This is a genomic window from Aquirufa sp. ROCK2-A2, from assembly GCF_054558485.1.
In genome coordinates this window covers 1-57,168 of the sequence record NZ_JBPXKA010000001.1, presented here as the reverse complement: position 1 = coordinate 57,168, position 57,168 = coordinate 1, and the positions used below count along the sequence as shown (strand labels likewise).

The following is a 57,168-nucleotide window of genomic DNA, read 5'->3' as shown; positions in this document are numbered from 1 at the left end:
CCTCATCCTTGATTTGCTTCAAAAGAACATCTCGGTAAAACGACTTCGTTTTATCATATAATTTTTCTTGCTCTTCGGACATCCCACAATAAGCAATGGACTCCATTTTTTCAGGCAAATCTGCTGCTACTTGTCGTTTTTCACGTCTTAGCAAATAAGGTTTGATTAAATGATAAAGTCGTTTTTTCTTTTCAACATCCGCTTTTTTTTCAATAGGTATTTGAAATTGATCCTTAAAATAGCGTTGTGTACCCAATAAACCCGTATTCACAAAGTTCATTTGAGACCACAAATCCATGGTGGAATTCTCCAAAGGAGTTCCTGTCATCACCAAGCGATATTTTGCACTTAATTTTTGGACAGCTTTAGTAATGTTTGCCAATGGATTTTTGATTGCTTGCGATTCATCCAAAATAACATATGCAAATGCTTGTTTCTCGAACCATTCAATATCGGATCGAACTAAGCCAAAAGAACAAATCACTAAATCGACTTTACCCAATTGGGCTTGTAATTTTTCTCTTTGCGGACCACTATAAACCAATACTCGCAACTGTGGAGTAAATTTCTTAGCCTCCATTTCCCAATTGTACAACAAAGAAGTTGGCATGACCAATAAACTAGGCGCTGTCTCTCCTTGCTCTTTTAAGGACTGCAAAAGGCATAAAGTTTGCACGGTTTTACCAAGACCCATGTCGTCTGCTAAACAAGCTCCTAAGCCTGCTGCCTGCCGTGTACGCATCCACCGGTAGCCTTCCAATTGGTAAGGTCGCAGGGTTCCTTTAAAATTCTTAGGTACGGGAAATTCTTTAGATACAAGCGAAAGATCGTTGATCGTTTTGGTTTTTAAGGATGTTTTAACCAATTCTTGATTTTCCCATTCTTGAACCAACTGATAATGTTGACGTCTTAGATAAACGCCATCATCACCCGGACGAGTCTCTGAGAAATAAAATAAATCTTGGTAATCGTGGAACCAAGCATCTGGTATCATCGCAATAGATCCGTCAGGCAAATGAAATTCATGCTTTTTCTGTAAAATTAGCTGCCTGATTTTAAGAAACGGAATTTGGAATTCACCAAAAGAAATGATTGCTTGAACATCAAACCAATCCAACTTTTCACCAATTCGTATTTTGATTTCAGGCTTTCCAAGAAAATAACGAGGAGCTTGTCCATCACCTTTAAATTGCACTTGAAAACCTAATTGATCTAAATTTTGCTTATTGACTGTTAACCATTGAACGGCTTGTGCTCTAGATAAACTTGCTTTCCCATCTGATTCAATGGTCAAACCTAAATTTTTCAATGCTTGATAGGCACGTTTTTCTTTGGTTAAAGAACGCATGATTTTTTGAAAAGCATAACTATCGCCTTTTTTCTCAAAGAGTACATTGGCCTCCGCAGATAATCCATCCCAAGGAAAACGATTATTTCCATATTGAAAAGCGAGAGAAAAATTCCAACGATCAGCAGCTTCTAAAGCGGCATTTTTCTTTACTGGACTAGCCGCATTATTCTTTTCATCTAAATCCAATTTGGGAGTTATTGGACCATAGGTTAATAAATATTGACAATTTTTTTCTGTATTGGTAATCTCAAATCCTTTAACATGTAAAGGATACCGCGCCACCATGGCTTTAACAAACTTTCGAAAATAATCCTCCTCCATATTTTTGGGGATGACAACAAACTTCTTATTCAAAAATGGACGCAATTTTTTCCCTTCCAATGCAGGTTTAAAATGGTACAATTTTTGATTTAGCAACATATAGGCAGGCTCATCAGACAGAACCAATGCATCTTTGTATTGAAATTCTAATTTATTGCCTTTGTATTTCAGTGTAGGAAAATAATGGGTATTTTCTTCGTTTCGCATAAAATGGAACAAAACTTCCACCGGATCCGCTTGGATTTCCACCGTCTGACGCATCGGATTCCCGTCATTACCCATGATGAATAAGGTCTTATCTGGGCAGATCAATTCAAAAACCTGAGATCGCTTCTTTTCAATGATCGCTAAAACCGCATCTGCAATTTCCTTATCACCTTTTTCAGAATCAAATGTTTTCAAGAAAAATTCTTCCATCGTTTTTCGCTTGATGGTATTGAATTTTTCGAAAATAACCACCGGCTTCATCCCCTCAATCAATTTTACTGCAGCAGCATCTCGTTCATCTAAACCCTCAGCAAACTCGTGAAAATTTCTAGACGTCAAAGTTTGGTATTCCCAGGTCAACTGATTTTTGTCATTTAACTGCACCACAAAAACTTCGAATAAATATCCTAGACATTCATGCGATAATAAAGAGTAGACAACCCTAAAAGGTTTGTTTGGAGATATTTTCATTAAGTAAATTTGAATTCAAAGTGAATTCAATGAGTAAAACCTTCAAAAATAAGATTTTTTCATGAAAGTTTTAACAATTTAAAGAAAATATAAAAGTCGGAGTCTTAATTTTTCTTCAACATTAAACAAGCCCAGTTGTTTTTATCAAATTGTCTAACTGGCGATAGACCATTTTTAGCCGCCGATTTATGTAGACTAGCAATATCTTGAGTATAAAATCCGCTAAGTAGAAGGAAACCGCCCGACTTGATTCTTGAAGCATATTCAGCCATTTCATCTAGTAAAATATTTCGATTTATATTGGCCAACAAAACATCATATTCAAACATTGGATGTTCTCTAACGGTTGCTTGAGTAAATTCTATTTCTTCACAATTGTTCAAAACGGCGTTTTCGATGGAATTTTCCACTGACCATTCATCAATATCAAAACCTCTAACCAAAGTAGCCCCTAATTTTTGAGCAATAAAGGCCAAAATTCCTGTTCCTGTTCCAGCATCCAAGACAGACTTATCTTTTAAATCTAACAAAAATAAAGCCTCAGACATTAGGCTAGTTGTTTCATGGTGGCCTGTCCCAAAAGACATTTTAGGATTGATCACGATCTCTAGTTGGTAACCTGGTTCTTTTTCGTGAAAACTAGCACGAATAAAAACTTTGTCTGAAATACGAATTGGGTCATAATTCTTTTCCCATACCTCATTCCAATTTTGTTTTTCAATATGATTTTGTTCAAAAGAAATAGGTCCAAGAAATTGATACCTCGCGATTATTTCTTCCAAAGCCTCATGAGCAAACAAATCTTCAGGACAATAAGCACATAATCCTCGATCGGATTCCTCAAATATATCAAATCCAATTTCTCCTAACTCGGCTACTAAAATATCTGTTACTTCAGTCGAAGCCGAAATAATTACTTGAATGGTTGACATAAATACGGTATTAATTACTTGGTGGAGTATCCTTTTTCCCAAAAACGGAAAAATTCAGGTAACGCTTAGGTTGCAAACGAAAATCCAATAACAATTTATCTAAATCCACTAAAGTCTTATTTAACTCAAGATAAAGGCTGTCATTTTTCAAAAGTTTCCCTGCAGAACCTTGACCATTTTCCAGGCCTGTTAAAATCTTTTGTACCGTTAAAATGGCTGAATTAGCCTCATTTAATGTCTTACCAATTTTCAAAGCATTCAATGAATCTGCCACTGTATTAAATTTGGTCAACAAGGGCTTTAACTGTTTTTCAGTTTCGACTAGACTAGCAGAAAGATTACGCATATTGCTTGAAATTTGAGCAATATTATCTCTATTTTCATTGAACATACCATTCACTGAACCATTGATTCCAACAACAGTTTGATTGGAATTTTTTATTAATTCATTTAAATGAGTCCCTGTATACTCAAATTTCTTACTAATCGCTCTAAATGAAATCAGTAATGAATCTGCATTAGAAATAACAGGTATAGCACGTTCTTTTAGTAAGGTAGTCAAACCAATTTCAGACATACCTTTGATGTAAGAACCGTCTGACAAATCTGATTTACCAGCTAATTGCAATCGAATTACTTTACCTCCCAATAAAGCCCCATCCGCCAAAATGGCAATGGTTTGATCAGGTATAATTACATCCTTGTTTACTCGCAAGGTCACTAAGATTTTATTCGATTTTTCCGGCTGAATACTTACTTTCTTAACTTTTCCCACTTCAATTCCATTCAATATCACTTGGTTAGAAGCTGTCAATCCATCTACATTATCAAATTCAACATAATATATTTTTGATGAAGAAAATAAATCATTTCCTTTCAAAAAGTTAAATCCAAAATAAAGGATTAAGAATGCGATTAACGCCAAAAAGCCAACTTTTAATTCGTTACTTTTAAACATATTGTCTATTTTTCTATTTCTTCTTTGTATTGCTTAAAGGCCGATAAAATGGAATCTGCTATTTCACCTTGACCTTTTTCAGAATTGAGATACTCCTCTTCTTCGGGATTGGTTAGAAATCCCGTCTCGATCAAAACGCTTGGCATGGCTGTTCTCCAAATCACTAAAAATCCGGCTTGTTTCACACCAAAACTCTTTCTGTTGTACACTTTTGAAAATTGATTTTCCACCTTGGAAGCAAACTTGACAGAGCTAGCCATAAAAGCACTTTGGTAGTTGGCCATCATTATATGCGCCAAAGGTGAATTTGGGTCAAATCCGTTATAGGCCGTTTGATAATCTTTTTCTTGTAAAATTACAGAGTTCTCTCTTTTGGCTACATTTAAATTACCATCTGTTTTATGTAAACCCATGGTGTAAGTCTCTGTGCCATAAGCAGCCTTATTGGGTGCTGCATTACAATGAACCGAAATAAATAAATCAGCTTTATTACGATTGGCAATATTGGCACGTTCGTTCAATTCGATGAACTCGTCTGTATCACGTGTATAAATTACCTTTAAATCAGGAAAATTTTCCTTCAAACGCTTACCTACTTCTAAAATGATTTTTAACGTCACTTTCCCTTCTTGAGACCCTTTGGGACCTAAGCATCCAGGATCTTTCCCCCCATGGCCAGCATCCAAACAAATGGTACGAACAAGGTTCTTTTTTATCGACTTACTTGGTTCAGGTGCAGTAGATATTGCACTAGAAATAAGCAAAAAAAGAGCAAAAGTGAAGAAAGCTTTACTAATTGTAAACATTATTTTAGAATTAATACACATTGGTACCGCTCAAAAATGTAATTTTGTAATCTATTATAAAAGACAAATATAATTTTTAAATTCCAACCAACGTTCATAGTTCAGTGAAATAATCAGATTATTGAGCAATTTCGCTATTTATTTATGAAGTTAGAAGCAAATTAACGTTTGAGAAAAGACCTTATATATCGTATTTTTCATGTGATTTTGATGGTTTTATTTACCTCAAACTTCCTCTATTCCCAGAGAATTGTTAAAGCAGACACCATTCGCGTCAGTAAATCGGATACAATTGCCAAAAAAATCATTTCCAAAGACACGACCAATAAAAATCAAGAACTTCAAACAACTGTTTTTTATTCAGCATTGGATTCAACTGTTTTAGATGCCGACAAACAAATTGTCAACTTGTATGGAGGAGCCAAAGTTAAATATGGCGAAATTAGTTTAGAGGCCGACTTTATTCGTTTGGATTGGGCGAAAAATGAAGTTTTTGCCAAAGGCAGCTACGATTCTACCAGTAAAAAGGAAATTGGATTACCTGTCTTTACGCAGGGAAATGACAAATATGATTCCAAAGAAGTTCGGTACAATTTCAAGACTAAGCGAGCTATTATTAAAGAAATTGTTACTCAACAAGGGGAAGGTTTTGTCCATGGTTCCAATGTTAAAAAAGACGAAGAAGAAAATTTATACATTCGAAACGCGATTTATACCACCTGTAATCTGAGTCATCCCCACTTTAATATACGGGCAAGAAAGATCAAAATGGTGGGCAAAAAAGAAATTATTTCTGGGCCTTTCAATATCGAACTAAACGATATACCCTTGCCTATTGGACTTCCATTTGGATTTTTTCCTTATTCGCAACCCAAAGAAATGGGAAAATCAGGAATTTTAATTCCTACTTATGGAGAAGAACCTTCAGGTAGAGGATTTTATCTAAGAGATGGTGGATATTATTGGGCAATGAATGAACACATTGGTATCCGATTTACGGGGCAAATTTATTCAAAAGGCGGTTGGGGTTTAGGTGCCAATTCTCAATACAATAAAAGATATCGATACACTGGATCCTTTAATTTAGCATTCAATAAAAATACCAATGGCGATGAATTTGCGCCAACTTCCAGAACAGATTTTGCCTTACAATGGTCACACAGTCCAAGAAGTTTTGGAAATTCCAGTTTTTCAGCTTCCGTGAATATTGCTTCCAATTCTTACAATCAATATAATACGTTTACCACGCAACAATATTTGTCTAATACGATCGGTTCATCCATTCAATATTCCAAAAACTTTGGTCAATCTATTCGTTCTGGAATTTCATTTCGGGTGAATCAAAATACATCTACAAGGGTTTTTGATGCAGGTACAGAATTTAATTTTGGCTTGAACCAAATTCAGCCATTTAAAAAGAAAAATTCTGTTGCCGACAGATTTATCGATCAATTTAGAATTGGTTTAGACTTTTCAGGTGGCATTAGCTTAACCAACCAAATTTCCGACCCTTACACTCGTTATGAGTTTGATGTCTATCCAAGATCATCCAATAGCGAAAGAGGTAACATCCCGAAACCCTTTGTCCCGACCAAGGAAGGTGATTTACCACCCGGCGTAATGGCCGTGAATGAAAATACATTACCCTTGTTATTGGAAAAGGCTCAAACCAAATTCAATTATAGCATACCCCTATCTTTGCCAAATATCAAATTAAATAAATACATCAATTTAACACCGGGAGTTTCATGGTCGGGAAATATGTATACTCGTTCATACAAATACACCTACATGCCGGAAGATTCAACTGTCAGAATTGATACCGTCAGGGGTTTGCCTAAATTCAGTTCTCAAATTTCTTTTTCTGCCAGTATGAATACGAGAATGTATGGAACCTTGAAATTTAAAAAAGGTAGATTAGAAGCATTAAGACACACCATGGTACCGAGTGTAAGTTTGAGTTACACCCCAGACTATTCAGATCCGACCTATGGTTTTTATCAAGATATCCGAATCAATAATCGGAAATTCATTAATTCCCAAGGAGTTGAACAAATAGGTGATATACGAAGAATTAGTACATTTGACCCTCGACAATTAAGTTACGGAGGAGCATCAGGAAGTATTGGATTTGGTATACAAAATACCTTACAAGCTAAATTGAAAACCAAGTCAGATACCGCAAGTAAACAATCAGAAAAAATCAATATTTTGGATAATTTCGGCATCAATGGTAGTTATAATTTACTCGCCAAAGAATATGCCTTATCCAATTTAAGTTTTAATGCCAATTCAAGAGTTCAACAATTCGATATCAATATTGGGGGTAATTTAGATCCTTATTTGTATGTTCAAGATAAACTGTTTTTCGATGTAGGTAGAAGAACACCTGATTTAATGATTGAAAAAGGAGAAGGTTTAGCTCGACTGCAAGCATTTAACTTTTCCATTAGTCGCCGTTTTGCCCCTAAGGCAGCCAACAAGCCTAAAGAAAGCAACAATGCTTCAGAAGCTCAATTGAAACAAATAAATAATAACCTAGAAGATTATGTGGACTGGAATCTTCCTTGGAGTTTTTCATTCAGTTATCAATTTAGCAGTAATCGGGCTGGATTAGCGAATGCCCAACAAATTAGTGGTATGTCTTTTCAAGGAGATTTAAGTATATCCGAAAAATGGAAACTTTCCATTAACTCTGGATATGACTTTAAATACAAAGGGTTAACGTATACCAATATTTCGGTACATAGAGATTTACATTGTTGGGAACTAAACTTTAACTGGACGCCCATCGCTAGTCCATTTTTTGGCCGAGCTAGTAACTATTCATTTGATTTAAGAGTAAAATCATCCCTTCTACAAGAGTTGAAAATTTCTAGAAGAAGAAGTTTTTATGATAAAGGCGGATTTTAGCGCAATTTATTTTTAAACGCTTTCAAGAATTTATCCATTTTAGGTTTAATCACAATTTGGCAATAAGGCTGATCACCATTTTGATTAAAATAATTTTGATGATAATCCTCCGCTGGATAAAAAACAGAGGCATTAACGATTTGCGTAACAATTGGATGAGGAAAAACCTTCTGAGCGTTCAACTTTTCTTTCCATGAATCCGCGTATTTTCTTTGCTCCATGTTATGACAAAATATGGCTGAACGATATTGAGTACCAACGTCCGCTCCTTGGCGGTTCAATGTAGTTGGATCATGTGTTTGCCAAAAAACTTCTAATATTGTTTCAAATGAAATGACTTTGGGGTCATAAATCAATTGGCAAACTTCCGCATGCCCTGTTAAGCCGGAACAAACCTCTCGATACGTAGGATTTTTGATTCCACCACCCATATAACCCGAAACAACTGATTTAACGCCTTTTAATTGCTGAAATACGGCCTCAACACACCAAAAACAACCAGCTCCTAAGGTAATGGTATCTACATCTGAACGTATTTCTTCTAATTTATCCATTTTAGTATTTATTTTATTTTCAGCACTCTTTCCACATGAAAAATGGAAGAACCCTATAACAATTCCAAGAATGACCGCGGCTTTTTTCATTAAACTTTCTAGATTAATTGATTTTAATGTAGTTTTGCAATCCCAAATTTATCAATAAACTCGAAAAGGACTTGAAAAGTTTTATTAATTCACTTAGAACCCATTGGTCGATTGCTTGGAAGGATTCATTTTTCCGTTGGAATTTCATAGGTGCATTGGCCTACTTTGCTATTTTCCCTTGGAAAGCTGATGATTATTTTCAATGGATTCAAAAAAGAGAAGGCATTCAATTATATGATTGGCTTTTGCAAATTTTACCTGCGGTGAATGTTTCTTATCCAATTTTTGGGATAATTTACCTTTCTGTCATTTACTTACTCTGTCAATTGCTACAGGACCCCAAAAAATTCTTGTGGTTTGCATGGGCATTTAACTTGGAAACTAGTCTTAGATTCATCACGATTTATTGCATACCATTAAATCCTCCATCAGATTTAATAGTTTTAAACGACCCTTTGGCTGAAATATTTATTTATGGGGAAAACTTCGCCATTACCAAAGACTTGTTTTTTTCAGGTCACACCGCAACAATGGTATTCGTTTGGGTATTTCTTCGAAATAGAATTGAAAAACAAATCGCTTTCGTATTGGGAATTTCACTTATTGGATTTTTACTTCTGCAACACATTCATTATTCAATCGATATCATTGGAGCCGTTGGATTCACCTTATTTTCAATTTGGGCGACCGGAAAATATATGAGACGATTTGATGTAAATAATTAATTTTTGATAGAAATATTTGTTTTGTCCAACGTTTCAAAAACAGAATTATTTGATTTGTATTCTGGAATGATTTCTTTAATCTTTGCCACAATATGATTATTTATACCAAGATCCAACAGGTTAGCTAAATCATTCAAATGATGCTCCATATAGTCGTAGGTTGGAGTATTAACCCTTGCAATTAAAATTTTTGCATGATGGGTTTGCAATGTATTCTCATTATCATTTAGCAATTCCTCATACAATTTTTCACCTGGACGAAGTCCTGAAAATTTTATAGAAATATCTTTATCAACCCGCAGGCCGCTGAGTGTAATCATTTTCTTAGCTAAATCAACAATTTTAACTGATTGACCCATATCAAAAACAAAAACTTCTCCCCCCTCTCCCATAGCAGCAGCCTCTAAAACCAATTCACAAGATTCAGGGATGGTCATAAAATACCGAGTTATTTCAGGATGAGTGACGGTGATTGGGCCTCCTCTTTCAATTTGTTTTTTAAATAAAGGAATCACGGAACCATTTGACCCTAAGACATTTCCAAATCGAGTAGCGATATACTTTGTACTTACACCTTCTAATTGATTAAGAGATTGTGTATACATTTCAGCTAAGCGCTTGGTAGCACCCATGACATTCGTGGGATTAACTGCTTTGTCAGTGGATACCATGACAAATTTGCAAACATCATTTTTGGCGGCTAAATCTGCCATTAACTTAGTCCCTAGAACATTTGTTTTAACTGCTTCATAAGGATTATTTTCCATCAATGGCACATGCTTATATGCAGCAGCATGAAATACAAAGGAAGGTTTATTGGCTTTGAAAATCCTAGACATTCGCAATTCATCGCATACATTAGAAACATAAACAACCAATTGCATGTTTGCTGGAATAGAATCCATCAATTCGTATTCTAAATCAAAAAGCCCAGTTTCAGATTGATCAACCAAAACAATTTTAGAAGGCAAATAAGCAATTAATTGACGGACAATTTCACTACCAATAGAACCTGCAGCACCCGTTACTAAAACGACACTTCCATTAATTTCTTGCGCAATTTTAGGATTGTCCATTTGGATAATATCTCTACCCAATAAATCCTCAATTTTTATATTATGAATTTGGCCAAATTCAAAACCACCATCTACCCATTTATCAACAGGAGGTAAAGTCTTAACAATCACACCTTTATCCAAAAACGCCTCTGATATTTTCCTTTTAGCCTTCACACCAATACGATTGATTGCCATGATCACCTCTAAACCTTCATATTCGCCCACAAATTTTTGCAATGCATCTTGCAAGTTGTAAACCATAATCCCCTCAATCGTTTTATTGACCAATGATTCATTATCATCAATAAAACCTATCACTTGATAATTAATTCCACGATTACTTTGAATAACACTTTTGGTTAATAAGCCTGAATAGCCCGCACCATAAATCAATACTCCAACCGCAGGCTTCAATTCACCAATAATTGATTCATACAATGACTTAGCTAAATAACGCAAAGAAATAAGTAGAAAACTACTGACAAAAAAATCAATAACGAAGACAGCTAAGCTGTCATATATAAATCGATTAACATCTAAGGAATACCGGTAAGAAATAGAAATTAAAACAGAAAAAAAGGTACCTAGAAAAATAGCTTTTAGAATCAATTGAGCATCTTCAATACTGGTATGCCGAATGATACCTTTATAAGTGTGAAACAAAAAGAATGTTAGAATCCGAATGGATATCAATAATTTAATGTTAAACTGAAGCAAATCAAGATTGACCTCAGTAAAACTAAAATTCCTCCTTAAAAGAGTTGAAAATACAAGTGAAAAAACAACAATCGTAAAATCGACTATTAAAACTAACCACCTGGAAAGAAATCTGTTCGAATACTTATTGAATAGAAGACGCTTCATGATTAAAATATTGAACTTACTTTTAATTTAAAACGATTGCGAGCACATAAACAAATTTAATCAATTTTCTTAAAAAAACAATTTGGACAAAATTCTATATCAAACCATAGCTGTCTATCAAGTTTCTACATTCGGACACATTGTTCCACATCAAAACATCGATCATGGATAAGCCTGCGACAAATTGACCCTCTTTTAAGTTACCTTGCTGATACACTGGTAGTGTGGGGTTTAAAAATTGTAATTGACAAGATTTATTTTCAAAATACGATTTATCATACAAAGATTGCCCATTCTTCGCGTTTATGTAGTGATCGCTTCCCAAAAATTTGGTGATTTCTATAAGCCGATCTGCCTTGTCCCAATTAGCATCCAAAACACCAAGTTCCGAGCTTTTGTAATAGCGTTTTTCAATTCCTAAATACGCCATTGTTTTCACTATACTAGAAATTGCTAAATCAGCAATTGATTCAGGTTTTCCCTGCAATATATCATCGATCAATGACCTAACTGCATCATAATGAGGAGCTTTTTTATACGCTGACTGTAATTGAACCAACCACTTATTAGGAAATTCATTACCCCATGAAATCGTGGATTCTCGAATGGTTTTGTTTTGACTTTGTTTGAATAAAGGTATAGTGAACAAGAATGCTTTATCCTGCATCAGAATTTGATTTCGATTAATCCAACCTTTTTTGATAAACATGACATCATCGTAAAATACAAAGTCATCAACCGATTGAACCAATTGAAAATACCCTAAATAGGGGAAAAAATAAGGTTGCATAATCGCTACCGACATACCACTAAACCCCGAAACCTGGAGCTGTTAAATTGACTGTTTGATCAGATTTCATGACCAAAATCTGCTCATCTTTCACATCTGTCATATAACCGATTGCAGTTACGTCTGAGATTTTACTAACTTGATCAAAATCAGCTTGAGAAATCGTAAAAATTAATTCATAATCTTCACCACCATTTAGTGCAGCAGTAAGTGGGCTTAAATTAAATTCCGTTGCTGACAAATATGTTTCATCATCAATAGGAATATTTTTTTCGAAAATTCTTGCCCCTGTCCCTGATGCCTTACACAAATGAATGATTTCTGAGGATAAACCATCAGAAGAATCAATCATAGAAGTTGGAACTACATTCAAAGCCCTTAATTCATGAATAATGTCAAATCTAGCCATAGGCTTTAGCTGACGCATCACCACATAACTTTTATCATCTAATTCGGGTTGCATATCTGGATTAGCTAAAAAAACTTGCTTTTCTCTTTCCAAAGATTGCAAACCTAACAAGGCTGCGCCAAAATCGCCAGAAACACAAATGACATCATTTGCCTTGGCATTATTTCTTGTTGTTAATTTAGATTCTTCCACCAATCCTAATGCTGACATCGAAACAATTAACCCTTGCGGAGATGCAGTGGTATCACCACCAACCAAATCTACCTGGTATTCTTCGCAAGCCAATTGAAATCCACTGTACAACAACTCAACAGCTTCAACAGAAAAACGATTACTTAATCCCAATCCAATGGTAATTTGAGAAGGCAAGGCATTCATCGCTGCAATATCAGACAAAACAGCTGATACTAATTTAAATCCCAAATGCTGAAGAGGCGTGTAAGACAAATCAAAATGTACCCCTTCAATGAATAATTCAGTACTTGAAACGACTAACTTTCCGTCTGCCTCTAAGACAGCTGCATCATCACCTATTCCCTTTTTTGTCCAAGAATGACATGCCTGAAAATTTTGGGAAATTTTGTCAATCAAACCAAACTCACCTATACTACCTATTTCTGTTCTTTTTTCCATATAATAAAAAAGCCGCCCCAAAAGGCGGCTAAAATTTCTGATTCAATTTAAGGATTAACCAAAGTTAATTTGACTACCTTGTTACCTGCTTTGATATATGCGGCAGTTGTTTCCAAAACCAATTTAGAACTGGTAGGCTTTGGATTAATGGTAAAAACAATGGTGCCATCCGTTCCTGATGGAGCCCCTTCAGCACTCGTTAAATTTTTTAGAGTAAGTTGACTATTGTCTGAAGACAACAAATAAGTCCCGGTAAAGACTCTTTTATCGAATTCTGTTAATGTTACTGTACTACCTGTACTCAAATCAAGTTTAAATTGTGCATATCCTTGAGTAACATTGGTTGAAGAAGATTTATCAAATTGTGTAACATTATCCCATTGAACAAGACTTGCTGACCAAGATTTTTTAATTAATTCTGAAACCGCTGGTTCCACGGGTGTTGGTGTTGTGCCGCCACCGCCATTGGATGAGGAACCACATGACCAAAAAAGAATGGAAATGAATCCGATAAAAACACGTAAATATTTTTTCATGGTTGAAATTTTTCAAAGTGTAAATTTAAAAATTCCTTACAATAAAATGGCTTTTAATTCTTTTTATTTAGTTTCGTAAAAATGAAATATTGTGTCCATCGAATTACCTAATTTTTCAAAATCCCAATTATCTCTTCGAAACGGTCAAGACAAACCCGAAATTTGGGTTGCCTTTCAGGGATTAATCTATGATATGACTAGTTCGAAATTGTGGAAAAATGGCAAACATTATGAACATTGGGCAGGACAAGATCTAACAGCGGAATTGTCTGATGCCCCTCATTCGGAAAAAGTTTTTGAAAAGTTTAAACCCATCGGAAAATTAGTCTAATGAAAATTCTCATCATAGAAAGTGGTTCAACAAAAACGGAATGGCGTTTAATCAGTGATACGATAGGTACACCAATATCCTATTTTTCTCAAGGTATAAATCCTTATTACCAATCTGAAATTGAAATATTTGAAGCACAAAAATCAATCTTAAGTAAATTTCCACCATCGGGAGTGAGTCATATCTACTATTATGGAACCGGTATTACAGGGGATGATAAGAAATCAATCATACAGAATTTTTTGCAAAGACATTTTAATGATGCCAAAGAACTCATTGTTGAAAATGATTTAATGGCTGCTTTGAAAGCCAATCTAGGTGATAAAAAAGGTATCGCCTGCATATTGGGCACCGGCTCTAATTCAGGCTATTTCGATGGAAAACAAGTGACCGAACAAATTCCACCTTTGGGGTTTTGGTTAGGAGATGAAGGAAGTGGAGGTCATTTAGGAAAATTATTAATTCTATCCTACCTGCACAAAGAATTACCTGAGGATCTAAGAAGTCTTTTTATCAAACGTTTTGGTGAATTAAGTCGTTTAGATATTTTAAAGAAAGCATATAAAGAAGAATTCCCTAATCGGTGGTTTGCTAGTTTTTCTAAATTCCTTTTTGATCATCGAAAGCATCCATTTTGCTACAACTTGATTGAACAATCGTTTGATACATTTGTCAAACTTTATTTATTGAAATATTCAGAAGTCCAACATATCCCGATACATTTTACAGGATCTGTGGCATTTTATTACTCAGACATATTAAAACGTGTTTTAAAGAAATATGGTCTTCAAACTGGTATTATTAGCGAAAGTCCAATGGCTGGTTTAAGCCTTTATCACAAAAATCAAATTTGGACAAATTCAAATTAGATTTTTTTGCATATTATCAAGAAAAATAACATTTGAGTTCTTAATTTATATAACTTTGCCATTAAAGCCTTCGTAATCAACCATAAAATTCATTTCGTCTATGTCTAACAAAATCAAATCCATCGGGACGAAACAAAAAGCACTACAAATTAATTTAGATCGTAGTATTTACGGTTCTTTCGCAGAAATTGGCGCCGGACAGGATGTAGCTGCCAACTTTTTCAAAGCAGGTGGAGCATCTGGAACCATAGCCAAAACTATTTCAGCCTATGATATGGCATTTTCGGATGCTATTTATGGAGAAGAAGCATCCGGAAAATATGTTTGCGAACCTCGATTGATGAAAATGTTAAATCGAGAGTACAAATTGCTTCAAGTTCGTTTGGTCGAACAAGCTGAAGAAAAGCGATTTTTCTCATTTGCCAATACCGTATCTGCCTTAAATTATCAAAAAACCAATGATGCACATGGATGGATTGGTTTAAGATTCCAACTGAAACCAGGTGGCGCATTCAATGACGTGGTTATCCATGTCAATATGTTGGACAATGACAATATACTGCAGCAACAAGCATTGGGCGTGATTGGTGTAAATCTCATTTATGCCTGTTACCATTACTTTGATGATCCTGAAAAATTATTAATTTCTCTTTTGGATGACCTATCAACAGATAAAATCGAAATCGATATGATTCGATTTGAGGGTGCCGATTTTAAAGAGGTTGATAACCGTTTGATGTCCTTGTATTTAGTTAAGCATGGATATACGCAAGCCGCTGTGTTTGGGCCAGATGGAAATGTTATGCAACCCTATGATGCCTTATCTAAAAAACATATTGTTGCAATCAGAGGTAGATTTAGACCGGTAACCAACATCTTTTCAGACATGTTGAAAAAGGGTTTAGCACAATTTGAAAATGAGGAAGATGTTGATGATGATAAAATTTGCGTTTTGTCTGAATTGACTTTACGGAATTTAGAAGACGGGACTCATAAAATTAATGAGAAAGATTTTTTAGATCGAGTGGATATTCTGTGTTCATTAGGGCAAACGGTATTGATTTCCAACTTCCATGAATACTTTAAATTGGTTGCCTATTTAGGTCAATTTACCAAACAAAGAATGGCATTGATCATGGGTATGCCTAATTTAGAATATATATTTGATGAAAAACATTATGCTAATATTCCAGGTGGGATTATGACCGCATTTGCCAATTTGTTTGGCTCTAAAATCAAGTTGTATTTATACCCTACATTGGATGCAGAAGGTCAGCTAATCAATTTAAATAGCTTTGAACCAGCAGCACATTTGAAAGGGCTTTATCAATTTTTAATAGACAATGAAAAATTAACTGACATTGATCGATACGATGAAAGTTTAATGAACATTCATACAGATAAGGTTTTGGATATGATTGTCCAAGGCTCAGGTGAATGGGAAAATTTAGTACCTAAAATCGTTGCTAAACAAATTAAACAAAATCATTTATTTGGATACCCTAAAATCTCTTAATTTTAAAATTTAGACCATTTTTTACCTAATTGAATAAATGGTTTTTCAAAAAAATGATAGGATATATAAGCCAATAAAATCGTAAGGATTACAGTAGAAATAAAAAGAAATGGGCTAGAAATAAGGCCCATTTTTTTTGCTATGATGCCAACATACGAATAAATAATGGGGTGTAATAAATAAATACCATAAGTTGATTCCCCCAATAAATTCAACAAACGTGTCAACAAACTTGGTAATTGGACGCTATTTTTATAAAATCCAAATACTAATAAAAACGTAAAAATGCTAAATCCAATTCGATTCCAACCTGTTACAATATTTATTTGATTTCCAGTACTTGGTAGCAAAACCAAAAGAATTACTGCCAACAAAACACACTTAATAGCGGTTAACTTGCTAATTAATCGATTTTCAAAAAAATAATACATCCCGATTCCTAGCACGTAAAAGAATACATTATTCCAGGGATTCACGTAGATTGCCCATTGTTTGGCCAATGATATTTCAGAAGATAGTAGATTTAAAGAAAAGAATAGAGCCAATAGAAAGGTAGATATTAAAACAAGATTACCCCAATTTCTACCATAACGGAATATCAAAAAAACCAATGGCGTAATTGAATAATACACCATTTCATTACCTATCGACCAAGCACCCGTGAGGAAATATTTGGAAGGATACAAAAATGCAAATGCTGTTGAGGCTGTCGAAATAAGGTTTTCCAAATCCTTCGAGTTTATCTCAATGTTTGGATTTATGATTGTCAATCCGATACAAAGCCACAGTAATGGCCAAATTCGAAAAATCCTGCGGAACCAAAAAATTAAAACTTGTTTCCAAGAATTAAAAAACGAATGATACACAATTACCATACTTAAGCCTGACAATACAAAAAAAATGGAAACAGCGTATATCCCCAAACGTCCCAGAATTGATCCTGAATCCAGAGGAAAACAAGTCCACAAGGTTAAATGATAACACATGACAGTCACCGCCATTAATCCTCTCAGCCAATCTAAAGATTGAACACGATTATTTGCCGACTGATAAATGGTGTTTTTCATAAAAAAGAAAGCCAAGTACGATCAAGTACTTGGCTTAGCAGGGAATTATTTAATTATTTCAATAAACCAACAAATTGGTCAAATAGATATCGAGAATCATGTGGTCCTGGACTAGCTTCAGGGTGATGTTGAACAGAGAATGCTCTTTTACCCTTTACTTGTAATCCTTCTACGGTGTTGTCATTTAAATTAATGTGAGTCAATTCTGCTTTGGAAGAATTTTTTAACTCATCCATTTTTACAGCAAAACCGTGATTTTGTGAAGTAATTTCAGAGAGACCTGTAACTAAATTTTTGACCGGATGATTTAAACCTCTATGTCCGTTATGCATTTTGTAAGTACTTAAACCACACACTTGTGCTAGAATTTGATGTCCTAAGCATATACCAAAAACAGGCTTATCGGAAGCAAGCATTTGAGTTACGGTATCTATTGCATAAGACATCACAGCAGGGTCACCTGGTCCATTGGAAACAAAGTAGCCTGTAGGATTCCAAGAAGCAATTTCTTCAAATGAAGTTTTAGCAGGAAATACTTTCAGGTAACAATTCCGATCAGTTAAATTGGTCAATATACTTTTTTTCACACCTAAATCCAGAACTGCTACTTTAAAATCGGCAGATTCATCTCCTAGAAAATAAGATTCTTGCGTACAAACTTTGGAAGAAAGTTCTAATCCTTCCATAGATGGTATCTCATTTAATTTATTTTTCAATTCGTCTTCATCAAAAATTTCGGACGAAATAAGACAATTCATTACACCCTTAGTACGAATATGACGAACTAATGCACGCGTATCAATACCTGAAATACCAACTATTCCTGCTTCTTCAAAAAATTGTTGAAGTGATTCATCAGCAGTAGCTCTAGAATGTACAGAGGCAAATTCATTACAAACCATACCAGCGATTTGCACTTGATTAGATTCACTTTCAGTCTTTGTACTTACACCATAATTCCCAATGTGAGAGGTTGTATTTATGATGACCTGTCCAGCATAAGAAGGATCTGTATAAATTTCTTGATAGCCTGTCATTCCGGTATTAAAACAGATTTCTCCGCCATGCGTACCAATTTTCCCTAATGCTTTACCATGAAAGAGCGTTCCATCTTGAAGGAGTAGAACGGCAGGACTTGATTCATTAATTTTCATAAAAATATGATAAAATAAAAAAGAAATTTTCTAAATTTTTATTCAAAAAAAGGGCTTCAACGAATAGTTGAAGCCCTTTAAAATCAGTAAAAGAGAGAAACTATGCCTCTTCTCCTTTATCTTCTTTAGGCTCCTCAGAAGCAGGCTCTTCAGCTGGTGTTTCTTCTACTACTTCAGCCGATGGAGTTTCCTCTACAACCTCTGCAGAAGGTGCTTCAGCTACAGGCGCAGCCTCAACAATTTCTTCTTTTTTAGTAGATGCACGACGACTTCTACGAGTTTTAGTTGCTTTTTCAGCAGCTGCAGCTAACATAGTTTCGTTAAAATCTACTAATTCGATGAAACAAACTTCAGCATTATCACCTAGACGATTTCCTAACTTGATAATACGAGTGTATCCACCTGGACGATCTGCTACTTTTTCAGATACGATTCCGAACAATTCCTTGATTGCTTCTTTATTTTGTAAATAAGAGAAAACAACACGACGATTGTTAGTGTTATCAGTTTTTGATCTAGTAATCATTGGCTCAATGTATTTACGCAACTCTTTCGCTTTCGCTACCGTTGTTTCAATACGTTTGTGCAAGATTAAAGAAGAAGCCATATTGGATAATAAAGCGGCTCTGTGTGAAGAAGTTCTTCCTAAATGATTGAATTTTTTTCCGTGTCTCATTGTGTTAATTCGTAAGTTAAAAGCCCTTAGGCTGCGGTTAATGTGGCCCGTAGGCCACATCACCTATTACTTTTTTAAAAATAAATATTAATCTTCGTCTAAACGATATTTCGCAACATCCATTCCGAAAGTAAGACCTTTTTCCTCAATTAGTTGTTCTAACTCAGTTAAAGATTTCTTACCAAAATTACGGAATTTCATCATATCTGAAATTTCTAATTTAGCTAATTCACCTAAAGTACGTACATCTGCTGATTTCAAACAGTTATAAGCACGAACAGATAAATCTAAGTCAGCTAAAGAAGTTTTCAATAATTTACGCATGTGTAATAATTCCTCATCAACGATATTATCTTCCTCAGCTTTTGGAGTTTCGAAAGTCATCGTTTGATCAGAGAACAACATGAAGTGTTGAATTAAGATATAAGCCGCACCTTTCAAAGCATCTTCTGGATGAATTGATCCGTCAGTTTCGATATCTAAAACCAATTTTTCATAATCTGTCTTTTGTTCCACACGTGTATTTTCGATGCTAAATTTCACATTCTTGATTGGAGTGTAAATAGCATCAATAGCGATATGACCAATTGATAATTCGTTTGCACGAGGCTCATCAGCAGGTACATAACCACGTCCTTTTTCAATAATCAATTCAACGTCTAATTCTTTCGAAGAATCTAAGTTGCAGATTACTAAATCTGGATTTAAAACAGTAAAATAAGGAGTAAACTTAGCGATATCACCAGCAGTGAACGCAGTTTGACCTTTAATCTTGATATTTACACGATTGTCTAAAATTTCTTGATTTTTCTTAAAACGAATTTTTTTAAGATTTAAGATAATTTCAGATACATCTTCGTGAACACCTTCAATAGCAGAAAACTCGTGTAGAACACCAGAGATCTTAACGCTTGTTATCGCATACCCTTCTAAAGAAGAAAGTAAAATTCTACGAAGTGCATTACCTATGGTAACACCGTAGCCTTTTTCGAGTGGCTTGAACTCAAATAACCCGTGGAAGTCATCTGCTTTTTCCATTACAACTTTTTCGGGCATTTGGAATGCTAATATTGACATATTTCGTAGCTTAAAATGAACTTGAAAAAACGTTATAGGTACTCTTAATTAAAAAATAAAATAATAAATAACAGATTATTATTACTTCGAATATAATTCGACAATAGCCTGCTCATTAAAATTCTCAGGTATTTGATCTCTTTCTGGATATGCAGAGAATTTACCTACTAATTCAACTCCGTCCCATTCTAACCAATTGAAACGCTTTGGAGAACGTCCCGCTAATGAGTTAGAAACAACTTCTAATGATTTAGATTTTTCACGAACACCAATTAATTGACCTGGGCGTAAAGAGTAAGATGGCACATTTACTATTTCTCCATCCACATTAACGTGCTTGTGAATTACTAATTGACGAGCTGCGCGACGAGTAGGAGCAATTCCTAAACGATAAACCACATTGTCTAAACGAGATTCACACAATTTCAACAAGTTCTCACCTGTAATACCTTCTTTAACAGAAGCTTTGTGGAATAAGTTTTCGAACTGACGCTCTAATATACCATACGTATATTTAACTTTTTGTTTTTCCTTTAATTGCAAAGCGTATTCAGAAACTTTTGTACGTTTTCCTTTACCATGCATTCCTGGAGCATAATTTTTACGAGCTAATGCTTTGCTCGGTCCTAGAATTGCTTCACCGAAACGACGTGCAATCTTGGATTTGGGACCTGTATATCTAGCCATTTTGTTAAAAGTCATTGAGCCTCTTATGCTCAATGAAGTAATTATTAAGTGAAAAAATAATGCTGAGAAAATAATTACTAATTACTCAGCACAAAAATTTATTAAACGCGACGACGTTTTGGTGGGCGACATCCATTATGAGGCATAGGAGTGATATCTTTAATTAAAGATACTTCAATACCTGAATTTTGGATCGTACGAATAGCAGACTCACGTCCAGCTCCCGGTCCTTTAACGAAAACGTCAGCTTTCTTCATTCCAGCTTCTACCGCTACAGCAGCACAGTTTGATGCCGCCATTTGAGCTGCATAAGGAGTGTTTTTCTTAGAACCACGGAAACCCATCTTTCCTGCTGATGCCCAAGAGATCACTTGACCTGCTGAGTTAGTAATTGAAATGATAATGTTGTTAAATGAAGCCTTGATGTGTACTTGACCTACTGGTTCAATTACTACAACTCTTTTTTTGGCTTTATCTTTTCTTTTTGCTTGTGCCATTACTTTAGATAAATAAAACTTGTATGTGGGATTTAACCCTTGTTATTATTTAGTTACTTTTTTCTTGTTAGCAACTGTTTTTCTACGACCTTTTCTCGTACGAGAATTGTTCTTAGTGCGTTGACCACGTACAGGTAAACCTTTACGATGGCGTAAACCACGATAGCAACCGATGTCCATCAAACGCTTGATGTTTAATTGAACTTCAGACTTAAGCTGACCTTCTGTTTTGAATTCAGCAGCGATGATCGCACGGATAGCGCTAGCTTCCGTATCATTCCATTCACCTGCTTTCTTATCAAAAGAAATCGATGCTTTGGTTAAAATCTTTTGAGCAGTGCTACGACCAATACCAAAAATATAAGTCAATGCAATTTCTCCTCTTTTTTTGTCGGGAATATCAACCCCTGCAATACGAGCCATATAGGTAATTAATTGTTGTTATTAATTATTTATTAAATCAGAATTATCCTTGTCTTTGTTTGAACTTTGGATTCTTCTTGTTGATAACATAAAGCTTTCCGTGACGACGAATAACTTTGCATTCTGCACTTCGCTTTTTGATTGATGCTTTAACTTTCATATTTACTTTATTTATAAATCAAACCTTATTTATATCGATAAACAATTCTCGCTTTACTTAAATCGTAAGGAGACATTTCTAACTTCACTTTATCACCAGGTAGAATTTTAATGTAATTCATACGCATTTTACCTGAAATATGCGCAATCACTTGATGCGTATTCTCTAATTCAACACGAAACATAGCGTTCGAAAGAGCTTCCAAAATTATTCCGTCTACTTCTATCGAGGACTGTTTTGCCATAGTATTATTTAAATATTCAACAATATTGTTGAGGTTTTAATCACTTCTTCTATGTATGAAAAGGTTGTTAAAATTTCAGCTTCTTCTTTTCCTACTGCTACCGTATGTTCAAAATGCGCTGAATTCTTTCTGTCTTTGGTGCGGATAGTCCATCCATCTTTATCAACAGTAATTTGACGAACTCCTAAATTAATCATGGGTTCAATGGCAATTACCATACCCTCTTTTAATTTAATACCGTCACCTTTTCTACCATAATTAGGTACTTCTGGACTCTCATGTAAATTCTTACCAACTCCATGCCCTACTAACTCACGAACAACGCCATATCCAAAGGACTCAGCATAGGTCTGAACAGCAGAACCTACATCTCCAATACGTTTACCATTATGAGCTTGTTTAATACCTAAATACAAAGACTCTTTCGTCCGTTGTAATAAATCTTTACTATTTTGATCAACATCGCCAATCGCATAAGTATATGCACTATCAGCATGAAATCCCTTTTTATAAACGCCTGCGTCTATGGCAATTGTATCACCTTCTTTGAGAACCAAACTACCAGGTAAACCATGAACAACTACATCGTTCACCGAAATACAAAGAGAATACGCATACTTTTTATTCCCTACTTGGTAATTTAAAAAAGAAGGATGAGCATGGTTATCACAAATAAATTCATAAGCTATCTTATCCAGTTCTAGCGTTGTAACTCCAGGTCTAATCGCCTTAGCTACTTCTGCATGACATCTTCCTAAAATATCACCATTCTCTTTAATAATGGCTAAATCCTCAGAACTTTTAAGATAAATCATAAATTATCGAGCAATAACTTCTGACCGTCCTTTCACACGACCAGATTGCATTAAACCCTCATATTTACGCATCAACAAATAACTTTCAATTTGTTGTAAAGTATCCAAAACAACACCTACTAAAATCAACAAGGAAGTTCCTCCAAAGAAAGAAGCAAATCCACGAGTGATTCCAAATAAATTAGCAATAGCAGGTAAAATTGCAATTACCGAAAGCATGAAAGCTCCAGGTAGCGTAATACGGTCTAAAATGCTAGCGATAAAACCTGAAGTTTCTTCACCAGGTTTTACTCCCGGTACAAAACCTCCACCTCTTTTCATATCATCAGAAATTTGGGTTGGATTAATTGAAATAGCAGTATAAAAGAACGTAAAAACAATGATTAAAAAAGCAAACAATAAATTGTATTGCCAAGTAGTAAAATCACCAAAAGACTGAGCAATCGACTGAGCAAATTCACTTTTCTCAGCAAACGATTGTGCTACTAAACCTGGAATAAACATCAAGGCTTGAGCAAAAATGATCGGCATAACTCCAGAAGCATTTAACTTCAAAGGAATGTATTGACGCTCACCACCTACTGACAATTTACTTCCCACAACTTGTTTAGCGTATTGAACAGGAATTCTACGAACGGCTTGAGTCACCATAACAGCACCCATAACAACGAAGAATAAAGCAATTACTTCAATAATAAATAATAAAGCACCTGACATTCCACGTGAACTAGCTTCTTGAATTAAAGAGGAAGGGAATCTAGAAACGATACCAATCATAATTAACATAGAAATACCATTACCAATGCCTTTATCTGTAATTTTTTCACCTAACCACATACACAACATAGTACCTCCTACAAGAATAGCTACGCCATATAGACGGAAAAACCATGGGTCAACTAAAATAGCCTCTGCTGGAATGGTTACCTGTAAGTAAGTAAAACCTTGAGCAGCTGTAACAAAAATGGTTAAAATACGAGTGATTTGATTAAGCTTTTTACGGCCTGATTCACCATCTTTTTGCATTTTTTGAAAATATGGCAAAGCGATAGTCAATAATTGGATAGCAATGGATGCTGAAATGTAAGGCATGATACCCAATGCAAAAACCGAAGCATTGCTCAAAGCACCACCAGAAAACATATTCAACAAACCTAACAATCCACCATCTCCTACTTGACTAAGTTTAGTAGCATCTACACCAGGTAAAACTACATAAGAACCCAAACGAAAGAATGTAATAAAAAGGAGCGTATTTAGAATACGTCCTCTTAATTCTTCAATCGAAAAGATGTGTTTAAAAGTTGTGATTAACTTATTCATTTCTAAGGTTTCGGTTATTAATCAACAATAGCTTGACCACCTGCAGCTTCAATCGCAGCTTTAGCAGCTGAAGAGAAACCTTTGGCATGTACTTCGATAGCAGAACTAACTGTTCCACGACTTAAGATTTTAACTAAATCAGATTTAGAAACTAAACCATTAGTGTACAACACATCGAAGTTAATAACATTAGAACCTGTTGTTTCAGCTAATAATTGTAATGTATCCAAATTGATAGCTTTGTATTCTACACGATTAATGTTTTTGAAACCAAATTTAGGAACACGACGTTGCAAAGGCATTTGACCACCTTCAAAACCACGCTTGCGTGAATAACCTGAACGAGATTGAGCACCTTTGTGACCACGAGCGGAAGTACCACCTAGTCCAGATCCTTGACCACGACCAACTCTTTTTCTAGTTTTTACCGAGCCTTCTGCAGGCTTTAAAGAAGATAATTTCATATTCTTGGGGCTTAGCGCTGTCTAATAAATAGACAACTCGCAAATTAATTAAATATTTTCAACTACAATTAAGTGATTGACAGCACGAATCATACCAGCGATAGCCGGATTTAATTCAACTTCTACACTTTTACGGATTTTACCTAATCCTAGCGCTTGAATAGTACGCTTTTGTACTTCCGGACGCTTAATTGCACTTTTAACTTGTGTAATTTTAACTTTAGACATTGTATGTTCTATTTTTGAGGCACAAGGCGCTCGGATTATCCATTAAATACTTTAGCCACTGAAATTCCACGTTGGAATGCAACAGTATGTGGAGCTCTCATCTTAACTAATGCGTCGATAGTAGCTTTAACCACGTTGTGCGGATTAGAAGATCCCTTAGATTTTGCTAAGACATCATGTACACCTGCTGATTCTAATACAGCACGCATAGCACCACCGGCGATCAACCCAGTACCTGGAGCAGCTGGCTTAACTAATACAAAGCCACCAGAGAATTTACCTAATTGCTCATGAGGAACAGTGTTCTTCAACAAAGGAATTTGGAATAAATTTTTCTTAGCGTCTTCGATACCTTTTGTGATAGCATCAGTTACCTCATTAGCTTTTCCTAAACCGTATCCAACGATACCTTTTCCGTCTCCTACCACTACGATAGCAGAGAAACTAAAACGGCGACCACCTTTTACCACTTTGGCAACACGATTGATAGCTACCACTTTCTCCTTCAATTCTCCCTCGTTAACCTTAATTGGTTTTGCTTGTAAATGCGACATATCTTATTAAAATTGTAAGCCACCCTCGCGAGCGCCTTCAGCTAATGATTTAATTCTTCCGTGATATAAATAACCGTTACGATCGAAAACAACTTTCGTAATACCTGCTGACTTTGCTTTCTCAGCAATTTCAACACCTACTTTTTTAGATGCTTCAATGTTATTGTTAACTTTTCCGTTAACAAATGAAGTAGCTGAAAATAATGTCTTTCCAGATAAATCATCCACAACCTGTGCATACATTGCACTATTTGAACGATAAACAGTTAAACGAGGACGTTCAGCTGTTCCTGCTATTTTCGCACGAATCGCACGTTTAATGCGGGTTCTACGTAAATCTTTTCTTGTTGCCATTGTTATTAACTTGTTTTTGTGGATTTCCGGCCCACATTTAAAATTTATTTCTTACCACCAGCTTTACCAGCCTTACGACGTACTTGCTCACCCACAAAACGAACACCTTTACCTTTGTAAGGTTCAACTGGACGTAATGATTTGATTTTAGCAGCTACTTGGCCAATCAACTGTTTGTCGATTCCTTCTAAAATAACCATTGGATTCTTACCCTTTTCCATCGCAGTTACAACTTTTATTTCAGCAGGAACAGACATAAAAATAGAGTGAGAAAACCCAAGACTTAATTCTAAAATATTACCTTGATTAGCCGCTTTATAACCAACCCCGATAATTTCTAAATCTTTTTTGAAACCTTCGCTAACACCAACAACCATGTTGTTAATCAATGAACGGTATAAACCGTGCATAGCTTTGTGACGCTTTTGTTCCGTAGGACGCTTAACGGTCAATACATTATCTTCCATTGTAACTTGGATATCAACATCGATTTGTTGAGATAATGTACCTTTAGGCCCTTTTACAGTTACTAAATTACCCGTACTTACTTCTACTGAAACTCCAGCAGGTAAAGTGATAATTTTATTTCCTATTCTAGACATTTACTTTAATTTATAGCTTAAATTACGAGTACAAACTCCTTTCAGCGTGAAACATTTATTAATATACGTAACATAATACCTCACCACCTACGTGTAAAGTACGAGCTTCTTTATCTGTAATTACTCCTTTAGAAGTAGATAAAATTGCAATTCCTAAACCATTTAAAACGCGAGGTAATTCCTCTGCACCATTGTATTTACGTAAACCAGGTTTAGAAATACGAGTTAAGTTTACAATTGCAGGCTGCTTAGTAACTGAATTATATTTCAAAGCGATTTTGATTGTTCCTTGAACAGAAGAATCATCGAATTTATAATTTGAAATATAACCTTTATCAAAAAGAACCTTTGTAATTTCCTTTTTAATATTAGAAGCAGGGATTTCAACTACCCTATGGCGCGCTTTAAGCGCATTTCTCAATCGGGTTAAATAATCTGCTATAGGATCTGTCATTGTCTTTAAATTTGCCGCAAGCTTTTAATTGGGCCTGCAAAATTACAAAAATGAATTTAATTAATCAAATTTTTATTACCAGCTTGATTTTGTCACACCTGGAATCAATCCGTTAGATGCCATTTCGCGGAAAGTAACACGGCTAATGCCGAATTTACGCATATATCCACGAGGACGTCCGGTTAACTTACAACGGTTATGTAAACGAACTGGAGAAGCATTCTTAGGAAGCTTATCTAAACCAGCGTAATCGCCGGCTGCTTTTAAAATCGCTCTTTTTGCTGCATATTTAGCAACAGCAGCTTCGCGTTTTCTTTCTCTTGCTTTTACTGACTCTTTAGCCATAGTGTAAAAATTTAAATGTTGTAAACAGCCTGTTGGCTAATTATTTTTTAATATTTGAAAAAGGCATTCCAACTGCTGCCAACAAAGCGTAAGCTTCTTCATCCGTGGATGCTGTTGTTACAAAAGTAATGTCCATACCTGAAATCTTTGAAACTTTATCAATTGAAATCTCAGGGAAGATGATTTGTTCTTTTACACCCAATGTGTAATTTCCTCGACCATCAAAACCTTTTTCAGAGATACCTTTAAAGTCACGCACACGAGCCAAAGAAACCGTTGTTAAACGATCTAAAAACTCATACATACGATCACCTCTCAAAGTTACTTTCACGCCGATAGGCATATTTTCACGTAACTTAAAGTTTGAGATAGCTTTCTTAGAAACTGTTGCAACCGCCTTTTGACCAGCAATTTGAGTAATTTCTTCAACAGCAACATCTACTAATTTTTTATCAGATACTGCTGCTCCTACACCTTTATTGATTACGATTTTAGTAATCTTAGGCACTTGCATAACGGATTTGTACTGAAACTTTTCTTTCAAGCTTGGTACAACTTCCTTCACAAAACGTTCTTTTAATCTAGGTACTGCCATTTTTTATATTTTGTGGATTTCCGACCCACGCGTTAAGTTCAATTTAAGAAATAAATTTTCCGGTAACTTTTGAATAACGTTGTAATTTACCTTTTTCGTTTAACTTACGTCCTGTACGAACAGGTTTACCATTTTCTACTACCATTAAATTGGAAATATGAATGGATCCTTCACGCTTTTCAATTCCACCTTGAGGGTTGCTTGCAGAAGGCTTAACGTGCTTAGTTTGCAAATTAGCTCCTTCTACGATTGCACGAGATTTATCAACAATAACTTCTTTGATAACACCAGTTTTGCCTTTCGCATTACCAGCGATAACCATCACGTTATCTCCTTTTTTAATGTGCAATTTAGTTTGCTTACTTGTATTCTTTTCCATTGTTTGATTCTTTCTATTGGATTTCCAATATGTTTGATTCTCAGCTTATTATAATACTTCAGGGGCTAAAGAAACAATTTTCATAAAGCCTGCATCACGCAATTCACGTGCTACTGGTCCAAAAATACGAGTTCCTCTTGGCTCATCATTTGCGTTTAACAACACTGCCGCATTGTCTTCGAAACGAATATAAGTTCCATCTTTACGACGAATTTCTTTTTTAGTACGAACAACTACTGCTCTTGAAACTGTACCCTTCTTCATACTAGAAGATGAAAGCGCCGATTTAACAGAAACTACAATTTTGTCTCCTACAGAAGCATATCTTTTTCCAGTACCGCCTAAAACACGAATGACTAAAACTTCTTTTGCTCCAGAATTATCCGCTACACCCAATCTTGATTCTTGCTGTAACATTATCTTTGATCTTTAAAATTTAAATATTTGAATAACAAGAGGTAGATTATTTCGCTTTTGCGATGATTTCTACTAATCTCCAACGCTTATTTTTAGAAAGAGGACGGGTTTCCATCACTTTCACTGTATCACCTATTCCGCACTCATTTTTTTCATCATGAGCCATCAATTTGGTAGTCTTCTGTACGAACTTTCCGTACAAGGGGTGTTTCACTTTACGATCCACAGTTAATGTGATAGACTTATCCATCTTATCACTAACCACCTTCCCAATCCTTACTTTTCTTAGATTTCTTTCCATGGTTGGACTTGTTAAACAATTGACCATTAGCAATTCGAAATGGTCTATTAAAAATTAATAATTAATTAAGCTTTTGCTTGTGCCGTTAAAGCAGTCTCTAAACGGGCAATCAATCTACGAGTTTGACGAATTCTCATCGGATTTTCGATCGGAGAAATAGCATGTGCTAAATTTAAACGATCAAGGGTTTCCTTTTCAGAAGCAATTTGCTTCACTAATTCTTCCACTCCTAATTTATTTATTTCTGCGTTTTTCATAACAATGTTATTTGTTAAGTAGTAAACCGAAGTTTAATACTATTCTGAATAATCTCTACGTACAACAAATTTAGTACGCATTGGCAATTTTTGTGCCGCCAAACGTAATGCTTCTTGAGCGATAGCTAAAGGAACACCCGATGATTCGAACAAAATAGTACCTGGGCGAACATTGGCTACCCAATATTCCGGCGCTCCCTTACCCTTACCCATACGAACCTCTGCAGGTTTTTTGGTAATTGGTTTATCAGGGAAAACACGAATCCAAACTTGACCTTCACGTTTCATCGCACGAGTCACAGAAATACGAGCTGCCTCAATTTGACGAGCAGTTATACGACCTGGCTCCAAAGATTTAATAGCGAATGATCCAAAATCGATTTCATGACCACGGGTTGCAAGACCCCTAACGCGACCTTTCTGTTGCTTACGAAACTTGGTTCTTTTAGGTTGTAACATCTTATTATAAGTCTAATGTCTTTTACAATTAATTAATAGCGAATTAACGCTTTCCTCCTCTACCTCCACGAGCACCGCCTGCTGCACCTGCTTTGTTACGATCACCACCTTGATCACCGCCACGAGAACGGCCACCACGACGATCATCATCACGTCCACCACGTCCACCACGATCTCCTGAACGAGATTCAGCTGAAGTTGATTGTAAACCCATGTTTGCATTAGGAGATAAATCACGCTTACCAAATACTTCACCACGGAAAACCCATACCTTGATACCAATTTTACCGTAAACCGTTAAAGCTTCAGAGATCGCGTAATCCACATCTGCACGCAATGTATGCAAAGGTATACGTCCTTCTTTGTATCCTTCAGAACGTGCCATTTCAGCACCTCCCAAACGACCTGATAATTTTAATTTAATCCCTTGAGCACCAACACGCATTGCAGAAGCAATAGCTTGTTTCATGGCACGACGGAAAGAAATACGAGCTTGTAATTGTTGAGCAATTGCTTCTCCGATTAATTTAGCATCAATCTCAGGACGCTTAATCTCAAAAATGTTGATTTGAACATCTTTGCCAGTGATAGCTTTTAATTCCTCTTTCAACTTATCTACTTCAGCACCTTGCTTACCGATAACTACTCCAGCACGAGCTGTGTTGATGGTTAAAGTTATGCGCTTAAGTGTACGCTCAATAATAACTTTAGAGATAGATCCTTTAGGAATACGAGCAGCTACATACTTTCTGATCTTTTCGTCTTCTACCAACTTATCCGCGAAAGTCTTACCACCGTACCAGTTAGAATCCCAACCTCTTACGATACCTAATCTTAATCCAACGGGGTTAATTTTTTGTCCCATTTCTTATTTTATCTAATAGTTAATTATTCTGCTGAACTTGTTTCTTCTAAAGAAGGAGCCTCCGAAGATGCTACTACTAAAGTGATGTGATTTGAACGCTTCAAAATGCGATGTCCTCTACCTTGAGGTGCAGGACGTAGACGCTTGATTGAAGATCCACCATCAACGAAAATCGTTTTGATGAACAAATCAGCCTCCTCGATACTTGCACCCTCGTGCTTGTTTTGCCAGTTTGAAACCGCTGAGAGTAATAATTTCTCAATTGATTTCGCACCAATCTTTGGCTCAAACTTTAAAATACCCAATGCTTTGGATACTTTTTGTCCACGTACCATATCCGCTACTATTCGCATCTTTTGAGGCGAGGTAGGAACATTTCTTAATTTAGCTACTGCTTCCATTTGAATATCTGATTACGCTGACCCGTAGGCCATTATCTTTACTTTTTACCTTTGTCTTTTTTCGCAATGTGACCACGGAAATTACGTGTCGGCGAAAACTCTCCTAATTTGTGACCTACCATGTTTTCAGTAACATAAACAGGAATAAATTTATTTCCATTATGAACTGCGAACGTGTGACCAACGAAATCTGGAGAAATCATTGAACGTCTAGACCAAGTTTTGATAACCGACTTCTTGCCAGCATCATTCATTGTTTGAACCTTGTTATCAAGGCGGTAATCAATGTAAGGACCTTTTTTTAGTGAACGTGCCATCTACTATTTTTTTCTTCTACTGATGATAAGACGATTAGTGTGTTTCTTTGGATTACGAGTTTTCTTACCCTTAGCCAATAAACCGGTACGAGAACGTGGGTGACCTCCTGATGAACGACCCTCACCACCACCCATAGGGTGATCAACTGGGTTCATAACAACACCACGAACACGAGGACGACGACCTAACCAACGGTGACGACCCGCTTTACCCAAATTCACATTCATGTGATCTGCATTTGAAACCGTTCCAACAGTTGCTAAACAACGTGCTAAAACCATACGCATCTCACCTGAAGGCAACTTCAACGTTGCATATTTTCCATCACGAGCTAATAATTGAGCATATGTACCAGCAGAACGAGCCATTTCAGCTCCTTTACCTGGTTGTAACTCAATTGCGTGAACAATTGTACCTAAAGGAATATTAGACAATGGAATCGTATTACCAATTTCTGGTGCTACTGAAGTCCCTGAAATAACAGTTTGTCCAACTTGAATACCTTGAGGTGCAAGGATATAAGATTTCTCGCCATCAGCATACTCAATAAGAGCAATACGTGATGTACGATTCGGATCATATTCTACAGTTAATACTGTTGCTGGTACATCAAACTTCGAACGAGTGAAATCAATCACACGGTAACGACGCTTGTGCCCTCCACCGATGTATCGCATCGAGCGACGACCATCAGCATTTCTACCACCTGTACGCTTGATAGGCTCCAATAAGGGCTTATACGGTTTGTCCGTAGTAATCTCCTCAAACGTTGGCGCAATGCGCTGACGTTGGCCTGGGGTAGTCGGTTTTAATTTTTTAATTGCTGCCATTTATAAAGTTCAATTTATCGGGATGAACCCCCTTAATTAATTTAATTAAATTCCTTGGTAGAAGTCAATTACCTCTCCAGCTGCTACCGTAACAATCGCCTTCTTATAAGTAGATGTACGACCTGAAGTTATTTTAGTACGAGTACTTTTGGATTTTTTCTTTCCAATTTGACGCATAGTCGTAACAGCCGTCACTTCTACTCCGTACATTTTTTTCACTTCTTTGGCAATTTCAATCTTGTTAGCAGTCAACTCAACTACGAACACATACTTGCCTTTTTCTTGCATGGCTTGCGACTTTTCAGTCAAGGCCGGACGTTTAATAATGCCCATTGATATTTCGTTTATAACAGAACTTAGTCCTGAAAATTATTTACTAAAAGATGACTCAATTTTTTGAATAGCCTCCGCTGTAATTAACAACTTTGAAGCATTTACCAAATCATATGTATTCACATCAGCTGCCGTAGAAACTTTTGCTTTTGGAATATTACGACCAGATAAAACCACATTTTTGTCTACTTCTTGAGTAATCAATAATGTTTTGGTGTTATCCAAAGAGAATGCCTTCAACATAGTTAAATATGCCTTTGTTTTCGGTGAATCAAATGCCACTGAATCTAAAATAGCAATATCTCCACTTTGAGCTTTCGCAGCTAAAGCAGATTGGCGAGCCAATGCCTTAACTTTTTTATTCAATTTGAAATGGTAATCACGTGGACGAGGTCCGAAAATACGACCACCACCTTTAAACAAAGGTGATTTCATTGAACCCGCACGAGCACCTCCCGTACCTTTTTGTTTCTTCAACTTACGCGTTGAACGAGCTACCTCAGCACGCTCCTTCGCTTTGTGAGTTCCTTGACGTTGATTAGCTAAATATTGCTTAACATCTAAGTAAACCACATGCTCATTAGGAACGATTCCAAAGATCTCATCAGAAAGAGTTACTTTCTTTCCGGTATCTTTTCCTGCTATGTTATATACTGATAATTCCATACTTCAGAATGTCTATAGAGAAAGGCTCAGCCTTTCATGAATGTTAATTTTCAATAATTATGTAAGAGTTCTTTGCTCCTGGAACTGATCCCGAAACAACCAATAAGTTCTTCTCTGGATATACCTTCAAAACTTCTAAATTTTGAACCTTAACACGATTACCCCCTGTACGACCTGCCATTCGCAAACCTTTAAATACACGAGATGGGAATGAACAAGCTCCAATAGAACCTGGGTGACGACCTCTGTTATGCTGACCGTGAGTTTGACCACCCACACCCGCAAATCCGTGACGCTTCACTACCCCTTGAAAACCTTTACCTTTAGAAGTACCAACAGCGTCAATAAACGATCCTACTTCTAACATCTCAACAGTTAATACATCACCCAAATTTAAAGGTTGCGCAAATGTGCGAAACTCAACCAATTTCTTCTTTGGAGTAGTATTTGCTTTCTTGAAATGTCCCAACAAAGATTTTGTTGTATGTTTCTCTTTTTTCTCTCCGTATCCAATTTGAACAGCTGTATAGCCGTCAGTTTCAACGGTTTTCACTTGCGTTACTACACAAGGGCCGGCTTCAATCAGCGTACATGCAACGGATCTACCGTCTTCCATGTATAGGCTGGTCATCCCGATTTTTTTACCAATAATTCCAGACATATAATATTTTTGTTTAAAAAATTATGCTTACAAGGCTACCGAGGCTTGTTGTAAGACTTTTATTCAAAATCATTTAACAATGATATAGGAATCAATAAAAAGGCAGATTGGTGTAAAGCTGACAAGATGAGAGCGCCGTGGATAACAGCGGAAGACACCTTGTGTAGCTTAATACTAAATTAATGGGCTGGGCATTCAACTCTCATTAACCAATACCAGTTCTGACACAAAAATTAAGCTTACCTTAATTTAAAACCTTTAAACACGCATTGTTTTGTTCTTTAATCTTATTCGAGAAGTTCTGCCAACCTCTTTCTGAATGAAAAACTGCGTCTGTCTAACGGGAGTGCAAAGGTAAGAATATATTTTAAAAATACAACAAGGTAATTAAAAATATTTTTAAAATCATTTATCAATCAGGCGATTACTACAATGCATCCTTGAAATCTAATACCCTTAATTGCAAGGTACGGCTCCCCCTAAATTCATTAATATCTACATGAAACAGTATCTGAATAGGCTTATATTGCTCGTAAGCAAGCATTAGTCCTTCATAAAAATCTTTCCTCATACCAAAGCATACCGCTTCCTGGGTAGCCCCGTTAGGAGTATCACTTACTTGAATTTTCAAATGCTCATCTTTCATTATTTGTGGTCGATCTCTCACAAATACTTGGGAACTAACAAAATATGGTAGCATATTGCCAGGGCCATATGGCGATAAGCGAACCAATAAATTATCATGAAATGATAAAGTCAAGGCAGAAAGTGGCAATTCTAAATCTACCCGTAATTCAGCTTTATTGACAGCATTTCCTAAACCCTCTACAACCAATGATTCAAACTTATTGATAAAAGCTGCTAAATTTTCATGTTTCAAATGCAAACCTGCCGCATGTGTATGGCCACCAAATTGCTCCAATAGTTCCACACATTGCTCCAAAGCATGATGTATATCAAATCCCTTCACAGAACGAGCTGAACCTACCACTTGCCCATTCGATTCCGTTAAGATAATTGTCGGCCGATAATATTGCTCTTGAATTTTACTTGCAACAATCCCAACAACTCCTTTATGCCATTCTGGATAAAATAAAACAGAACTCTTGGCCCTTTTCAAAAAATCATTTGTTTCAAACATGGCTAATGCTTGACCCACAATTTCCTTTTCAACTGCCTTGCGTTCTAAATTTTGTTGAATTACTGCCTCCGCCATAATTCTTGCTTCTTCATAATCTGAACTAAGCAATAATTTAACCGCCCCATGCGCATGCTCCATCCTACCCGCTGCGTTAATAATGGGAGAAATAGAAAATACGACATCCGTAATTTGAATGGGCGATTTTTTTCCTGCCTTTTGCAATAGATACCCCAAACCAGGTGTTGGATTTTTGCCCAATTTTTTCAACCCATGAAAAGCTAAAATTCGGTTTTCTCCGACAATCGGAACCATATCAGCTGCAATACTACACGCTAATAAATCCAATTTCTCCCAAATGGGCTCCATATCCAAATCATGCGTTTGCGCTAAAGCACAAATCAACTTAAATCCAACACCACATCCCGTTAATTCCTTAAAAGGATAAGGGCAATCGATGCGTTTGGGATCTAACACCGCATAAGCCTCTGGTAAATTTGCTTCTGGTAAATGGTGATCACAAACAATAAAATCAATTCCATGATCGTTGCACCAAGCAATTTTCTCGTGCGCCTTTACACCACAATCTAGAGAAATAATTAAGCTATATTCATTATCCAAAGCATATTGAACTCCGGCTTGTGACACTCCGTATCCTTCTGAATATCTATCAGGAATGTAATAATCGCAATCGGCTCCCAGCATCTCTGTTAAATAGCTGTACATCACGGCCACGGAGGTCGTTCCATCTACATCGTAATCCCCATACACAAGAATTTTTTCCCCATCTTCCAAGGCCCGACTCAAACGCTCAACTGCCTTATCCATGTCTTTCATTAAAAATGGATCATGCAATTGACTTAAATCAGGTAACATAAATGCCTTCGCATCTTCAAAATTTTTAATCCCTCTCGAAACCAACAATTGCAAAAAATACGGATTTTTTGTAGTCTTCAATTGCTCAGCGAGCATTTCAACTTCTTTCGGATCAGGATTTGGAACGAAGGTCCAATTCTTTTTAGGGTGTAGCATTCTTTAGATTTTGAACAAAAGTACAATTTCCATTTTAAAACAAATAAAACCTATTCATATTATCAAGACTCTGATATTCTATTTGTCACCGTATTTAAAATCATTTAAGCTTCTAATAGTTCGATAGAAATTCTTTATTTTTGCCTGCTATGATTTTAAGGACAGAGAATTTAGTTAAAAAATATGGTCAAAGACTTGTCAATGACCACATTAGCTACCAAGTAGCTCAAGGGGAAATTGTGGGCTTACTAGGCCCCAATGGAGCAGGAAAAACTACTTCCTTTTACATTGCGACAGGATTAGTTAAACCCAATGAAGGCAAAGTGTATTTAGACGACTTAGACGTAACAAGTCTTCCTATGTACAAACGTGCCCGTTTGGGAGTTGGCTATCTTGCCCAGGAAGCTTCTGTGTTTAGAACTTTAACCGTAGAAGAAAATATCCTTGCTGTGCTTGAATTGACAGAAATGAGTCGCACAGAGCAAAAAGAAAAAACCGAAAGTTTATTAGAAGAATTTTCCTTAACTCATGTTAGAAAAAGTTTAGGACAGGTTTTGTCTGGTGGGGAAAGAAGAAGAACAGAAATAGCTCGTGCTTTAGCAGTGGATCCTAAATTCATTTTATTGGATGAACCTTTTGCAGGAGTTGACCCTATTGCAGTTGAGGAAATTCAGTCGATTGTGGCAAAACTTAAATTCCGCAACATTGGTATTTTAATTACGGACCATAACGTGGATGAAACTCTTTCCATTTGCGACAGAGCGTATTTGTTATTTGAAGGTAAAATTTTGAAGGCAGGGACTCCAAAAGAATTAGCAGATGATGAACAAGTACGTCGATTATACTTAGGTAAAAATTTCAAACTGAGAGAATAGGGATTCATGAGAAAGGAGACAATAGCCATACATGCTACCAACTTAGAGGACAAAACGGCCGCATCCATTGCGAGTCCGATTTTCTTAAGTACAACATTTGAAAGAAATGAAGATGGATCCTATCCATTGGGGCATATGTATTCCCGCAATTCCAATCCAAATCGCGATGCCTTGGAAAAAGGCTTGGCTGTTTTAGAGGGTGGAGCTGGGGCTTTGGCTTTTAGTTCTGGTTTAGCTGCAGTGAATGCTGTGTTTCAGTGCCTTTCAAGCGGAGATCATATTTTAATGCCCGAAGTGGGGTATTATGCTAGCTATAAGTTAGCTGAAGAGATTTTAGGGCCTTGGGGTTTAGAAGTATCTCAAACAAATATGTGCGATTTGTTGGCTATTGAATCAGCGATCAAAGAAAATACCCGATTAATTTGGTTGGAATCCCCAGCCAATCCACAATTGACCTTAACTGACATCGGAGCCGTTTGCCAACTAGCTCATTCCAAGGGAATTAAGGTTGCCGTTGATAATACCTTAGCTTCTCCTATTTTACAAAACCCCATTAGCCTTGGTGCAGATTTTGTTATGCATGCCACTACTAAATACATAGGTGGACATTCGGATGTATTAGGAGGTGCAATTATTTATAAAAACCTTGATTCTTGGTCAGAAAGAATGAAAAGAGTCCAAATTTTAATGGGCTCCACTCCTAACCCTTTGGACTGCTATTTATTAGCTAGAGGTTTGAAAACCTTGGCCATCCGAATGAAACAACACAGTGAAAATGCCTTGGAATTAGCCAAAAGATTAGAAACTCATCCAAAAATAGAGGCGGTTCATTATCCAGGTTTATTATCTAATCCCCAATATGATTTAGCCATCAAACAAATGCCTTTAGGTCAAAGTGGTATGATTGCTGTCCAAATGCGCATGTCTGAGCAAGAAACCCAACATTTAGCCTCTCAATTAGGTATTTTTAAACAAGCAACAAGTTTAGGTGGAGTAGAAAGCTTGGTGGAACATCGAAAATCCATTGAAGGCCCCCATTCAAAAACACCTGGAAATTTGTTGCGTTTATCTGTTGGATTGGAAAATATCGAAGACTTATGGGAAGCTTGGAAGAATATTTAATTCTTGAAAGCTTCCTTAAATACATTTTACCAAACCATTGGAACTTCGATTAATAATACCTCAGCGGATGTATTAGCTTGAATATTGACAGATTGAATTTCTGATATACCTATCGCATCTCTTCTTGCTAATTGATTTTCGCCTACGGATATCTCTCCTTCAATGACCATCAAAAAAACACCTTGCTTTTCGCCATGTAATTCATAGTTCAATGATGTACCTTCATCTAAATGACTGATATTGAAATAGGTATCTTGATTCACTTGTAAGGAATCAATGTCTGAACCTAAAGGGGAAACAACCGTTTTCCATTGATTTTTGAAATCAATGGGTAGGTAACTTCTTTGGTCATATCGAGGTTGAATATTTTTTAGCTTGGGCATTACCCAAACTTGAAATAATTGCAAAGGTTCATTGTGACTAGCATTTTTTTCTGAATGAAAAATGCCTGAACCTGCTGACATAATTTGAATATCCCCAGCTTTCACAATCCCCTTCATACCTGTTGAATCTTCATGAGCAACAGCTCCCTTTAAAGGTATGGTCACAATTTCCATGTTATCATGAGGATGCTTCCCAAACCCCATGCCACCTTCGATAAAATCATCATTTAGCACGCGAAGAGCACCAAAATGAATTCTTGATGGATTGTAATAGTTCGAAAAACTAAAACTATATGTCGCTTTTAACCAACCATAATCGGCGGTACCACGAGCACTTGCTGGATGCAATTCAATTTTCATTGGACAAAATTTAAAAAGACAAAACAGATAAATTTTTCTTTTTGTTCCTACAGATAAAACAAAAAAAAGAGGATAAGCTAAGCCTATCCTCTTATTGGAATCAAAAGAAACTAATTATAAATATTGGTTGGCGTTGTTAGCATTCAAATCTTCGAATGCGATTTTCAAACGACTTACTAAAGCTTCTTCTCCTTTACGCAACCAAACGCGAGGATCATAGAATTTCTTATTTGGAGCATCGTCACCTGTTGGGTTTCCGATTTGACCTTGTAAATATCCTTCATTTGCTTTGTAGAAATCTAAAATTCCTTCCCATAAAGCCCATTGTGTATCCGTATCGATATTCATTTTGATAGCTCCATAAGATAATGCTTCACGGATTTCTTCACGTGAAGAACCTGAACCTCCGTGGAATACGAAATTGATTGGCTTTTCTGCCGATAAACTGTATTTATTACGGATAAACTCTTGTGAGTTTTTCAAAATAACAGGTTGCAATTTCACATTACCTGGCTTGTAAACACCGTGTACATTTCCAAATGCCGCAGCAATGGTAAAACGATGAGAGATTTTACTTAATACTTCATACGCATAAGCCACCTCTTCTGGTTGGGTATATAATTTAGAAGAATCAACATCTGAGTTATCCACACCATCTTCTTCGCCACCTGTTACACCTAATTCAATTTCAAGCGTCATACCCATTTTAGACATACGCTCTAAGTATTTCGCACAAATTTCTAAGTTTTCTTCCAAAGGCTCCTCTGACAAATCAATCATATGAGAAGAGAATAATGGTTGACCTGTTTCAGCGAAGAATTTTTCTCCAGCATCTAACAAACCGTCAATCCAAGGTAATAATTTCTTAGCACAATGATCTGTATGTAAAACAACTTGAACACCATAAGCTTTAGCCAATTGGTGAACATGGTGCGCACCTGCAATAGAACCAGCCACAGCAGCAGCTTGATTTTCATTGGAAAGTGTTTTTCCAGCATAAAAAATTCCACCTCCATTAGAGAATTGAATGATAACTGGCGAATTAACTGCTTTGGCAGCTTCTAATACAGCATTAACTGTATTGGTACCTGTAACATTAACAGCAGGCAAAGCAAATTGGTTTTTCTTAGCGATTTCAAATAATTCTTGAACAGCATCACCATGCAAAACTCCTTTTTGGTTGGATAAACTTGACATAATTAATTTTTTTCTTTGGAAATAAATAAAAAGTACTGATTTACAATTACATAAAGGACAAAAATACAAAAAAATAGCAAAATGACAGTCAAAATCTAAGAAATATACAATTTTCGCTCACAAAATCTTTGCATTTGCCTATACAAGGCTAAATTCCTAAATTTGTGTCCAATTCAGTATAATACAGCATAAAATCCAATCTTCCACTGGAGGATTATCGAATATGATTCTTTACAGCACCGAACAAAGTAGTCCAAATGTATCTTTAGAAGAGGCCATTTTCCGAGGTTTGCCCCCTGATAATGGGCTCTACATGCCGACAGAAATTAAAGCAATGCCTAGCTCTTTTTTTGAAACAATTGAAAACAAGAGTTTTCAAGAAATTGCAATTGCGGTTTGTGAAAGTCTACTAGGTGATGATTTAAGCAAAGAAGAAATCGAAGGAATCATTCATAGTTCCATGACATTTGAAGCGCCATTGGTTAAGATTAATGAAGAGGTTCATGTGTTGGAATTATTTCATGGCCCTTCTATGGCTTTCAAGGATTTTGGTGCAAGATTCATGGCGGCTATCATGTCGCATTATTTGTTGAAATCTCAGAGAGAAATCCGAATTTTAGTAGCAACCTCAGGTGATACGGGTGGAGCAGTCGCGCAAGGTTTTTATCAAACACCTGGCATTTCAGTGGCCATTTTATATCCCAAAGGCAAAGTTTCGGACATACAAGAAAAGCAATTGACGACCTTGGGGGCTAATGTGACGGCATTGGAAATAGATGGAACCTTTGACGACTGTCAAAAACTGGTCAAACAAGCTTTTTTAGATACCGAATTAAGAGAAAAATTCAATTTGGCATCCGCCAATTCCATTAATATTTCTCGTTTGATTCCTCAATCTTTTTACTATTTTGCTGCCTTTGCGCAAGCCAAAAAACAGGGTTTAACTGCACCATTGGTGTTTTGTGTACCCAGCGGCAATTTTGGGAATTTAAGTGCTGGATTAATTGCTTACCAAATGGGTTTACCTGTACATGCTTTCGTAGCGGCAAGCAATGAAAATAAAATTGTCCCAGAATATCTACATTCAGGTGAATATCATCCAAAACCAAGTGTAGAAACCTTATCGAATGCCATGGATGTTGGCAATCCTTCGAATTTTATTCGAATGAAATTACTCGCTGGGGGTGAATGGAATAAGGTATCCTCTTTGATAAAAGGTTATTACACCCAGGATGATCAAACACAAAAAACGATGAAAGATGTGTTTGAGAAAACGAATTACATCATGTGTCCACATACTGCGGTGGCTTATGATGGTTTAGCACAATTCAAACAAGATTATCCAGAAAATATCACAGGAATTATCCTTTCAACAGCCCATTATGCTAAATTCTTACCCACGGTTGAATCAACCTTAGGGCAAAAAGTAAGTATTCCGAGCCGTTTGTCCGAATTATTAGACAAAGAAAAAGTAGCTATTTCTTTAGGGACTGATTATGAAGGATTCAAAAATTACTTGTTGAGTTAAGAATAGTTGAACCCTACCCTCTATCATTTTCCTTTTTCACCAATAAAATATTGATCTTGAGACTTGAACAGCACATTAAATGTGGTTAAAGTTCCATAGATACGCGTGATGTATTGTTGAAGTTCTATTTTCTCAATTTCTTCGATTTTACTAGCATTGATTTTTTGCTCCATCACACGTAAACGATCTCTCAGCATGATAATCTTATGAAAGAATGTATCCAACGGTATTTCTTTAGAAGCTAAACCAATTTGACCCGGTTCTAACACCATTTTTCCTCCCTTCCATTTATCACCAATAAAAACGGTTTCACCCATTCCGTTCCATTTTTTCAAGATGCTTAACAGCGATTGCTCAACATCAAAAAAACTGACTAAATCATCATCAGATTTAACATTTTCAATGACTTCAAATTCTGAATCAAAAGAGATGCTGGCAAATCCACTTTCTATAAAAGTGACAAAATATTCAGTTGAACTTAGGTTAGTAATAACTCCTTTTCCTTTTAGTGGATGTTCTATACGAGAACCTATTCCTAGTAATTTCATGGTTTTTTTTTCTCAAAATTATCAAACCTCGAAATAAAATAAAACTAATGACAGCCTTAATTCATTATATTTTTAAAAAATGAGTCTTTTGACAATTAAAGAGTCAAAAAAACGAGGTCTATATATTCAAACAAAAGCCTCTGCATAACAAGTACACAAAGGCTTTTGATTTAAATTCTAAAATTTTATAGATTAACTAAGACTTTTCTTGCCATATTTTTCTTTGATTCTCTCAGAAATATAATACATACATGGGACAATGACCAAAGTCAAAATAGTAGAGAATGTCAATCCAAAAATAATTGTCCACGCTAAAATTCCCCAGAAAACCGCTGATTCAGAACCGAAGAAAATATGTGGATTCAATTCGGTAAACATAGCGCCAAAATCGATACTCAAACCAACTGCTAAAGGAATCAATCCTAAAACTGCTGCTGAAGCTGTTAATAATACCGGAGTCAAACGAATTCCTCCGCCTTCAATAATGGCTTCCCGTAATTCATAACCACGTTTAAAGCGTAGTTCCTCGATGAATTCAATCAATAAAATACCATTTTTCACAACAATTCCTGCCAAAGCAATAATTCCAACCCCCGACATGATGACAGAGAAAGTCATTCCAAATGCTAAGAATCCTAAGAATACACCAATTAAGGATAAGAGAATCGTAGCAAAAATAATGATAGGTTTAACGGCTGAATTGAATTGTGTGGCTAAAATTAAGTAAATCAAAACTAATGCGGCCATAAATGCTAAACCTAAAAATGCCATCGACTCTTGTTGATCTTCTTGCTCACCACCCATTTTGATTCGATAACCTTGAGGTAAATCGATTGATTCGAACAAGGTTGTCAATTCAGCTACAATTTCATTCGCATTGTATCCTTGAATTACATCTGATGAAAGGGTTACCACACGCTCTTGATTCTTACGATTGATTTGACTGAAAGAAGAAGCATATCGAATATCCGCCACGGAATTCAATGGAACTTGTCTCAATGCGCCTCCCGAATTCATATCACGATACGTTATATTCATGGAAAGCAACTTTTCAATTTGATTTCTAGAATCACCTTTCAAACGTAATTGGATAGGATATTCATCTTTTACATCTCTGAATTTAGAAATTTCTGTTCCAAATAATCCTGTACGAATTGCCATGGCAACTTGAGCGGAAGAAATTCCTTCACGACTCGCTTTCTCGCGATTTACATCAATCAGAATTTCAGGCTTATTGGTCACCAAATCCGATTTCAATTCCTGAATCCCTTGAATACCTGATGCTGAAATAGATTTTTTAACTTTTTTCTCCAAGTCTAGCAACATGGAAAAATCATCTCCGGAAATTTCTATGGTAACTGGCTTGCCAGTTGGAGGGCCGTTTTGCTCTCTTTCAATCGACATTTCGACTCCAGCAATTGGATTTTTTGCAAAGGATTGTTGCAATTTGACTAAAATTTCTTCGGTTGAAATGCCATCGCGTAATTGTAATTTTTCAAAAGCGATAGTCACTTTACTTTTATGTGGAGTTGCACCACGATCGGGGTTCATCGGATCACCAGCATTTTTACCCACATTTGAAATAACAGAATTGACAATTTTACCTACATTTTCTTGTTTGATAAAACTGAAAACACGCTTTTCAATATTTTTGGTCATAGAATCCGTTACGACGGCATCTGTACCAATTGGCATTTTTGCATACAAATAGATATAATCAGGATCTCCAGAAGGGAAGAAAATGACTTTTGGCTTGGCAATACCCACCAGTATAAAGGTGAAAATAAGTAGTACAAATGATGCCAAAACGGTATATAAAGGTCTATATCCGTAAATAATCCAAGAAACTAAACGACGATATGAATTTTTAAATGCGGGTAAGGTATTATTTTGAAAAGGAACAATCCATTTTGGAGTAATAACAAAATGATTGAAAACATACAGAATAAGAGAAAATACAAAGAAATTTCCAAACCCAAAATGGCCTAATCCAAAACCAATCACATAACCAAACGCACTTAAACAAACTAAAATAAAGACCGTTTTGCGTATATCTGCTAATTTGGGATTTTTAACATCATTCTGTTCTTCATCATGTCTTTTCATAAAAGTCATGGCAAATACAGGATTCATGACATAAGCAACAAATAAGGAAGCAAACAAGGTAATGATCAAAGTCATTGGTAGATATTTCATGAATTCACCCACAATTCCTGGCCAAAATAGCAAAGGCAAGAAAGGAGAAATCGTTGTTAAAGTACCCGACAATACAGGAACAAACACTTCTGAAGCTGCTAATTTAACTGATTCAACAATGCTTAATTTCTTGAAATTATTGAATAAACGATGTGAATTTTCAATAACCACAATGGCATCATCTACCACAATTCCTAAACCTAACAAGAATCCAAATAACACAATTGTATTCAAGGTGAAGTCCAATCCTGGCATAAACAAGAAAGTCAACAATGCCGATAAGGGAACAGAAAGTCCCACAAACACAGCATCTCTGACCCCCATGAAAAACATCAAGACAATAACAACAAAAATGAATCCTAAAATAACCGTATTGATCAAATCCGCTAAATCACCACGTGTACGTTCCGATTGATCTGCTGTGATTGAAACAACTAAACCAGCAGGAAATCTAGATTCACGGTATTCTTCGATGGTTTTTTCAATTCGATCGGCTGCTTCAATTAGGTTGGCCCCACCTCGCTTGATAACATTCAAAGTGATAACTGATTTGTTATTTAAACGAGCGAAATCTTGTTTTTCTTCGTAAGCATCTTTCACTTCAGCGATATCTTTCAAACGAACGACTGCCCCAGTACTTGAACGTATGATGATTTCACCGATTTGATTCACTGTTTTAAATTCGCCAGCAACACGAAGAGAACGACGAACACCTCCCACAGAAAGATCTCCTCCAGAAATATTCACGTTTTCACCTTGAACGACACTTTGAATGTCGTAAAAAGTTATTCCATAACTTTGCATTTTAGCTAAATCCAAATTAATTTGAATTTCGCGTTTCAAAGCACCAATAATATCCACTCGATTAATTTCAGGCATTCCTTCGATTTCATCTTGCAAATCTTCTGCATACTTTTTCAATTTATCCAAAGGATAATCTCCAGCAATATTGATGTTCATGATTGGAAACTCTGAAAAATTCACTTCCGCAACAGAAGGTTGCCGAGTTAAATCTTTAGGCAAATCAGTAATCGATTTATCTACTGCATCTTGTACACGTTGCTTGGCAATGGGTACCGTTACATCGGTATTAAATTCCACAATGATCACAGAAATATCCTGCAAAGCATTGGATTTGATACGTTTGACACCCGTGACGGATTTTAGTTGTTTTTCAATCGGTTTTGAAATAACATTTTCTATATCACCTGGTGTAGCACCTGCATAAACAGTTTGAATAACCATTTGAGGAACTACAATATCTGGAAATTGCTCTTTCGGTAAACGCTGATAAATAATATAGCCCGCAGCAAAAATGATAAATGTGAAAATGTAAACGGTGGTTCTATTTTGGCCTAACCAACCCACCATGTTGTATATCAAGCCCTTTCCTTCAGGAAGTTGCTCATTTTTTAAATTCTTTTCCATAAATGTTTGTTGGCGGAGAGATTAAAATGAAATAGATTGACCATCCACTAAATCTTGGTAGCCTTGTGTGATAATTAAATCGCCATTTTTTAATCCAGAAACCACTTCTGCTTGACCATTGTAGGATAGACCCAAGGTAATTGTACGAGCTTCAGCCACTTTTTTACCATTTTTATCAACAGCTACATACACCAAATTTCCTTTTTCCGTTTTTTGTACTAAATTCTCATCAATGATCAGCGCATTCGCTTTTGAAGTATCATTGATGTTGATAACAGCCAATTGATTAGGCTTTAAGTCACCTGCATTCGGAATTTTTGCTTCGATTTCAAAGGTTCTACTTAATGGATTAACCAATTTAGAAACCAACGAAATACGAGCGACGATTTCTTTCTCAATATCTGGAAATTTTACCGTAATAGGGTCACCCAATTTTACGGAGCTAATGTAAGTATCAGATATTTTAGCCGAAATTTTCAAATTGCCAAGATTAACAATTTGTACAATTGGCATACCTGGAGAAGCCATTTCACCTGCTTTTTGACGAACAAGTTCAATCGTTCCTGAAATGGGTGCAGTAACTTTTGAAAGGGCTAATTGAGCTTGTAAAGTAACCAAACGTTTCTCCAAAGACTCTTTGTTAGATTTTGCACTGATAAACTGAACTTCCGTACCGATTTGTTGATCCCAAAGGGCCTTTTGTTTTTCAAACATCGTTTTAGCCAAGGCTAGTTGGTGACGCACCTCTTCCATCGACTCTTTTAAAATCGTATTGTCTAAGGTGGCAATCAATTGACCTTTACTAACATTTTGACCCGCTACGACAGGAAGATTAACAATCACACCACCTGTTTGAGGACTAACCAATACGGTATTTTCAGCCAATACAGAACCTTGAGCCTCCACAAAGTGTTTAAAAGTTTGTGATTGAATGGGCGAAACAACAACTGCAACAACTTTAGCATTTTCTTCGGATGCTGAATTTGCTTTCCCTAATTCTTTTTCTAACAAGGCAATTTTGGCCGTAATTTCTTTCTCTTGCGATTTTAAATCAGCCAATTCTTGTTTTTTATCCACTGATTTAGAGCAAGCAGCGAACAACATAATTCCACTTAATAATATATGTAACTTTTTCATGTCTATTTTTCCTTTCGATTAATCGTTATATAATGTTCCATTCGCCTTTTCTAATTCTACTTTAGCGATTAACGCATTGTATAAGGCTGTAAAGTAATTGACTTGTGATTCCTTCAATGAAGTTTCTGCATTTAATACCTCAAGGTTTGATCCTACACCTTGTTGATATTTTACGCGCGAAACTCTAGAAATTTCATTGGCTAGATCTAAATTTTCTTTTTGTTCCTTTAATGATTCCAAGGAATTTCTCAAAGAAATCATTCCCTGATTACGTTGAAGGTCAATGGAAGATTTAACCAAATCGAAACTTTGACGAACTTTTCTCAAGTTATTTTCCGACTGTATGGTTTTGTATTTTTTTGAAAAACCATCAAAAATGGGTACTTGAATAGAAAAGCCCACTGTTGCATTGTCAAACCATGGTTTGGTAATCATTTCTTCAACCACTTTACGACCTGTGTTAAATCCATAATTGGCATTCAAAACCAAACGAGGAAGATAGCCGGCCTTTTGACTTTTTACATCCAACTCAGCCAAACTTTCTTGTGTTTTTAAAATAGAATATTCGATTCGATTTGCATACTCGAAAGGTCCATTTAATTCAGCAAGAAGAGTAGAATTTAATTTAATCTGATCTAGATTCTCTTTTAAAACAATCGGCTCCTCCATAGGATAGCCCATTTGAAATTTTAGAAGTAAATAAGCCATTTCTTGCAAACGTGTAACATTGTCAAATTCCGTTTTTAGATTATTAGCTTGGACTTCCAAACGTTGAACATCCACTTTTTCTACAAAACCTTGCGCATACAATGCACGCGTTTCTTTTAGTAAGGTATCTAAACGACCCACATTCAAAGCGAACAGGTTTTTACGTTTATCATTGACCAAAATACCGTAATAAGCCTTTGCTACACTTTCTGCTGTTTGTTGTTTGGTCTGTGTCAAAGACTTCACTGATAGTTCCTTGTAAACAGAGGATGCTTTTAAGCCTAGTAAATAAGAGCCATCAAACAACAATTGAGATAAACCAAAATTGGCAAATCCAGAATTTTTCACCCCGAATTCAGCGGCCACTACCTCATTCGCAGGTGCTGAAGGATTGAAAGTATTGGCAGGAATAAACATACGTTGAATAATCAAATTATTCGTGTAAGTCACAGAACCGTTTACTTGAGGCAAACCAATGGCTTTAATTTCATTCACCTTTGCATCAGCATTAGCAATGTCAATTTGGCCATTTTTAACTTGAACGTGGTGCGTAATGGCATAATCTACCGCTTCCTTGAGCGTGAAAGATTGTCCCCACATCGTAGTACTCGAAAGCACCAACACAAACGCAATTGTTTTTTTTAGGCGGATCATTTATTTGTTTGGTATGAGTTGTAAAGTAGTAATCCTTTTTCCGTCAAAATACCTCTCATGAAAATATCAGAGAAAGTCAATTGAGTTTCAAAAAGCGATAATTTATTATTAGGGTAAAAGTCGGGATTGAAGGCTAAATCAACTTCAGCCATACGTAAACGAGCAAGTAATTCAACATCGATATCAGCTCGAAAGTAACCTTCTTCGATTCCTCGAGAAAAATCAAGTTGAATTTTTTTAATAGTTACCCCTTCTTTATAATGGATAAATTTTTGAAAAGCTTCTGGAAAATACCGCTGAATTTCATACAAAATTCGTGGATTCATATTTTCTAACATTTCTTTTAGCATCTCAAAAGATTTGAACATCTTTTCAATGACATTGGAATATTTGGCATCTAATTCTTCCCATTTTTTCAAATCTTCTTCGATGAAACATTCCACAACCTGTAACACCATTGTGTCTTTATCAGGAAAATGTTGATAAATCGTTTTTTTAGAAATACCAAGCTCGCTAGCAATAGAATCCATCGTCACAGATTTGATTCCATAACGAAAGAATAATTGAGTTCCCTTAAATAATATACGAGATTTCATTTTGCGAGCTATTTAATTTAGCGTTGCAAAACTAAGGAAACTTTTAAATACTACAAAGTTTTTTATATAAAAAAATTAAGAAATAATGAAAGAGTTAGGTTGTATGACGCATGTAGGATTTAACAAATTATTAGAGGTTTTTCCTTTTACAAGACTATTTTCTTGAATTTTTAACAAAAGACACCCAGTTTTTATAAATATGGAATTTAGTATTAAATCGTGGTTAATCCGAAGAACGATTTGAACAAAGCGTTTAGGTGGAGATTTGACAATTCGATATGGAATATTAAGATAATAATAAATATTTTAACCCTTCATTCGTATTGTAAGATTATACCTTTTACTTCTTACATTAGCCATGGATCGTTTCTTCTTTACCATAATTCTGAATCACCTCAGCTTCAAAGGCCAACCATTCTTTCCAACGGGCTTCCACATCAATATTTTCAGCGTATTGTCGAGCAAAATTCAAAAAAGTGGTATAATGCCCTGCCTCGCTGATCATCAATTCGCGATAGAATGAGGCTAATTCAGGGTCTGTAATTTTCTCAGAGAGTAACTTAAATCGTTCACAACTACGAGCTTCAATCATGGCAGAAAAAAGTAAACGATCGACAAGTGCTTGATTTCGACTACCGCCTTTTTGAGCAAATTTGTACAATTCATTGACGTAGCTATCTTTTCGTTCTCTGCCAAAAAACAGTCCCCTTTTTTGAATAATCGTAACCACTTGTTCAAAGTGCTCCATTTCTTCCTTGGCTAAGGCAATCATAGCGGAAACCAGTTCACTTTTTTCTGAATTAAGCGTTATGATTGAAATGGCATTGGTCGCAGCTTTTTGCTCACACCAAGCATGATCCGTTAAAATTTCCTCGATATTGGATTCAACGATATTTACCCAGCGGGGATCAGTAGGAAGTTTTAGACCAAGCATACATATTTTTTTTGCACAAATTTACTCGAACAAAGATTAATAAACCTAAATTCGTTTAGTAAAAGCAAGCAATGATCCATTTCCCTTCCAAACAACCGTCAGTTCAAACGACTATTTTTACCAAAATGTCTCAAATGGCATTGGAAAATGATGCCCTCAATTTATCTCAAGGATTTCCTGGATTTGATTGTGACCCTGAAATCCAAGACCTTTTGAAATTTTATGCCAAAGGACATAATCAATATTCGCCTATGGCAGGAATACCTGAATTGCGAAAAAGTATTGCCGAAAAAACAGCTTCCTTTTATGAAGTAAATTTGGATGCTAATTCAGAAGTAACGGTTGTTTCAGGAGCCACGGAAGCCATTTTTGCAGCTATTCATTGTTGCGTACACCCAGGAGATGAAGTCATTATGTTTGACCCTTCCTATGATGCCTATGATCCCATCGTTCGATTGGCGGGCGGTATTCCGGTGCATATTCCTTTGGAATTATCAAAAGGATATCGCATTGATTTTGATGAATTGAAGCAAAAAATCAATTCCAAAACTAGGGCAATTATGGTGAACACACCCCATAATCCAACAGGCGCCATTTGGGAAATGGAAGACTTACAATCTTTAGTAGATGTATTGCGCGGAACTGATATTTTACTTGTTTCAGATGAAGTTTATGAACATATCGTATTTGATGGAAAACAACATTCCTCTGTTATTTTACATGAAGAATTACGCAAAAGAAGCTTCATTTGTGGGTCATTCGGCAAAACCTATCACATCACAGGATGGAAAATGGGTTATTGTTTAGCCCCAGCCTATTTAACAGCCGAATTTCGAAAGTTACATCAATGGGTTACTTTCTCAAGTGCGACGCCACTGCAATTCGTTTTGGCAGATATTCTCAAAAAGCCCAAACATTATTTAGAATTATCCGCGTTTTACCAACAAAAAAGAGACCTATTTGCTCATGCCCTACAAGGTAGCCGATGGAAGATTTTACCAAGTCAAGGCAGCTTTTTCCAATGCTTGGATTATTCCGAAATTAGTCTAGAAAAGGACACTGATTTAGCAGAACGCCTGACAAAAGAAATCAAAGTGGCCTCCATTCCGATTTCTGTTTTTTATGAAACTCCACCCGAAGATAAAATTCTTCGTTTCTGTTTTGCTAAAACAGATGAGATGTTGTTAGAGGCCGCGAGTCGGCTAAGGGAGCTATAAATAAAATGTTATATCAAAGCGGCACGCCCAACTGAAAAGTCACTTCCGTAGCTAAGCCTATCGCTGAAAAACGAAAAGCAATGGATTGCGCATTAGAAGGTGATTTGATTTTGTCACACTGAGCACCTTTTTCTAAAAAATAGATGTAATATTCTTGGTTTCGGTCAGCTAATTGTTGAATATCTGGTTTGCCGATCAACTCCTCCAATCGATTTGAACTGACTGCTTTCAAATTTTCCTTATGACTTTTCAACCAATCTATTTGCTTTTCACGAGTACCTGAACATGCACCACGGTCTAATTTAAATGCCTCCGCATCAAATCCTGTCAAATCTGGCTCTTTGGTGCAAGAACTCAAAAGTAAAAGCCCAAAAAAGAATACGAATAACCGGAAATTTATGTTCATTTTATTTGATTTTATCGTTCTACAATGGATTACTAGGCGCTTGGCTTCTTACCAAAAAGGGATGAACCATTACAGTCAATACCAATAATGCGGTCCCCCAATAAAAACCAGGTTGCATGATTTCTTTGTTGCCAAAAATAAATACTGCCAAAATTATTCCATATACAGGTTCTAAAGTAATGACTAAATTGATGGAAAACACACTAAAAACACGGTACAGTTTAATGGTTTCTGTATAAGCATACACCGTACAAACAATCGCCAAAATGGCAATCCAAAGCCAATCCCATTCCAGAGGAATATAGTTTTCCCAACCATTGAATACCCCATAGGACCAAACCAATCCAGTCATCATTCCTGCCGAAATCATTTCATAAACTGTTATTAATCTTGGATCATGCGAATGCGTATAGGCTCCATTGATAACAGAAAACAAGGCTCCAAAAAATCCAGCTCCAATTCCCAAAAGCAATCCAAGCCATTGCGTTTGTGCTACTGAAAAAATAATAAACAAGGCCAAAATTACAATTGCACCCAGAAAAACTTCAATTAATTTGATCTTTTCTTTTTTGGCAATCGGTTCCATGAGACTCGTCCAAAAAGTTTGGGTAGATAATCCTGCCAAACACATCGCAACGGTAGAAACTTTGGCCGCTCCAAAAAACAATAACCAGTGCAAGGAAATAAAGACCCCATTTAAAATCCAAACTTGCCAAACTTTTTTATCAACTCTAAAACCTACGTTGGAATAATACAAAATGGTCAATAAGGCAATGCTGGTAATAACACATCTAAAAAATACAATACTCAAGGCATTGGCATGAGTTGCATTCCCTAAAATGGCCGTAAATGCATACAAAACAACAATGAAATGAATTTTGAAATAGTCGAAAAGCTGAGGTTTTTGGCGCATATTTTACCTTGGAATGGTATAGTACAACCCTACACCGATGCAACTAAAAACAATATTGGGGAGCCAAACAGCTAGCATAGGAGGCATTCCTCCCCCTTCGGCAATACCTTTGCTCATCATAAAAAAGAGAATGTAGACAAAGGCTAAAGTGAAACCCAAAGCAATTTGAAAACCTACACCACCTCTTGATTTTCTGGCTGAAACCAAAAAGCCAATGATGGTTAGAATAATTACGGAAAAAGGATTCGCAAAACGTAAATATTTTTCAATTAAAAACACTTCTATCCCATCAGAACCTCTTGTGCGCACTAAACTAATGTGTCGATCCAATTCCGGTAAAGTGAACGTTTCATGCAATAAATGTTTATTTTGAAAATCTCTAGGAAACAAATTTAAGGTTGTATCCATTTTTGAACCAAAAACTACTTTTGAATTCCCTGGCTCAGCGATTCGTAAACGATAATCAAAAATTTGCCATTTCTTGTGTAGGGTATCCCAAGAAATTCGCTCAGACATTAGTTTTCGCTGAATTTCATTGTCCTTTATTTTTTCTAAGGTAAATCGGAATCCCGTGTTAGAATTGTTATCATAAGATTCAATGTAAGCGTAGACATCTGATCCGATTTTGATATGAACATCTCTTTTATCAAAATAATAGGTTCCATTGATGTATTTATGTTCAAAAGGTACACGAATTTTATTCGCATTGGGCACAATCCACCCAATCATAAAAAAAGTTCCCACAGCAATTAAACTAGAACCAATGAGGTAAGGACGCATTAAGCGAGTGAAGCTTACGCCAGAGCTTAATATGGCTATAATTTCTGTTTTAGCCGCCATATTGGCTGTAAAAAAAACAGTCGCAATAAAAACCATGAGCGGACTAATGTAATTAGCCCAATAGGGTATAAAATTGAAATAATAATTAAAAATGATCTCATTTAATGGAGCCTCTTTTCGAATAAAATCATCAATTTTTTCTGTATAGTCAATCACCATCACAATCAATACAATGATGACAACGGCGAAAACATATGTTTTCAAAAACTTCTTTAGAATATACAGATCAAGTATTTTCATGTAAAATCTTAAACTTACTTACTATCGTTTTGATATTTAATTCCAGAAAAAAGATGAATAAACAATACTCTTGCCATTCTAAAATTAAAAGGAACCATTAATAAAGAAACGATGGTGATAGGCACTACATAACCCAAAGCTGGAGGGTCATTGAAAAAATTAAAGATGACAATTCCTCCGACCAACATAATTCCCACGGTAAACGCATATGAAATATACATGGCTCCAAAGAAAAAACCAGGTTCAACTTCATAACGAATATCACATTTAGGACAATGTTCATGCATTTGAGTGAAATTGAAAAGATTCCAAAATTTAAACTTAAATAAGCGTCCTTCATGACATTGCGGACAACGTGCATTTACGACTGCTAGTAACTTTGACGGATTTGACATATATTTTTTGGATAAGCGTTACAAAGGTACTCATTATGATGTAAGATATAAGAGGTAAATCGGTGAAATGTAGCAAATAATAATTCAAACCTCATATGGCATACTTCAAACTTCTCAAGAGTAATTTGTATCTTTGCCGAAACAAAAACTTACACATCATGTATTCAACTTTATTATTCTTGCATTCGTACTTACGCTGGGTAGTTCTAATTTTAGGATTCTTAGCTATTTTAAAAGGAGTAAAAGGTTTTAGAACGGCTAGTCCATTTACTGATTCAGATCGTAAATCTGGCTTATTTTTCTTAATCTCAGTACATACACAATTATTGATCGGCTTGGTACTTTATGTATTTTTAAGCCCTTTAACTCAGGCCGCTTTTGCTGATTTCGGTGCAGCCATGAAAAATCCAGCCTTGCGTTTAATCGCAGTGGAACATATCACAGTGAATATTATTGCTGCTATATTAGTAACAGTTGCCTATTCCAAAAACAAAAAAGCAATTGCTGATTCTCAAAAACATAAAAATGCTTGGTTATTATATGGTTTAGCTTTGGCATTAATTTTAAGCAGAATTCCTTGGGATAGAATTGCCAACTAAGTATGAGTCAAAAGTGCATTTTTTTAGACCGTGATGGCGTTTTAAACGTTGATCGCGTGGATTATGTTTATCGAATGGAAGAATTCATCATTCCGAATGGAGTGGTGGAAGCTTTGCAAAATTTAAAAAAAGCTGGCTATTTATTGGTTGTAATTACCAATCAAAGTGGTATCGCCAAGGGAATTTATGAGCGCAAAGATGTGCAATTGATTCACGATGCACTTCAAGAAGCCAGTGGTGGAGTTTTGGATGATTTGTATTTCTGTCCGTATCATGAAAACTACGACAGTGCATCTCTAACCAGAAAACCTGGCTCCCTATTGATTGAAAAAGCGGCTGCAAAATACCAAGTGGATATGAGTTCATCCTGGATGGTTGGAGACCATGAAAGAGATGTTCTTGCAGGTACAAGAGCTGGTTTGAGGACCATCCGTATTTGCCCTTCGGATACCAATAGTTCTGCAAGCCATTTAGTTCAAGATTTATTAGAAGCATCCAAAATTATATTAAACGATTAAGCCATGGAAAAGATTTACCTTAGCGACGCCGGCCCGAAAGTTTCTCCAGCCATTTATGGATTTTGGAGATGGGAACAAGAAACTGCAAACAGCAGTGCAACCATGGAAAAAATCGTGAATTTATGTCTAGAATTAGGCATTAATACATTTGACCATGGAGATCGTTATGGACAATATTCTTGCGAGAAATTATTCGGAGAAATATTGGCAAAAAAATCATTCAAACGAAGTGATGTCGTTTTATTTTCCAAATGTGGCGTCAATTATCCGAGTCCAGCAAGACCAGAATACCGTGTTCAGCACATCGATACTTCCGCCGAACATATCATCAAAAGCGTTGAAAATTCATTAAAGAATTTACAAACAGATTATTTAGATATCTTTTTATTGGACCAATTGGATTCTTTATCTGATATTGAATCAACTGCTTTAGCATTGCAAAAATTGAAAAGTAGTGGTAAAGTGAAAAATATTGGTGTTTCCAACTTCTCTGTTCATCAACACCAATTATTGGTTTCTTTCTTAGATATTCCTGTTGTTTCCAATCACATCGATTTGAATTTATTGAACACCTCCGCGCTTGACAATGGGGTAGTCGATTATGTGAAACAAAAATACATGCGTCCTTTGGCGGTTTCTCCTTTAGCGGGTGGAAGAATTGAAAACGGCACGGATGAATTGGCGTTGAAATTACGTAAGAAATTGATTGAAATAGCTGAAAAATACCAAAGCAATGTCGAATCTATTGCGGTTGCTTGGTTGGTTAAATTAGGTGCTCTACCTTTAATTGGCACGTTAGAAGAAAAAAGAATTCGCAATATTGTGGATTCATTCTGTATCAAACTCGATCATCAAGATTGGTATGAATTGTACAATACAAGTCGACCAAGTCCGGAGGTTAGGTAAGAGGTAATAGGTATTAGGGGCACCATCTCAAAAAGTGTGTAAGTGAAAAATAGTGTTGGTTTCGGCCTTCACTATTTTTTTTTTACATTTAAACATTAATGAGATGGAATTGAAAACACAAGATTCATTAACAGATGCTTTCTTAAAGCAACTTAAGACTGGAGAAGAACTCCAAGCTTTTTTACGAGATATTCACAAGCGAGGCTTGGAGAAGATTCTTGAAGGAGAACTTGATGCTCATTTGGGCTACGACAAGTACGAAAAAACACCTAGTTCTAATGCTCGTAATGGCACGCAGAAAAAGGTGATTAAAACTGAATTTGGAGAAACCCAAATTGAGGTTCCACGAGACCGAGAATCCAGCTTTGATCCTATACTGGTTCCTAAACGAAGCAGGTATTCTACAGGTGTTGAAAACCTCATTGTTTCGCTTTATTCCAAAGGAATGAGCGTGAGTGACATCGAACAAGAGATTAAAGAGATCTATCAGTTCGAACTATCTACCTCGGCTATTTCACGTGTCACAGAGCGAATTGTGGAGGATTCTATCGCCTGGCAGAATCGCCCACTTGATGCGGTATACTTAGTGGTGTGGATGGATGGGATTGTTTTTAAGGTTCGAGAGAATTCCAAGGTCGTAAACAAAACAGTCTACTTAGCCATTGGATTAAATCGAGACGGACGCAAAGAGGTACTTGGAATGTGGTTAGGAAAAAATGAGAGTTCAAGCTTCTGGATGGGGGTATTAACGGATTTAAGGGCCCGTGGCGTTGAGGATATCCTAATTACGGCAACAGATAACTTAAACGGTTTCACGCAAACAATCCGAGCAGTTTTTCCTGAATCTCAAACGCAAATTTGTGTTGTTCATCAGATTCGCAATGCTTGTCGCTATGTGGTTTGGAAGGATAAAAAAGAGTTCTCGCGCGATATGAAACACATATATGATGCTCCTACCAAACAAGCAGCTGAAGCCGCATTCAAAGACTTTAGCCTTAAATGGGGTAAGAAATATCCTTACGCTATTCGCTCTTGGGAAGACAATTGGGATGAACTAACCGTCTTTTTTGATTTTCCTCTCGAAATTAGAAAGATTATTTACACGACGAATCTGATTGAAAACCTGAACGGAAAGATCCGTAAGTACACCAAAAATAAGCTCTCGTTTCCCACAGATGACGCACTAATGAAGTCCGTTTATTTAGCAATCAACGAAGCCACCAAGAAATGGGGTATGCCAATTCACAACTGGGGAATTATTTTGAATCAATTTTTGGCTATATTTGAAAAAAGGCTCCGAATTTAAAAGCAAATCCGAAGCCCCTGTTTTTTACTTACACAGTTTATGGGATAGTGTC

At 36.1% G+C, this 57,168-nt stretch carries 66 protein-coding genes (1 of these 66 only partly in view); 13 read left to right on the top strand and 53 right to left on the bottom strand.

Annotated features, from left to right (window positions below):
* The 4 genes from V7S76_RS00330 to V7S76_RS00315 form a co-directional block, all read right to left on the bottom strand.
* Positions 1-2,350: the 5' portion of a DEAD/DEAH box helicase gene (locus V7S76_RS00330; RefSeq protein ID WP_459508003.1), read on the bottom strand. Its footprint begins 605 nt before the window's first position; 2,350 of the gene's 2,955 nt are visible here — the first part of the coding sequence; its start codon is at positions 2,348-2,350; its stop codon lies beyond the left edge, outside the window.
* 104 nt (positions 2,351-2,454) lie between these two features.
* On the bottom strand, positions 2,455-3,282 hold the full coding sequence (gene prmA / locus V7S76_RS00325) for a 50S ribosomal protein L11 methyltransferase (protein ID WP_459508002.1): 828 nt from the start codon (positions 3,280-3,282) through the stop codon (positions 2,455-2,457).
* 10 nt (positions 3,283-3,292) lie between these two features.
* Positions 3,293-4,240 carry an MlaD family protein gene (locus tag V7S76_RS00320; RefSeq protein ID WP_459508001.1) on the bottom strand — a complete coding sequence of 316 codons (948 nt, stop codon included), beginning with the start codon at positions 4,238-4,240 and terminating at the stop codon, positions 3,293-3,295.
* A gap of 5 nt (positions 4,241-4,245) precedes the next feature.
* On the bottom strand, positions 4,246-5,046 hold the full coding sequence (locus V7S76_RS00315) for an N-acetylmuramoyl-L-alanine amidase family protein (RefSeq protein WP_459508000.1): 801 nt from the start codon (positions 5,044-5,046) through the stop codon (positions 4,246-4,248).
* Positions 5,047-5,214: 168 nt separating this feature from the next.
* Between V7S76_RS00315 and V7S76_RS00310 the strand changes: the two genes are divergently transcribed.
* Complete coding sequence (locus tag V7S76_RS00310) at positions 5,215-7,959, top strand: putative LPS assembly protein LptD (RefSeq protein WP_459507999.1); 2,745 nt, start codon at positions 5,215-5,217, stop codon at positions 7,957-7,959.
* On the opposite strand, the gene msrA is transcribed toward V7S76_RS00310, so the two are convergent.
* Complete coding sequence (msrA, locus tag V7S76_RS00305) at positions 7,956-8,513, bottom strand: peptide-methionine (S)-S-oxide reductase MsrA (protein WP_459507998.1); 558 nt, start codon at positions 8,511-8,513, stop codon at positions 7,956-7,958. The genes V7S76_RS00310 and msrA overlap by 4 nt on opposite strands.
* 161 nt (positions 8,514-8,674) lie before the next feature.
* Between msrA and V7S76_RS00300 the strand changes: the two genes are divergently transcribed.
* The gene (locus tag V7S76_RS00300) at positions 8,675-9,328 is read left to right on the top strand and encodes a phosphatase PAP2-related protein (RefSeq protein WP_459507997.1); all 654 of its coding nucleotides are present in this window, start codon (positions 8,675-8,677) and stop codon (positions 9,326-9,328) included.
* On the opposite strand, the gene V7S76_RS00295 is transcribed toward V7S76_RS00300, so the two are convergent.
* The 4 genes from V7S76_RS00295 to V7S76_RS00280 all read right to left on the bottom strand — a co-directional run bounded on the left by V7S76_RS00295 (position 9,325) and on the right by V7S76_RS00280 (position 13,618).
* Positions 9,325-11,103 (bottom strand): polysaccharide biosynthesis protein, encoded by a 1,779-nt coding sequence (locus V7S76_RS00295; RefSeq protein WP_459507996.1) that lies wholly within the window; start codon positions 11,101-11,103, stop codon positions 9,325-9,327. The two genes, V7S76_RS00300 and V7S76_RS00295, sit on opposite strands and share 4 nt — an antisense overlap.
* A gap of 241 nt (positions 11,104-11,344) precedes the next feature.
* A complete protein-coding gene (locus V7S76_RS00290) occupies positions 11,345-12,040 on the bottom strand; it encodes a WbqC family protein (protein WP_459507995.1) in 696 nt (231 codons plus the stop codon).
* 19 nt (positions 12,041-12,059) lie between these two features.
* A complete protein-coding gene (gene thiL / locus V7S76_RS00285; protein ID WP_459507993.1) occupies positions 12,060-13,082 on the bottom strand; it encodes a thiamine-phosphate kinase in 1,023 nt (340 codons plus the stop codon).
* 47 nt (positions 13,083-13,129) lie between these two features.
* Positions 13,130-13,618 carry a hypothetical protein gene (locus V7S76_RS00280; protein WP_459507992.1) on the bottom strand — a complete coding sequence of 163 codons (489 nt, stop codon included), beginning with the start codon at positions 13,616-13,618 and terminating at the stop codon, positions 13,130-13,132.
* A gap of 91 nt (positions 13,619-13,709) precedes the next feature.
* Here V7S76_RS00280 and V7S76_RS00275 point away from each other — a divergent pair, with 91 nt between their 5' ends.
* The 3 genes from V7S76_RS00275 (at position 13,710) to V7S76_RS00265 (ending at position 16,334) form a co-directional block, all read left to right on the top strand.
* Positions 13,710-13,949, top strand: a complete 240-nt coding sequence (locus tag V7S76_RS00275) for a cytochrome b5 domain-containing protein (protein WP_459507991.1) — start codon at positions 13,710-13,712, stop codon at positions 13,947-13,949.
* Positions 13,949-14,818 carry an N-acetylglucosamine kinase gene (locus tag V7S76_RS00270; protein WP_459507990.1) on the top strand — a complete coding sequence of 290 codons (870 nt, stop codon included), beginning with the start codon at positions 13,949-13,951 and terminating at the stop codon, positions 14,816-14,818. Before V7S76_RS00275 ends, V7S76_RS00270 begins: the two co-directional genes overlap by 1 nt.
* A 100-nt stretch (positions 14,819-14,918) precedes the next feature.
* Positions 14,919-16,334 carry a TonB-dependent receptor gene (locus V7S76_RS00265; RefSeq protein WP_459507989.1) on the top strand — a complete coding sequence of 472 codons (1,416 nt, stop codon included), beginning with the start codon at positions 14,919-14,921 and terminating at the stop codon, positions 16,332-16,334.
* Positions 16,335-16,336: 2 nt separating this feature from the next.
* Here V7S76_RS00265 and V7S76_RS00260 read toward each other — a convergent pair whose 3' ends face one another.
* From V7S76_RS00260 to recJ, 32 genes are all read right to left on the bottom strand, one after another.
* The gene (locus tag V7S76_RS00260) at positions 16,337-17,401 is read right to left on the bottom strand and encodes an acyltransferase family protein (RefSeq protein WP_459507988.1); all 1,065 of its coding nucleotides are present in this window, start codon (positions 17,399-17,401) and stop codon (positions 16,337-16,339) included.
* A 53-nt stretch (positions 17,402-17,454) separates the two neighbouring features.
* Positions 17,455-18,555, bottom strand: coding sequence for a glutamine-hydrolyzing carbamoyl-phosphate synthase small subunit (gene carA, locus V7S76_RS00255; RefSeq protein ID WP_459507987.1), 1,101 nt, complete (start codon positions 18,553-18,555; stop codon positions 17,455-17,457).
* 100 nt (positions 18,556-18,655) lie between these two features.
* Entirely contained in the window at positions 18,656-19,231 is a 576-nt protein-coding gene (gene rplQ / locus V7S76_RS00250; protein ID WP_459507986.1) for a 50S ribosomal protein L17, read from the bottom strand.
* Between the two features lie 87 nt (positions 19,232-19,318).
* Positions 19,319-20,308: a DNA-directed RNA polymerase subunit alpha gene (locus V7S76_RS00245; RefSeq protein WP_459507985.1), complete on the bottom strand. Its 990-nt coding sequence runs from the start codon at positions 20,306-20,308 to the stop codon at positions 19,319-19,321.
* Between the two features lie 81 nt (positions 20,309-20,389).
* Positions 20,390-20,995, bottom strand: coding sequence for a 30S ribosomal protein S4 (rpsD, locus tag V7S76_RS00240; protein ID WP_459508597.1), 606 nt, complete (start codon positions 20,993-20,995; stop codon positions 20,390-20,392).
* Between the two features lie 101 nt (positions 20,996-21,096).
* Positions 21,097-21,492, bottom strand: coding sequence for a 30S ribosomal protein S11 (gene rpsK / locus V7S76_RS00235; RefSeq protein WP_459507984.1), 396 nt, complete (start codon positions 21,490-21,492; stop codon positions 21,097-21,099).
* Between the two features lie 45 nt (positions 21,493-21,537).
* Positions 21,538-21,915 carry a 30S ribosomal protein S13 gene (rpsM, locus tag V7S76_RS00230; protein WP_459489603.1) on the bottom strand — a complete coding sequence of 126 codons (378 nt, stop codon included), beginning with the start codon at positions 21,913-21,915 and terminating at the stop codon, positions 21,538-21,540.
* 43 nt (positions 21,916-21,958) lie between these two features.
* Positions 21,959-22,075, bottom strand: a complete 117-nt coding sequence (gene rpmJ / locus V7S76_RS00225) for a 50S ribosomal protein L36 (RefSeq protein ID WP_109324399.1) — start codon at positions 22,073-22,075, stop codon at positions 21,959-21,961.
* Between the two features lie 25 nt (positions 22,076-22,100).
* The gene (infA, locus tag V7S76_RS00220) at positions 22,101-22,319 is read right to left on the bottom strand and encodes a translation initiation factor IF-1 (protein WP_092013982.1); all 219 of its coding nucleotides are present in this window, start codon (positions 22,317-22,319) and stop codon (positions 22,101-22,103) included.
* Positions 22,320-22,327: 8 nt separating this feature from the next.
* Complete coding sequence (gene map / locus V7S76_RS00215) at positions 22,328-23,134, bottom strand: type I methionyl aminopeptidase (RefSeq protein WP_459507983.1); 807 nt, start codon at positions 23,132-23,134, stop codon at positions 22,328-22,330.
* Between the two features lie 3 nt (positions 23,135-23,137).
* A complete protein-coding gene (secY, locus tag V7S76_RS00210; protein ID WP_459507982.1) occupies positions 23,138-24,457 on the bottom strand; it encodes a preprotein translocase subunit SecY in 1,320 nt (439 codons plus the stop codon).
* Between the two features lie 17 nt (positions 24,458-24,474).
* Positions 24,475-24,921 carry a 50S ribosomal protein L15 gene (gene rplO / locus V7S76_RS00205; protein ID WP_459507981.1) on the bottom strand — a complete coding sequence of 149 codons (447 nt, stop codon included), beginning with the start codon at positions 24,919-24,921 and terminating at the stop codon, positions 24,475-24,477.
* Positions 24,922-24,969: 48 nt separating this feature from the next.
* Complete coding sequence (gene rpmD, locus V7S76_RS00200; protein WP_205753085.1) at positions 24,970-25,149, bottom strand: 50S ribosomal protein L30; 180 nt, start codon at positions 25,147-25,149, stop codon at positions 24,970-24,972.
* 35 nt (positions 25,150-25,184) lie between these two features.
* Positions 25,185-25,703, bottom strand: a complete 519-nt coding sequence (gene rpsE, locus V7S76_RS00195) for a 30S ribosomal protein S5 (protein WP_459507980.1) — start codon at positions 25,701-25,703, stop codon at positions 25,185-25,187.
* 6 nt (positions 25,704-25,709) lie between these two features.
* Positions 25,710-26,057: a 50S ribosomal protein L18 gene (rplR, locus tag V7S76_RS00190; RefSeq protein WP_459507979.1), complete on the bottom strand. Its 348-nt coding sequence runs from the start codon at positions 26,055-26,057 to the stop codon at positions 25,710-25,712.
* A 44-nt stretch (positions 26,058-26,101) separates the two neighbouring features.
* Positions 26,102-26,659, bottom strand: coding sequence for a 50S ribosomal protein L6 (gene rplF, locus V7S76_RS00185; protein WP_459507978.1), 558 nt, complete (start codon positions 26,657-26,659; stop codon positions 26,102-26,104).
* A 58-nt stretch (positions 26,660-26,717) separates the two neighbouring features.
* The gene (rpsH, locus tag V7S76_RS00180) at positions 26,718-27,113 is read right to left on the bottom strand and encodes a 30S ribosomal protein S8 (protein ID WP_130895432.1); all 396 of its coding nucleotides are present in this window, start codon (positions 27,111-27,113) and stop codon (positions 26,718-26,720) included.
* 75 nt (positions 27,114-27,188) lie between these two features.
* Positions 27,189-27,458, bottom strand: a complete 270-nt coding sequence (rpsN, locus tag V7S76_RS00175) for a 30S ribosomal protein S14 (RefSeq protein WP_459489595.1) — start codon at positions 27,456-27,458, stop codon at positions 27,189-27,191.
* Between the two features lie 40 nt (positions 27,459-27,498).
* A complete protein-coding gene (rplE, locus tag V7S76_RS00170) occupies positions 27,499-28,053 on the bottom strand; it encodes a 50S ribosomal protein L5 (RefSeq protein WP_459507977.1) in 555 nt (184 codons plus the stop codon).
* A 43-nt stretch (positions 28,054-28,096) separates the two neighbouring features.
* Positions 28,097-28,432, bottom strand: coding sequence for a 50S ribosomal protein L24 (rplX, locus tag V7S76_RS00165; RefSeq protein ID WP_459507976.1), 336 nt, complete (start codon positions 28,430-28,432; stop codon positions 28,097-28,099).
* A gap of 48 nt (positions 28,433-28,480) precedes the next feature.
* On the bottom strand, positions 28,481-28,849 hold the full coding sequence (rplN, locus tag V7S76_RS00160; RefSeq protein WP_459507975.1) for a 50S ribosomal protein L14: 369 nt from the start codon (positions 28,847-28,849) through the stop codon (positions 28,481-28,483).
* Between the two features lie 46 nt (positions 28,850-28,895).
* Positions 28,896-29,177 carry a 30S ribosomal protein S17 gene (gene rpsQ, locus V7S76_RS00155; protein ID WP_459489592.1) on the bottom strand — a complete coding sequence of 94 codons (282 nt, stop codon included), beginning with the start codon at positions 29,175-29,177 and terminating at the stop codon, positions 28,896-28,898.
* A 38-nt stretch (positions 29,178-29,215) separates the two neighbouring features.
* Positions 29,216-29,407 carry a 50S ribosomal protein L29 gene (gene rpmC, locus V7S76_RS00150; protein ID WP_459507974.1) on the bottom strand — a complete coding sequence of 64 codons (192 nt, stop codon included), beginning with the start codon at positions 29,405-29,407 and terminating at the stop codon, positions 29,216-29,218.
* 39 nt (positions 29,408-29,446) lie between these two features.
* Positions 29,447-29,866: a 50S ribosomal protein L16 gene (gene rplP, locus V7S76_RS00145; protein WP_459507973.1), complete on the bottom strand. Its 420-nt coding sequence runs from the start codon at positions 29,864-29,866 to the stop codon at positions 29,447-29,449.
* 43 nt (positions 29,867-29,909) lie between these two features.
* Positions 29,910-30,731, bottom strand: coding sequence for a 30S ribosomal protein S3 (rpsC, locus tag V7S76_RS00140; RefSeq protein WP_459507972.1), 822 nt, complete (start codon positions 30,729-30,731; stop codon positions 29,910-29,912).
* 23 nt (positions 30,732-30,754) lie between these two features.
* Positions 30,755-31,132: a 50S ribosomal protein L22 gene (rplV, locus tag V7S76_RS00135; RefSeq protein ID WP_459507971.1), complete on the bottom strand. Its 378-nt coding sequence runs from the start codon at positions 31,130-31,132 to the stop codon at positions 30,755-30,757.
* 38 nt (positions 31,133-31,170) lie between these two features.
* Positions 31,171-31,449 (bottom strand): 30S ribosomal protein S19, encoded by a 279-nt coding sequence (gene rpsS, locus V7S76_RS00130; protein ID WP_459489587.1) that lies wholly within the window; start codon positions 31,447-31,449, stop codon positions 31,171-31,173.
* Between the two features lie 3 nt (positions 31,450-31,452).
* The gene (gene rplB / locus V7S76_RS00125) at positions 31,453-32,280 is read right to left on the bottom strand and encodes a 50S ribosomal protein L2 (protein WP_459489586.1); all 828 of its coding nucleotides are present in this window, start codon (positions 32,278-32,280) and stop codon (positions 31,453-31,455) included.
* Positions 32,281-32,325: 45 nt separating this feature from the next.
* Positions 32,326-32,613, bottom strand: a complete 288-nt coding sequence (rplW, locus tag V7S76_RS00120; RefSeq protein WP_459489585.1) for a 50S ribosomal protein L23 — start codon at positions 32,611-32,613, stop codon at positions 32,326-32,328.
* Positions 32,614-32,649: 36 nt separating this feature from the next.
* Positions 32,650-33,279 carry a 50S ribosomal protein L4 gene (gene rplD / locus V7S76_RS00115; protein WP_459507970.1) on the bottom strand — a complete coding sequence of 210 codons (630 nt, stop codon included), beginning with the start codon at positions 33,277-33,279 and terminating at the stop codon, positions 32,650-32,652.
* A gap of 43 nt (positions 33,280-33,322) precedes the next feature.
* Positions 33,323-33,940 carry a 50S ribosomal protein L3 gene (gene rplC, locus V7S76_RS00110; RefSeq protein WP_459507969.1) on the bottom strand — a complete coding sequence of 206 codons (618 nt, stop codon included), beginning with the start codon at positions 33,938-33,940 and terminating at the stop codon, positions 33,323-33,325.
* Between the two features lie 427 nt (positions 33,941-34,367).
* Entirely contained in the window at positions 34,368-36,110 is a 1,743-nt protein-coding gene (gene recJ / locus V7S76_RS00105) for a single-stranded-DNA-specific exonuclease RecJ (protein WP_459507968.1), read from the bottom strand.
* 149 nt (positions 36,111-36,259) lie between these two features.
* On the opposite strand from recJ, the gene lptB reads away from it, so the two are divergent.
* Positions 36,260-36,985, top strand: a complete 726-nt coding sequence (gene lptB, locus V7S76_RS00100) for an LPS export ABC transporter ATP-binding protein (RefSeq protein ID WP_459507967.1) — start codon at positions 36,260-36,262, stop codon at positions 36,983-36,985.
* Positions 36,986-36,991: 6 nt separating this feature from the next.
* Positions 36,992-38,107: a trans-sulfuration enzyme family protein gene (locus V7S76_RS00095; protein ID WP_459507966.1), complete on the top strand. Its 1,116-nt coding sequence runs from the start codon at positions 36,992-36,994 to the stop codon at positions 38,105-38,107.
* Positions 38,108-38,133: 26 nt separating this feature from the next.
* Here the strand turns inward: V7S76_RS00095 and V7S76_RS00090 are convergent, their stop codons facing one another.
* Complete coding sequence (locus V7S76_RS00090) at positions 38,134-38,850, bottom strand: pirin family protein (RefSeq protein ID WP_459507965.1); 717 nt, start codon at positions 38,848-38,850, stop codon at positions 38,134-38,136.
* Positions 38,851-38,964: 114 nt separating this feature from the next.
* The gene (gene fbaA, locus V7S76_RS00085) at positions 38,965-40,047 is read right to left on the bottom strand and encodes a class II fructose-bisphosphate aldolase (RefSeq protein ID WP_459507964.1); all 1,083 of its coding nucleotides are present in this window, start codon (positions 40,045-40,047) and stop codon (positions 38,965-38,967) included.
* 223 nt (positions 40,048-40,270) lie between these two features.
* Here fbaA and thrC point away from each other — a divergent pair, with 223 nt between their 5' ends.
* A complete protein-coding gene (thrC, locus tag V7S76_RS00080) occupies positions 40,271-41,575 on the top strand; it encodes a threonine synthase (protein ID WP_459507963.1) in 1,305 nt (434 codons plus the stop codon).
* A gap of 23 nt (positions 41,576-41,598) precedes the next feature.
* On the opposite strand, the gene V7S76_RS00075 is transcribed toward thrC, so the two are convergent.
* From V7S76_RS00075 to V7S76_RS00050, 6 genes are all read right to left on the bottom strand, one after another.
* Complete coding sequence (locus tag V7S76_RS00075) at positions 41,599-42,123, bottom strand: hypothetical protein (RefSeq protein WP_459507962.1); 525 nt, start codon at positions 42,121-42,123, stop codon at positions 41,599-41,601.
* 192 nt (positions 42,124-42,315) lie between these two features.
* The gene (locus V7S76_RS00070) at positions 42,316-45,690 is read right to left on the bottom strand and encodes an efflux RND transporter permease subunit (protein ID WP_459508596.1); all 3,375 of its coding nucleotides are present in this window, start codon (positions 45,688-45,690) and stop codon (positions 42,316-42,318) included.
* 78 nt (positions 45,691-45,768) lie between these two features.
* A complete protein-coding gene (locus V7S76_RS00065) occupies positions 45,769-46,884 on the bottom strand; it encodes an efflux RND transporter periplasmic adaptor subunit (RefSeq protein WP_459507961.1) in 1,116 nt (371 codons plus the stop codon).
* Between the two features lie 18 nt (positions 46,885-46,902).
* Complete coding sequence (locus V7S76_RS00060) at positions 46,903-48,246, bottom strand: TolC family protein (RefSeq protein ID WP_459507960.1); 1,344 nt, start codon at positions 48,244-48,246, stop codon at positions 46,903-46,905.
* Positions 48,243-48,842, bottom strand: a complete 600-nt coding sequence (locus tag V7S76_RS00055; RefSeq protein ID WP_459507959.1) for a TetR/AcrR family transcriptional regulator — start codon at positions 48,840-48,842, stop codon at positions 48,243-48,245. The genes V7S76_RS00060 and V7S76_RS00055 overlap by 4 nt, the downstream gene beginning before the upstream one ends.
* A 352-nt stretch (positions 48,843-49,194) precedes the next feature.
* The gene (locus tag V7S76_RS00050) at positions 49,195-49,776 is read right to left on the bottom strand and encodes a MiaE family protein (RefSeq protein ID WP_459507958.1); all 582 of its coding nucleotides are present in this window, start codon (positions 49,774-49,776) and stop codon (positions 49,195-49,197) included.
* 71 nt (positions 49,777-49,847) lie between these two features.
* Here V7S76_RS00050 and V7S76_RS00045 point away from each other — a divergent pair, with 71 nt between their 5' ends.
* Entirely contained in the window at positions 49,848-50,993 is a 1,146-nt protein-coding gene (locus tag V7S76_RS00045) for a methionine aminotransferase (RefSeq protein WP_459507957.1), read from the top strand.
* Between the two features lie 13 nt (positions 50,994-51,006).
* On the opposite strand, the gene V7S76_RS00040 is transcribed toward V7S76_RS00045, so the two are convergent.
* The 4 genes from V7S76_RS00040 to V7S76_RS00025 are packed head-to-tail and all read right to left on the bottom strand — an operon-like array spanning position 51,007 to position 53,787.
* Complete coding sequence (locus V7S76_RS00040; RefSeq protein ID WP_459507956.1) at positions 51,007-51,399, bottom strand: hypothetical protein; 393 nt, start codon at positions 51,397-51,399, stop codon at positions 51,007-51,009.
* 19 nt (positions 51,400-51,418) lie between these two features.
* On the bottom strand, positions 51,419-52,312 hold the full coding sequence (locus V7S76_RS00035) for a DMT family transporter (protein WP_459507955.1): 894 nt from the start codon (positions 52,310-52,312) through the stop codon (positions 51,419-51,421).
* Between the two features lie 3 nt (positions 52,313-52,315).
* Complete coding sequence (locus tag V7S76_RS00030) at positions 52,316-53,392, bottom strand: LptF/LptG family permease (RefSeq protein ID WP_459507954.1); 1,077 nt, start codon at positions 53,390-53,392, stop codon at positions 52,316-52,318.
* A 14-nt stretch (positions 53,393-53,406) separates the two neighbouring features.
* On the bottom strand, positions 53,407-53,787 hold the full coding sequence (locus V7S76_RS00025) for a DUF983 domain-containing protein (protein WP_459507953.1): 381 nt from the start codon (positions 53,785-53,787) through the stop codon (positions 53,407-53,409).
* 158 nt (positions 53,788-53,945) lie between these two features.
* Between V7S76_RS00025 and V7S76_RS00020 the strand changes: the two genes are divergently transcribed.
* The 4 genes from V7S76_RS00020 (at position 53,946) to V7S76_RS00005 (ending at position 57,116) form a co-directional block, all read left to right on the top strand.
* A complete protein-coding gene (locus V7S76_RS00020) occupies positions 53,946-54,386 on the top strand; it encodes a hypothetical protein (protein WP_459507952.1) in 441 nt (146 codons plus the stop codon).
* Positions 54,387-54,388: 2 nt separating this feature from the next.
* On the top strand, positions 54,389-54,904 hold the full coding sequence (locus V7S76_RS00015) for a D-glycero-alpha-D-manno-heptose-1,7-bisphosphate 7-phosphatase (protein ID WP_459507951.1): 516 nt from the start codon (positions 54,389-54,391) through the stop codon (positions 54,902-54,904).
* Between the two features lie 3 nt (positions 54,905-54,907).
* The gene (locus V7S76_RS00010; protein WP_459507950.1) at positions 54,908-55,810 is read left to right on the top strand and encodes an aldo/keto reductase; all 903 of its coding nucleotides are present in this window, start codon (positions 54,908-54,910) and stop codon (positions 55,808-55,810) included.
* 109 nt (positions 55,811-55,919) lie between these two features.
* Entirely contained in the window at positions 55,920-57,116 is a 1,197-nt protein-coding gene (locus V7S76_RS00005) for an IS256 family transposase (RefSeq protein ID WP_459508595.1), read from the top strand.
* Positions 57,117-57,168 lie beyond the last annotated feature (52 nt).

What these genes read in the sequence shown, in the direction of transcription:
- V7S76_RS00020 (WP_459507952.1), top strand. Translation starts at nt 53,946, where the DNA reads ATGTATTCAACTTTATTATTCTTGCATTCGTACTTACGCTGGGTAGTT.
- rplE (WP_459507977.1), bottom strand. Translation starts at nt 28,053, where the DNA reads ATGGCAGTACCTAGATTAAAAGAACGTTTTGTGAAGGAAGTTGTACCA.
- recJ (WP_459507968.1), bottom strand. Translation starts at nt 36,110, where the DNA reads ATGCTACACCCTAAAAAGAATTGGACCTTCGTTCCAAATCCTGATCCG.
- V7S76_RS00060 (WP_459507960.1), bottom strand. Translation starts at nt 48,246, where the DNA reads ATGATCCGCCTAAAAAAAACAATTGCGTTTGTGTTGGTGCTTTCGAGT.
- V7S76_RS00315 (WP_459508000.1), bottom strand. Translation starts at nt 5,046, where the DNA reads ATGTTTACAATTAGTAAAGCTTTCTTCACTTTTGCTCTTTTTTTGCTT.
- thrC (WP_459507963.1), top strand. Translation starts at nt 40,271, where the DNA reads ATGATTCTTTACAGCACCGAACAAAGTAGTCCAAATGTATCTTTAGAA.
- V7S76_RS00075 (WP_459507962.1), bottom strand. Translation starts at nt 42,123, where the DNA reads ATGAAATTACTAGGAATAGGTTCTCGTATAGAACATCCACTAAAAGGA.
- V7S76_RS00015 (WP_459507951.1), top strand. Translation starts at nt 54,389, where the DNA reads ATGAGTCAAAAGTGCATTTTTTTAGACCGTGATGGCGTTTTAAACGTT.
- rpsS (WP_459489587.1), bottom strand. Translation starts at nt 31,449, where the DNA reads ATGGCACGTTCACTAAAAAAAGGTCCTTACATTGATTACCGCCTTGAT.
- rpsE (WP_459507980.1), bottom strand. Translation starts at nt 25,703, where the DNA reads ATGTCGCATTTACAAGCAAAACCAATTAAGGTTAACGAGGGAGAATTG.
- thiL (WP_459507993.1), bottom strand. Translation starts at nt 13,082, where the DNA reads ATGGAAAAAAGAACAGAAATAGGTAGTATAGGTGAGTTTGGTTTGATT.
- V7S76_RS00050 (WP_459507958.1), bottom strand. Translation starts at nt 49,776, where the DNA reads ATGCTTGGTCTAAAACTTCCTACTGATCCCCGCTGGGTAAATATCGTT.
- V7S76_RS00065 (WP_459507961.1), bottom strand. Translation starts at nt 46,884, where the DNA reads ATGAAAAAGTTACATATATTATTAAGTGGAATTATGTTGTTCGCTGCT.
- V7S76_RS00035 (WP_459507955.1), bottom strand. Translation starts at nt 52,312, where the DNA reads ATGCGCCAAAAACCTCAGCTTTTCGACTATTTCAAAATTCATTTCATT.
- V7S76_RS00245 (WP_459507985.1), bottom strand. Translation starts at nt 20,308, where the DNA reads ATGTCAATATTAGCATTCCAAATGCCCGAAAAAGTTGTAATGGAAAAA.
- V7S76_RS00280 (WP_459507992.1), bottom strand. Translation starts at nt 13,618, where the DNA reads ATGAAAAAATATTTACGTGTTTTTATCGGATTCATTTCCATTCTTTTT.
- prmA (WP_459508002.1), bottom strand. Translation starts at nt 3,282, where the DNA reads ATGTCAACCATTCAAGTAATTATTTCGGCTTCGACTGAAGTAACAGAT.
- V7S76_RS00040 (WP_459507956.1), bottom strand. Translation starts at nt 51,399, where the DNA reads ATGAACATAAATTTCCGGTTATTCGTATTCTTTTTTGGGCTTTTACTT.
- rplD (WP_459507970.1), bottom strand. Translation starts at nt 33,279, where the DNA reads ATGGAATTATCAGTATATAACATAGCAGGAAAAGATACCGGAAAGAAA.
- fbaA (WP_459507964.1), bottom strand. Translation starts at nt 40,047, where the DNA reads ATGTCAAGTTTATCCAACCAAAAAGGAGTTTTGCATGGTGATGCTGTT.
- infA (WP_092013982.1), bottom strand. Translation starts at nt 22,319, where the DNA reads ATGGCAAAACAGTCCTCGATAGAAGTAGACGGAATAATTTTGGAAGCT.
- V7S76_RS00290 (WP_459507995.1), bottom strand. Translation starts at nt 12,040, where the DNA reads ATGCAACCTTATTTTTTCCCCTATTTAGGGTATTTTCAATTGGTTCAA.
- rpsM (WP_459489603.1), bottom strand. Translation starts at nt 21,915, where the DNA reads ATGGCTCGTATTGCAGGGGTTGATATTCCCGACAAAAAAAGAGGAGAA.
- rplP (WP_459507973.1), bottom strand. Translation starts at nt 29,866, where the DNA reads ATGTTACAACCTAAAAGAACCAAGTTTCGTAAGCAACAGAAAGGTCGC.
- V7S76_RS00320 (WP_459508001.1), bottom strand. Translation starts at nt 4,240, where the DNA reads ATGTTTAAAAGTAACGAATTAAAAGTTGGCTTTTTGGCGTTAATCGCA.
- rpsD (WP_459508597.1), bottom strand. Translation starts at nt 20,995, where the DNA reads ATGGCTAGATATACAGGTCCCAAATCCAAGATTGCACGTCGTTTCGGT.
- V7S76_RS00055 (WP_459507959.1), bottom strand. Translation starts at nt 48,842, where the DNA reads ATGAAATCTCGTATATTATTTAAGGGAACTCAATTATTCTTTCGTTAT.
- V7S76_RS00025 (WP_459507953.1), bottom strand. Translation starts at nt 53,787, where the DNA reads ATGTCAAATCCGTCAAAGTTACTAGCAGTCGTAAATGCACGTTGTCCG.
- V7S76_RS00070 (WP_459508596.1), bottom strand. Translation starts at nt 45,690, where the DNA reads ATGGTGGGTTGGTTAGGCCAAAATAGAACCACCGTTTACATTTTCACA.
- rplR (WP_459507979.1), bottom strand. Translation starts at nt 26,057, where the DNA reads ATGGCAACAAGAAAAGATTTACGTAGAACCCGCATTAAACGTGCGATT.
- V7S76_RS00045 (WP_459507957.1), top strand. Translation starts at nt 49,848, where the DNA reads ATGATCCATTTCCCTTCCAAACAACCGTCAGTTCAAACGACTATTTTT.
- rpmC (WP_459507974.1), bottom strand. Translation starts at nt 29,407, where the DNA reads ATGAAAAACGCAGAAATAAATAAATTAGGAGTGGAAGAATTAGTGAAG.
- rpmJ (WP_109324399.1), bottom strand. Translation starts at nt 22,075, where the DNA reads ATGAAAGTTAAAGCATCAATCAAAAAGCGAAGTGCAGAATGCAAAGTT.
- rplX (WP_459507976.1), bottom strand. Translation starts at nt 28,432, where the DNA reads ATGGAAAAGAATACAAGTAAGCAAACTAAATTGCACATTAAAAAAGGA.
- V7S76_RS00090 (WP_459507965.1), bottom strand. Translation starts at nt 38,850, where the DNA reads ATGAAAATTGAATTGCATCCAGCAAGTGCTCGTGGTACCGCCGATTAT.
- secY (WP_459507982.1), bottom strand. Translation starts at nt 24,457, where the DNA reads ATGAATAAGTTAATCACAACTTTTAAACACATCTTTTCGATTGAAGAA.
- V7S76_RS00010 (WP_459507950.1), top strand. Translation starts at nt 54,908, where the DNA reads ATGGAAAAGATTTACCTTAGCGACGCCGGCCCGAAAGTTTCTCCAGCC.
- rplB (WP_459489586.1), bottom strand. Translation starts at nt 32,280, where the DNA reads ATGGCAGCAATTAAAAAATTAAAACCGACTACCCCAGGCCAACGTCAG.
- carA (WP_459507987.1), bottom strand. Translation starts at nt 18,555, where the DNA reads ATGAAAATTAATGAATCAAGTCCTGCCGTTCTACTCCTTCAAGATGGA.
- V7S76_RS00095 (WP_459507966.1), top strand. Translation starts at nt 36,992, where the DNA reads ATGAGAAAGGAGACAATAGCCATACATGCTACCAACTTAGAGGACAAA.
- V7S76_RS00030 (WP_459507954.1), bottom strand. Translation starts at nt 53,392, where the DNA reads ATGAAAATACTTGATCTGTATATTCTAAAGAAGTTTTTGAAAACATAT.
- rpmD (WP_205753085.1), bottom strand. Translation starts at nt 25,149, where the DNA reads ATGTCTAAAGTTAAAATTACACAAGTTAAAAGTGCAATTAAGCGTCCG.
- rpsQ (WP_459489592.1), bottom strand. Translation starts at nt 29,177, where the DNA reads ATGGTCAATTGTTTAACAAGTCCAACCATGGAAAGAAATCTAAGAAAA.
- V7S76_RS00270 (WP_459507990.1), top strand. Translation starts at nt 13,949, where the DNA reads ATGAAAATTCTCATCATAGAAAGTGGTTCAACAAAAACGGAATGGCGT.
- rplW (WP_459489585.1), bottom strand. Translation starts at nt 32,613, where the DNA reads ATGGGCATTATTAAACGTCCGGCCTTGACTGAAAAGTCGCAAGCCATG.
- msrA (WP_459507998.1), bottom strand. Translation starts at nt 8,513, where the DNA reads ATGGATAAATTAGAAGAAATACGTTCAGATGTAGATACCATTACCTTA.
- rpsC (WP_459507972.1), bottom strand. Translation starts at nt 30,731, where the DNA reads ATGGGACAAAAAATTAACCCCGTTGGATTAAGATTAGGTATCGTAAGA.
- map (WP_459507983.1), bottom strand. Translation starts at nt 23,134, where the DNA reads ATGATTTATCTTAAAAGTTCTGAGGATTTAGCCATTATTAAAGAGAAT.
- rplV (WP_459507971.1), bottom strand. Translation starts at nt 31,132, where the DNA reads ATGGAAGCAGTAGCTAAATTAAGAAATGTTCCTACCTCGCCTCAAAAG.
- rplO (WP_459507981.1), bottom strand. Translation starts at nt 24,921, where the DNA reads ATGAAATTATCTTCTTTAAAGCCTGCAGAAGGCTCGGTAAAAACTAGA.
- rplF (WP_459507978.1), bottom strand. Translation starts at nt 26,659, where the DNA reads ATGTCTAGAATAGGAAATAAAATTATCACTTTACCTGCTGGAGTTTCA.
- V7S76_RS00265 (WP_459507989.1), top strand. Translation starts at nt 14,919, where the DNA reads ATGTCTAACAAAATCAAATCCATCGGGACGAAACAAAAAGCACTACAA.
- rplQ (WP_459507986.1), bottom strand. Translation starts at nt 19,231, where the DNA reads ATGAGACACGGAAAAAAATTCAATCATTTAGGAAGAACTTCTTCACAC.
- rpsK (WP_459507984.1), bottom strand. Translation starts at nt 21,492, where the DNA reads ATGGCACAAGCAAAAAGAAAAGATAAAGCCAAAAAAAGAGTTGTAGTA.
- rplN (WP_459507975.1), bottom strand. Translation starts at nt 28,849, where the DNA reads ATGTTACAGCAAGAATCAAGATTGGGTGTAGCGGATAATTCTGGAGCA.
- lptB (WP_459507967.1), top strand. Translation starts at nt 36,260, where the DNA reads ATGATTTTAAGGACAGAGAATTTAGTTAAAAAATATGGTCAAAGACTT.
- V7S76_RS00260 (WP_459507988.1), bottom strand. Translation starts at nt 17,401, where the DNA reads ATGAAAAACACCATTTATCAGTCGGCAAATAATCGTGTTCAATCTTTA.
- rpsH (WP_130895432.1), bottom strand. Translation starts at nt 27,113, where the DNA reads ATGACAGATCCTATAGCAGATTATTTAACCCGATTGAGAAATGCGCTT.
- rplC (WP_459507969.1), bottom strand. Translation starts at nt 33,940, where the DNA reads ATGTCTGGAATTATTGGTAAAAAAATCGGGATGACCAGCCTATACATG.
- rpsN (WP_459489595.1), bottom strand. Translation starts at nt 27,458, where the DNA reads ATGGCTAAAGAGTCAGTAAAAGCAAGAGAAAGAAAACGCGAAGCTGCT.